General features: G+C 33.8%; 57 protein-coding genes (2 of these 57 running past the window's edge). 33 read left to right on the forward strand and 24 right to left on the reverse strand.

The features are described from left to right. The 10 genes from BW939_RS05030 to BW939_RS05075 form a co-directional block, all read left to right on the forward strand. Positions 1 to 122 carry the 3' end of a DUF1569 domain-containing protein gene (locus BW939_RS05030; protein ID WP_076450477.1) on the forward strand. 334 nt of this gene lie to the left of the window's left edge, so only the last 122 of its 456 coding nucleotides appear in the window; the start codon falls outside the window, past its left edge; its stop codon occupies positions 120 to 122. 11 nt (positions 123 to 133) lie between these two features. After that, positions 134 to 601 (forward strand): hypothetical protein, encoded by a 468-nt coding sequence (locus tag BW939_RS05035; protein WP_076450479.1) that lies wholly within the window; start codon positions 134 to 136, stop codon positions 599 to 601. A 5-nt stretch (positions 602 to 606) separates the two neighbouring features. After that, the gene (locus BW939_RS05040) at positions 607 to 1,011 is read left to right on the forward strand and encodes a hypothetical protein (RefSeq protein WP_076450480.1); all 405 of its coding nucleotides are present in this window, start codon (positions 607 to 609) and stop codon (positions 1,009 to 1,011) included. Continuing rightward, positions 1,008 to 1,379 carry a VOC family protein gene (locus BW939_RS05045; RefSeq protein ID WP_076450482.1) on the forward strand — a complete coding sequence of 124 codons (372 nt, stop codon included), beginning with the start codon at positions 1,008 to 1,010 and terminating at the stop codon, positions 1,377 to 1,379. The genes BW939_RS05040 and BW939_RS05045 overlap by 4 nt, the downstream gene beginning before the upstream one ends. A gap of 134 nt (positions 1,380 to 1,513) precedes the next feature. Beyond that, positions 1,514 to 1,966 carry a VOC family protein gene (locus tag BW939_RS05050; protein WP_076450484.1) on the forward strand — a complete coding sequence of 151 codons (453 nt, stop codon included), beginning with the start codon at positions 1,514 to 1,516 and terminating at the stop codon, positions 1,964 to 1,966. Positions 1,967 to 2,214: 248 nt separating this feature from the next. After that, the gene (locus BW939_RS05055; RefSeq protein WP_076450485.1) at positions 2,215 to 3,828 is read left to right on the forward strand and encodes a Na+/H+ antiporter; all 1,614 of its coding nucleotides are present in this window, start codon (positions 2,215 to 2,217) and stop codon (positions 3,826 to 3,828) included. Between the two features lie 250 nt (positions 3,829 to 4,078). Beyond that, positions 4,079 to 5,104: a glutaminyl-peptide cyclotransferase gene (locus BW939_RS05060; RefSeq protein ID WP_076450487.1), complete on the forward strand. Its 1,026-nt coding sequence runs from the start codon at positions 4,079 to 4,081 to the stop codon at positions 5,102 to 5,104. Between the two features lie 86 nt (positions 5,105 to 5,190). After that, a complete protein-coding gene (locus tag BW939_RS05065) occupies positions 5,191 to 6,084 on the forward strand; it encodes a hypothetical protein (RefSeq protein ID WP_076450489.1) in 894 nt (297 codons plus the stop codon). A gap of 26 nt (positions 6,085 to 6,110) precedes the next feature. Then, positions 6,111 to 6,725, forward strand: coding sequence for a deoxynucleoside kinase (locus tag BW939_RS05070; protein WP_076450490.1), 615 nt, complete (start codon positions 6,111 to 6,113; stop codon positions 6,723 to 6,725). A 63-nt stretch (positions 6,726 to 6,788) separates the two neighbouring features. Then, positions 6,789 to 7,136, forward strand: coding sequence for an ArsC/Spx/MgsR family protein (locus BW939_RS05075; protein ID WP_084566602.1), 348 nt, complete (start codon positions 6,789 to 6,791; stop codon positions 7,134 to 7,136). A 52-nt stretch (positions 7,137 to 7,188) separates the two neighbouring features. Here the strand turns inward: BW939_RS05075 and BW939_RS05080 are convergent, their stop codons facing one another. Both BW939_RS05080 and BW939_RS05085 read right to left on the reverse strand, forming a co-directional pair. After that, the gene (locus tag BW939_RS05080; RefSeq protein ID WP_076450492.1) at positions 7,189 to 7,494 is read right to left on the reverse strand and encodes a DUF493 family protein; all 306 of its coding nucleotides are present in this window, start codon (positions 7,492 to 7,494) and stop codon (positions 7,189 to 7,191) included. A gap of 29 nt (positions 7,495 to 7,523) precedes the next feature. Further along, positions 7,524 to 8,201: a DUF4197 family protein gene (locus BW939_RS05085; protein ID WP_076450493.1), complete on the reverse strand. Its 678-nt coding sequence runs from the start codon at positions 8,199 to 8,201 to the stop codon at positions 7,524 to 7,526. Between the two features lie 396 nt (positions 8,202 to 8,597). Between BW939_RS05085 and BW939_RS05090 the strand changes: the two genes are divergently transcribed. The 5 genes from BW939_RS05090 (at position 8,598) to bglX (ending at position 17,889) form a co-directional block, all read left to right on the forward strand. After that, positions 8,598 to 11,429, forward strand: coding sequence for a SusC/RagA family TonB-linked outer membrane protein (locus BW939_RS05090; protein WP_076450495.1), 2,832 nt, complete (start codon positions 8,598 to 8,600; stop codon positions 11,427 to 11,429). A 9-nt stretch (positions 11,430 to 11,438) separates the two neighbouring features. Then, positions 11,439 to 12,857: a RagB/SusD family nutrient uptake outer membrane protein gene (locus BW939_RS05095; RefSeq protein WP_076450497.1), complete on the forward strand. Its 1,419-nt coding sequence runs from the start codon at positions 11,439 to 11,441 to the stop codon at positions 12,855 to 12,857. A gap of 81 nt (positions 12,858 to 12,938) precedes the next feature. Further along, a complete protein-coding gene (locus BW939_RS05100) occupies positions 12,939 to 14,327 on the forward strand; it encodes a glucoamylase family protein (protein WP_076450498.1) in 1,389 nt (462 codons plus the stop codon). Between the two features lie 263 nt (positions 14,328 to 14,590). Beyond that, the gene (locus BW939_RS05105; protein ID WP_076450500.1) at positions 14,591 to 15,292 is read left to right on the forward strand and encodes a carboxylesterase family protein; all 702 of its coding nucleotides are present in this window, start codon (positions 14,591 to 14,593) and stop codon (positions 15,290 to 15,292) included. Positions 15,293 to 15,561: 269 nt separating this feature from the next. Further along, entirely contained in the window at positions 15,562 to 17,889 is a 2,328-nt protein-coding gene (bglX, locus tag BW939_RS05110; protein WP_076450501.1) for a beta-glucosidase BglX, read from the forward strand. A gap of 279 nt (positions 17,890 to 18,168) precedes the next feature. On the opposite strand, the gene BW939_RS05120 is transcribed toward bglX, so the two are convergent. From BW939_RS05120 to BW939_RS05175, 12 genes are all read right to left on the reverse strand, one after another. Next, positions 18,169 to 18,747, reverse strand: a complete 579-nt coding sequence (locus tag BW939_RS05120; RefSeq protein WP_076450505.1) for a hypothetical protein — start codon at positions 18,745 to 18,747, stop codon at positions 18,169 to 18,171. Positions 18,748 to 18,855: 108 nt separating this feature from the next. Then, positions 18,856 to 19,278 carry an organic hydroperoxide resistance protein gene (locus tag BW939_RS05125; RefSeq protein ID WP_076450507.1) on the reverse strand — a complete coding sequence of 141 codons (423 nt, stop codon included), beginning with the start codon at positions 19,276 to 19,278 and terminating at the stop codon, positions 18,856 to 18,858. After that, positions 19,279 to 19,713 (reverse strand): MarR family winged helix-turn-helix transcriptional regulator, encoded by a 435-nt coding sequence (locus BW939_RS05130; protein WP_076450508.1) that lies wholly within the window; start codon positions 19,711 to 19,713, stop codon positions 19,279 to 19,281. Between the two features lie 29 nt (positions 19,714 to 19,742). After that, complete coding sequence (locus tag BW939_RS05135) at positions 19,743 to 20,375, reverse strand: NAD(P)H-dependent oxidoreductase (protein ID WP_076450510.1); 633 nt, start codon at positions 20,373 to 20,375, stop codon at positions 19,743 to 19,745. A gap of 383 nt (positions 20,376 to 20,758) precedes the next feature. Next, the gene (gene lipB, locus BW939_RS05140; RefSeq protein ID WP_076450511.1) at positions 20,759 to 21,487 is read right to left on the reverse strand and encodes a lipoyl(octanoyl) transferase LipB; all 729 of its coding nucleotides are present in this window, start codon (positions 21,485 to 21,487) and stop codon (positions 20,759 to 20,761) included. Between the two features lie 77 nt (positions 21,488 to 21,564). Further along, entirely contained in the window at positions 21,565 to 22,299 is a 735-nt protein-coding gene (gene trpA / locus BW939_RS05145) for a tryptophan synthase subunit alpha (RefSeq protein WP_076450513.1), read from the reverse strand. Positions 22,300 to 22,371: 72 nt separating this feature from the next. After that, positions 22,372 to 23,559 (reverse strand): tryptophan synthase subunit beta, encoded by a 1,188-nt coding sequence (gene trpB, locus BW939_RS05150; RefSeq protein ID WP_076450515.1) that lies wholly within the window; start codon positions 23,557 to 23,559, stop codon positions 22,372 to 22,374. Beyond that, positions 23,546 to 24,211, reverse strand: coding sequence for a phosphoribosylanthranilate isomerase (locus BW939_RS05155; protein ID WP_076450516.1), 666 nt, complete (start codon positions 24,209 to 24,211; stop codon positions 23,546 to 23,548). Before BW939_RS05155 ends, trpB begins: the two co-directional genes overlap by 14 nt. A gap of 14 nt (positions 24,212 to 24,225) precedes the next feature. Beyond that, entirely contained in the window at positions 24,226 to 25,005 is a 780-nt protein-coding gene (gene trpC, locus BW939_RS05160; RefSeq protein ID WP_076450518.1) for an indole-3-glycerol phosphate synthase TrpC, read from the reverse strand. A gap of 172 nt (positions 25,006 to 25,177) precedes the next feature. Next, entirely contained in the window at positions 25,178 to 26,164 is a 987-nt protein-coding gene (gene trpD, locus BW939_RS05165) for an anthranilate phosphoribosyltransferase (RefSeq protein WP_076450519.1), read from the reverse strand. Positions 26,165 to 26,174: 10 nt separating this feature from the next. Next, positions 26,175 to 26,768 (reverse strand): anthranilate synthase component II, encoded by a 594-nt coding sequence (locus tag BW939_RS05170; RefSeq protein WP_076450521.1) that lies wholly within the window; start codon positions 26,766 to 26,768, stop codon positions 26,175 to 26,177. A 92-nt stretch (positions 26,769 to 26,860) separates the two neighbouring features. Beyond that, the gene (locus BW939_RS05175) at positions 26,861 to 28,282 is read right to left on the reverse strand and encodes an anthranilate synthase component I family protein (protein ID WP_076450836.1); all 1,422 of its coding nucleotides are present in this window, start codon (positions 28,280 to 28,282) and stop codon (positions 26,861 to 26,863) included. A 380-nt stretch (positions 28,283 to 28,662) separates the two neighbouring features. On the opposite strand from BW939_RS05175, the gene BW939_RS05180 reads away from it, so the two are divergent. From BW939_RS05180 to BW939_RS05205, 6 genes are all read left to right on the forward strand, one after another. After that, positions 28,663 to 28,875 (forward strand): hypothetical protein, encoded by a 213-nt coding sequence (locus tag BW939_RS05180; protein ID WP_076450523.1) that lies wholly within the window; start codon positions 28,663 to 28,665, stop codon positions 28,873 to 28,875. Next, complete coding sequence (locus BW939_RS05185; RefSeq protein ID WP_076450524.1) at positions 28,875 to 29,243, forward strand: c-type cytochrome; 369 nt, start codon at positions 28,875 to 28,877, stop codon at positions 29,241 to 29,243. The genes BW939_RS05180 and BW939_RS05185 overlap by 1 nt, the downstream gene beginning before the upstream one ends. Positions 29,244 to 29,246: 3 nt before the next feature. Next, positions 29,247 to 30,170, forward strand: coding sequence for a 23S rRNA (adenine(1618)-N(6))-methyltransferase RlmF (gene rlmF / locus BW939_RS05190; RefSeq protein WP_076450526.1), 924 nt, complete (start codon positions 29,247 to 29,249; stop codon positions 30,168 to 30,170). 481 nt (positions 30,171 to 30,651) lie between these two features. After that, the gene (gene lysS / locus BW939_RS05195) at positions 30,652 to 32,349 is read left to right on the forward strand and encodes a lysine--tRNA ligase (protein WP_076450527.1); all 1,698 of its coding nucleotides are present in this window, start codon (positions 30,652 to 30,654) and stop codon (positions 32,347 to 32,349) included. A gap of 108 nt (positions 32,350 to 32,457) precedes the next feature. Further along, positions 32,458 to 33,900: a T9SS type A sorting domain-containing protein gene (locus tag BW939_RS05200; RefSeq protein ID WP_076450529.1), complete on the forward strand. Its 1,443-nt coding sequence runs from the start codon at positions 32,458 to 32,460 to the stop codon at positions 33,898 to 33,900. Positions 33,901 to 33,995: 95 nt separating this feature from the next. Next, positions 33,996 to 34,820, forward strand: a complete 825-nt coding sequence (locus BW939_RS05205) for an OmpA family protein (protein ID WP_084566603.1) — start codon at positions 33,996 to 33,998, stop codon at positions 34,818 to 34,820. Between the two features lie 2 nt (positions 34,821 to 34,822). Here BW939_RS05205 and BW939_RS05210 read toward each other — a convergent pair whose 3' ends face one another. Further along, the gene (locus tag BW939_RS05210) at positions 34,823 to 35,833 is read right to left on the reverse strand and encodes a cytochrome d ubiquinol oxidase subunit II (protein ID WP_076450532.1); all 1,011 of its coding nucleotides are present in this window, start codon (positions 35,831 to 35,833) and stop codon (positions 34,823 to 34,825) included. Continuing rightward, positions 35,830 to 37,173, reverse strand: coding sequence for a cytochrome ubiquinol oxidase subunit I (locus BW939_RS05215; protein ID WP_076450533.1), 1,344 nt, complete (start codon positions 37,171 to 37,173; stop codon positions 35,830 to 35,832). The genes BW939_RS05210 and BW939_RS05215 overlap by 4 nt, the downstream gene beginning before the upstream one ends. A gap of 230 nt (positions 37,174 to 37,403) precedes the next feature. On the opposite strand from BW939_RS05215, the gene gyrB reads away from it, so the two are divergent. The 3 genes from gyrB (at position 37,404) to BW939_RS05230 (ending at position 41,892) form a co-directional block, all read left to right on the forward strand. Further along, a complete protein-coding gene (gyrB, locus tag BW939_RS05220) occupies positions 37,404 to 39,338 on the forward strand; it encodes a DNA topoisomerase (ATP-hydrolyzing) subunit B (RefSeq protein ID WP_076450535.1) in 1,935 nt (644 codons plus the stop codon). 566 nt (positions 39,339 to 39,904) lie between these two features. Next, a complete protein-coding gene (locus BW939_RS05225; protein ID WP_076450536.1) occupies positions 39,905 to 40,723 on the forward strand; it encodes an RsiV family protein in 819 nt (272 codons plus the stop codon). A gap of 317 nt (positions 40,724 to 41,040) precedes the next feature. Next, entirely contained in the window at positions 41,041 to 41,892 is an 852-nt protein-coding gene (locus BW939_RS05230) for a diacylglycerol/lipid kinase family protein (protein WP_076450538.1), read from the forward strand. A 115-nt stretch (positions 41,893 to 42,007) separates the two neighbouring features. On the opposite strand, the gene BW939_RS05235 is transcribed toward BW939_RS05230, so the two are convergent. Further along, complete coding sequence (locus BW939_RS05235) at positions 42,008 to 43,288, reverse strand: dicarboxylate/amino acid:cation symporter (protein ID WP_076450539.1); 1,281 nt, start codon at positions 43,286 to 43,288, stop codon at positions 42,008 to 42,010. A 106-nt stretch (positions 43,289 to 43,394) separates the two neighbouring features. Then, a complete protein-coding gene (ggt, locus tag BW939_RS05240) occupies positions 43,395 to 45,080 on the reverse strand; it encodes a gamma-glutamyltransferase (protein WP_076450541.1) in 1,686 nt (561 codons plus the stop codon). 92 nt (positions 45,081 to 45,172) lie between these two features. Between ggt and BW939_RS05245 the strand changes: the two genes are divergently transcribed. After that, positions 45,173 to 46,135 carry an NAD-dependent epimerase/dehydratase family protein gene (locus BW939_RS05245; RefSeq protein ID WP_076450543.1) on the forward strand — a complete coding sequence of 321 codons (963 nt, stop codon included), beginning with the start codon at positions 45,173 to 45,175 and terminating at the stop codon, positions 46,133 to 46,135. A gap of 83 nt (positions 46,136 to 46,218) precedes the next feature. Continuing rightward, the gene (locus BW939_RS05250) at positions 46,219 to 46,971 is read left to right on the forward strand and encodes a polysaccharide deacetylase family protein (protein WP_076450544.1); all 753 of its coding nucleotides are present in this window, start codon (positions 46,219 to 46,221) and stop codon (positions 46,969 to 46,971) included. 102 nt (positions 46,972 to 47,073) lie between these two features. Here BW939_RS05250 and BW939_RS05255 read toward each other — a convergent pair whose 3' ends face one another. Both BW939_RS05255 and BW939_RS05260 read right to left on the reverse strand, forming a co-directional pair. Beyond that, positions 47,074 to 48,279, reverse strand: coding sequence for a metallophosphoesterase (locus BW939_RS05255; RefSeq protein WP_076450546.1), 1,206 nt, complete (start codon positions 48,277 to 48,279; stop codon positions 47,074 to 47,076). Between the two features lie 62 nt (positions 48,280 to 48,341). Continuing rightward, entirely contained in the window at positions 48,342 to 49,409 is a 1,068-nt protein-coding gene (locus BW939_RS05260; protein WP_076450548.1) for a 3-oxoacyl-ACP synthase III family protein, read from the reverse strand. Between the two features lie 101 nt (positions 49,410 to 49,510). Here BW939_RS05260 and BW939_RS05265 point away from each other — a divergent pair, with 101 nt between their 5' ends. From BW939_RS05265 to rny, 6 genes are all read left to right on the forward strand, one after another. Continuing rightward, on the forward strand, positions 49,511 to 50,080 hold the full coding sequence (locus BW939_RS05265) for a hypothetical protein (RefSeq protein ID WP_076450550.1): 570 nt from the start codon (positions 49,511 to 49,513) through the stop codon (positions 50,078 to 50,080). After that, positions 50,077 to 50,808, forward strand: coding sequence for a bifunctional demethylmenaquinone methyltransferase/2-methoxy-6-polyprenyl-1,4-benzoquinol methylase UbiE (gene ubiE, locus BW939_RS05270; protein WP_076450551.1), 732 nt, complete (start codon positions 50,077 to 50,079; stop codon positions 50,806 to 50,808). Before BW939_RS05265 ends, ubiE begins: the two co-directional genes overlap by 4 nt. Positions 50,809 to 50,811: 3 nt before the next feature. Continuing rightward, entirely contained in the window at positions 50,812 to 51,594 is a 783-nt protein-coding gene (gene porT, locus BW939_RS05275; protein WP_076450553.1) for a type IX secretion/gliding motility protein PorT/SprT, read from the forward strand. 135 nt (positions 51,595 to 51,729) lie between these two features. Further along, complete coding sequence (locus BW939_RS05280; RefSeq protein ID WP_076450554.1) at positions 51,730 to 52,032, forward strand: hypothetical protein; 303 nt, start codon at positions 51,730 to 51,732, stop codon at positions 52,030 to 52,032. Further along, the gene (locus tag BW939_RS05285; RefSeq protein ID WP_076450556.1) at positions 52,032 to 52,319 is read left to right on the forward strand and encodes a cell division protein ZapA; all 288 of its coding nucleotides are present in this window, start codon (positions 52,032 to 52,034) and stop codon (positions 52,317 to 52,319) included. Before BW939_RS05280 ends, BW939_RS05285 begins: the two co-directional genes overlap by 1 nt. Positions 52,320 to 52,549: 230 nt before the next feature. Next, positions 52,550 to 54,118 (forward strand): ribonuclease Y, encoded by a 1,569-nt coding sequence (gene rny, locus BW939_RS05290; RefSeq protein WP_076450557.1) that lies wholly within the window; start codon positions 52,550 to 52,552, stop codon positions 54,116 to 54,118. Between the two features lie 101 nt (positions 54,119 to 54,219). On the opposite strand, the gene BW939_RS05295 is transcribed toward rny, so the two are convergent. Further along, entirely contained in the window at positions 54,220 to 54,687 is a 468-nt protein-coding gene (locus BW939_RS05295) for an acyl-CoA thioesterase (protein ID WP_076450559.1), read from the reverse strand. Positions 54,688 to 54,807: 120 nt separating this feature from the next. Here BW939_RS05295 and BW939_RS05300 point away from each other — a divergent pair, with 120 nt between their 5' ends. Further along, positions 54,808 to 55,161 carry an arsenate reductase family protein gene (locus BW939_RS05300; RefSeq protein ID WP_076450560.1) on the forward strand — a complete coding sequence of 118 codons (354 nt, stop codon included), beginning with the start codon at positions 54,808 to 54,810 and terminating at the stop codon, positions 55,159 to 55,161. 526 nt (positions 55,162 to 55,687) lie between these two features. On the opposite strand, the gene gcvT is transcribed toward BW939_RS05300, so the two are convergent. The 3 genes in view from gcvT to idi are tightly spaced (at most 34 nt apart) and all read right to left on the reverse strand, a layout consistent with a single transcriptional unit that may run on beyond the window. After that, positions 55,688 to 56,764, reverse strand: a complete 1,077-nt coding sequence (gene gcvT / locus BW939_RS05305) for a glycine cleavage system aminomethyltransferase GcvT (protein ID WP_076450562.1) — start codon at positions 56,762 to 56,764, stop codon at positions 55,688 to 55,690. A gap of 17 nt (positions 56,765 to 56,781) precedes the next feature. Further along, positions 56,782 to 57,258, reverse strand: coding sequence for a hypothetical protein (locus tag BW939_RS05310; protein WP_076450564.1), 477 nt, complete (start codon positions 57,256 to 57,258; stop codon positions 56,782 to 56,784). A gap of 34 nt (positions 57,259 to 57,292) precedes the next feature. Beyond that, positions 57,293 to 57,671: the 3' portion of an isopentenyl-diphosphate Delta-isomerase gene (idi, locus tag BW939_RS05315; protein WP_076450565.1), read on the reverse strand. The gene runs 131 nt beyond the window's last position; only the last 379 of its 510 coding nucleotides appear in the window; its start codon lies beyond the right edge, outside the window — the gene reads right to left on this strand; its stop codon occupies positions 57,293 to 57,295.

Below are 57,671 nucleotides of genomic sequence, written 5' to 3' on the forward strand. Positions count from 1 at the left end.
AGTTGGGTTCTGAGGCTTTTGAAGGAAAAGAATCTTTCTCGTTTGGGAAATTAAAATCTCATGAATGGAATAATATGTTTGCAAAGCACCTCAATCATCATTTGAGCCAGTTTGGAGTTTAAAAATATTGGAGATGAAAAAAATATTATTTCTGTTCTTATTTTGCTCGGCTCTTGGTTTTGCTCAAATGCCAGATATTTCAAAAGTTTGGCTCAACGAAAGCAAACCTTATGAGGGAACGATTGGAAAAAACGGGGAAGTTTTAAAACTAAAAATCAATATCTCTGAGCAAGACAAAGAAAAAGATCAAGAATATTTCGTTTCAGGATATTCGTTAGTAGATAAAGTTTATGCAAAATTTGAAGGTAAAATAAAAATCACCAAATACAAAAACTCTGGCAAGAGAGGAAATGTATATGGCGAATATGAATTTGCTGAAGAAGACAAAGGCAAACATTCTGGTATGTTGAAAGGTAAATTTATTTATACTTTCGGCTGGAATAAAGACGAAAACAAAATAGAAAATCAATATATCCAGATGATAGGAGATTGGTTCAGCTATGACAAAAGCATGAATTTTAAAACGAAACTTAAAAACTGATTTTGATGATAAGAAAAATATTTGCCGTAGTTGGCGGGATGATTGTTGGGAATTTGATTATATTTTTGATCGAAAGCATCAGTCATCTGCTTTACCCTTTACCAGAAAACGTAACGTACGAAAATTTGGAAGCGTTTAGCAAATATGTACAAAGTCTGCCTATTGCTGCAAAATTAATCATTATTGCTGCTTATGCAATTGCCGCATTTGCTGCCGGATTTGTATCTACAAAAATTCCCAAAGACGGAAAACAATACTATGCTATTATTTGCGGAGCAATACTTCTCACTGCAATTATTTGGAACTTTAGCATGCTTCCTACGCCAATTTGGATGTGGACTTTGGGAATGGTGGCGCCGTTTCTTGTTTTAGGAGGATATAAAGCAGCTTTAAATAAAAATAAAATATGAAATTAGGAGTATTCTCACTAAGTTTGAGTGTGAAAGATTTGGATCAATCTAAAAGGTTTTACGAAAAATTAGGCTTTTCGCCTATAGCTGGAAGTGCAGAGCAAAATTATTTCATCATGAAAAACGAAAGTACATTAATCGGGCTTTTTCAGGCAATGTTTGATGGAAATATGCTCACTTTTAACCCCGGTTTGGATGAGAATGCTCAGAATCTTGAAGAGTTTGATGATGTAAGAGTAATTCAAAAAAAACTCAAAGAGAACGGAATCGAATTAGAAAAAACAGCAGACGAATCTACAAACGGCCCCGAACATATTTTTCTAAAAGATCCCGACGGAAATATGATTCTTATCGATCAACACAGATAGATTTCGGTTTTTCCAGTTTACTAGTGAATAGAATCACTTAAATCCTATATCCTTAATTTTAAACATTAAACATTAAACATTAAACATTAAACATTAAACATTAAACATTAAACATTAAATATTGAATTAAAAATATGGCAACAGTAAACCTTTATCTTACATTCAACGGTAATTGCAGAGAGGCTTTTGAATTTTACAAAACCGTTTTCGATGCTGAAATTCCGTATATGGGAACTTTTGGAGAAATGCCTCCACAAGACGGAACAGAAATATCTGAAGCAGAAAAAAACAAAATTATGCACGTAAGTATGCCTATTTCCAAAGAAACTATTTTGATGGGAAGTGATACTACTCAAGAATGGGGAAGCGATTTTGTTGCAGGAAACAATTTTTCAATCTCTGTAAATGCAGAATCTCGTGAAGAAGCAGACCGTATTTATGAAAGACTTTGCAGCAAAGGCGGTCACATGAAAATGGCAATGACAGATACATTTTGGGGTGCATACTTCGGAATGATGACCGATCAGTTTGGCATCAACTGGATGGTAAACTATGATGATCCTGAAAAAACGCAGCAACATCCTTAAGATTTTACTCAATTATTAACCGTCAGTTTTCTGACGGTTTTTTTTAGTAATATAAAAACAGGATTGAAAATATCACTTTTAAAATAATCAAGCAGAAAATATTTAACCCTTCTTTTTTGAACAAAACTTATAATACGAGTCTTTTTTGTTATTGATTTTTAGTATTAATTTTGATTATTTGATAGAAGAAATTAATTAACTTTGTTTTTTTTCTATTCCGAATTTTTAAACTAAAAAACCATTTCACTATGATTCATACTTATGTTATAATATCCATAGCAGTTTTGCTCTCTGTAATGATTTTGGTGATGATAGGGCAAAAACTAAAAGTTGCATATCCCATTTTTCTTGTAATTGCGGGTTTGCTGGTAAGTTTTATTCCCGGAATGCCGCAAATTGAAATAGAACCAGATTTGGTATTTCTCATTTTTCTTCCTCCTATTTTATTTGAAGCCGCTTGGTTTACTTCATGGCAAGACTTTCACAAGTGGCGAAAACAGATTTTTTCAATGGCTTTCGGTTTGGTTTTTCTTACTTCGATTGTTGTAGCTTATCTTTCTTCCTCTATTATCCCCGGTCTTACCGTGGCGATGGGATTTCTTTTGGGAGGAGTAAATTCTCCGCCAGATGCTGTAGCTGCAACTTCTGTTTTAAAGAATATGAAAATTCCAAAAAAGATTACCACTATTTTGGAAGGGGAAAGTTTAATCAATGATGCATCAAGTTTAATTGTTTTTAAATTTGCTCTCGCAGCAGTTATTTCTGGGCAATTTATTTTCAGAGAAGCAGTTCAAGACTTCTTTACAATGGCAATAGGTGGAATTGCGATGGGCATTGCTTCTGGGCTTGTTTTTGGTAAGTTTTTAAGGCATATTCCGTCTAATTCAAATATTGATACTGTTATTACCTTAATTGTTCCTTACGTAATGTACGTTGCAGCAGAACATTTTCATTTTTCTGGAGTTTTAGCCGTTGTAGCTGGAGGCTTGGTTATGTCTTACAACTCACACTGTTATTTAAGTCATACTTCAAGAATTCAAGCAGGAAATGTTTGGAGTGTCGTTATTTTTTTGATGAATACTATTATTTTTATCTTAATAGGTTTAGAGCTTCCTGTTATAGTTTCGTCAATGAAAGATTATACCATTTCGGAAGGTATTTTGTATAGCATCGTCATAGGCGGTGCCATTATTTTTACCCGATTGGCTTATAGCTACGCAGTAGTGTATCTCCCAAGGATATTTTCTAAAAAATTAAGAAAAGAAAACCCAAAACCCGACTGGAAAGAGCCTTTTATTATCAGTTTTGCTGCAATGCGTGGCGTAGTTTCTTTGGCTGCAGCATTGTCTATACCTATTTATATTAGTCCGGGAGAACCTTTTCCACATAGAAATATTATTTTATTCGTCACTTTTGTAATCATTTTAATTACCTTGGTTGGACAGGGTTTAATGATTACACCAATTTTGAAGTGGCTCAAGATTGATGATGGAGGCAGCGATTTGCCAGAAGAAAAACAAGAAGCAATCTTGATGAGAAAATTAAAAGAAACGGCTCTTTTGAAGCTCAATAATGATTTTACTGAGCTATCTGAAAAAAATAGCCTCGTAAAACATCAGATTCATAAGTTGGAAAATGAAATGATGATGATGGCAGATAAAGCTCAGTGCATGGCTTCAACGAGAGATTACATTGCAGCAATGAATGAAAATAAAGATGTTTTGAGGCAAGTGATTCAGGCTCAAAGAAATGAACTTCACAGAATGAAGCGCGAGAAAATTTTCGACGATCATGTGATGAGAACAATAGAAATGCAGTTGGATTTTGATGAAGCAAAAATCACTGGTTTTGCACATACTTAATCTTTAAACTTTAAAAATATAAATCATCTTATCAAATCTCGATCTCTTATGAAAGCTTTCCCAGAAAAAAATGGCAAAACGTAGAACATATAAGGTAGGTTTACTAAAAAATTGAAATTTTGAATTGTGAAGAAGAGCGTTTGCAATCTATTATAATAACAGGTGTTTACTAGAATTTGGAGAGAATGGTTCGGAAATTAGCAAAGAGCAATAAAATTTGTTATTTTTGAGAAAATTTTTTAAACTGAATATGAAAAATAAAATCATAGTAGGATTTGCAGCACTTCTTTTATTTGTTTCTTGTAAAAACGATGAAAAAGTTTTGAACAGCCTTGCAGACTACAACAATTCTATGGAAACCAATGGATATCATTTTGGAGATAAACTTCAGCTTCCGAAGGAAGTTTTAGATTATGCAGAAAGTATAACCATCAGTTTTGGAGATAAAGAAACAAAAAATCTTACAATAGATTCGCAATATTTCACTTTAGGAGATAATCAGGTCACTTTTAATATCAAAACAAAAAGTGGGGAGATTATTTCTCAGGATGCTACAATTAATGTTTACAGCAAAGTAGCAGAACAAAATATTCCCTTCGAAATTGTTGCCGAATATCCACACGATCCGGCAAACTTTGTGCAAGGATTTCAAATGGAAGGCGATATGATCTACGAGAGTGACGGGCAAAATGGCTCTTCAAGATTAATTGCCTATAAATTGGGAGAAACAGCTCCTGTAAAAGAAACTAAACAGGCAGATACCATTTTCTCTGAAGGAAGCACGATTGTAGGCGATAAAGTATATCAATTGACATGGCAAAACAAAATTGGTTTTGTCTACAATAAAAGTGATTTTAAAGAATTATCTCAGTTTGCTTACCCTGAAGTACTTGGCGAAGGATGGGGATTAACGTATGATGGCAAAAACCTAGTAGCTTCAGACGGAAGTAAAAATCTATATTTTTTGGATGCAAAAGATCCTTCGAAAATGGTAAAATATATTTCGGTAGCCGGAAATAAAAATATTTACGACCAACTAAACGAGCTTGAATTCTACAAAGGTTTCATCTATGCAAACGTTTGGCACAAACCAATTATCTTAAAAATAAATCCTAAAACAGGAGAAGTGGTAGGGAAATTTGATTTTACTACTATTACAAAACCATTTACGGATGCAGATAGCGAAAATGTTTTAAACGGAATTGCATTCAGAGGAGATAACATGATAGTAACTGGTAAAAAATGGTCAAAAATATATGAAGTTGCTATTAAATAATTAATTTGAAAGTAATTTCTGACTTAATAAAAAAAGCATGTAAATTGTCAGCGTTCCTTTTGGAACGCTTTCTTAATAAAATAATATTGAGGTTATTCAGTTTCATTTCTCTGCTTTTATTCTGTACAGTTTGTGCACAGAAAAGCCTTCCTTTAGATACATTGAGACTGAAGGAGGCAAAAGATATGTTTGCAGATGATTATGGGAATTTGTATATCTATAAAAATAAAGATTTTACCCTTACCAAGTACGATTCTCTTGGCAAGCAAATTGGGCAGATGATGCTCACAGTTCCGTACAAAATTCAGAGTGTTCAAAACCCTCTTACCATTCCCATGTTTTCTGAAAACGGACAAGAAATGAAATTTGTAGATCAGAATCTTAACGATATCCAGAAAATAGATTTTAAGCAAAAATTTAGCTTTATAAAACATGCTTATGCTGAAGATTTGCAACAAATCTGGCTCTTGGATGAAAGCACACGCAGATTACTTCAGTATAATTTCAGAAACGATACAACAATCAATTCTTACCCTTTCGATGGAGATTTTGATGATATAATCGATCTTTTGGTATATGAAAACAAAGTTTATGTTTTAAGCAAAAAACTTTTCAGCGTTTACAATTTAAAATTTGAAAAACTTTTTGAAACTGAAATTACCCATGCTAAACGTTTCAGACGAGAAAATGAGATCATTTTAATCATTACCAAAAACAGTATCCTAAGTTTCGGTTCTGATGAGAGGATGATCACAGTTTTTGAAGATCCCGAGGCTCAAATTGTGGATAAAAACAACCTCGCTTTTTTTGAAATAAAAGCCAACAAACTTTATCTTTACACACCAGAAAATCTCAAAAAATTGCAAAATACTGCAAAAACCGAAGAATTAGAACAATCTATCGAAGATCTTGAAAGACAAAAGTCTGATAAAGGCGATGTAATAAAGCTGATAGAGGAGATTGAGAATTTAGGTTATTAAAATTAAAACAAGACACAAAAGACATTATGCACATTGCGGTTACAGGAAATATAGGAGCAGGAAAAACCACGTTAACGACTATGCTCGCCAAACATTACAATTGGAACGCACAATTTGAGGATGTAGATCACAACCCTTATCTAGAAGATTTTTATGCAGACATGAGCAAATGGAGCTTTGCACTGCAAATTTATTTTCTCGGAAGCCGTTTCAGACAAGTGAAAGAGATCCGCGAGAGTGGCAAAAATATTATTCAAGATAGAACAATCTATGAAGATGCTCATATTTTTGCTGAAAACTTAAATGATATGAAACTTCTTTCAGATCGTGATTATGCCAATTATATTTCTGTCTTTTCATTAATGAAATCTTTTGTTTCGGCACCTGATCTTTTGATTTATCTTAAATCTGATGTTCCGAATCTTGTAAAAAAAATCTATAAGAGAGGAAGAGAATATGAAGCATCAATCAGCATAGAATATCTTTCTAAACTCAACCAGAAATACGAAAAATGGATTTCAGAATACACCGAAGGAAAATTACTTGTAATAGAAGTTGATGATCTAGATTTTGTAGAAAAACCTGAAGATTTTGGGTTTATTTTAGAAAAAATAGATGCGCAGCTCAACGGGCTGTTTTAGATACCATGAATAGTATGCTATGATGAAAAAGAAGTATCTTTGCAATACACCAAATAAAATAAAATGATATTGAAAGTACTTCACAACGGTAACTGCTCAAAGTCTAAAGCAGTTTTGGAATATCTTGATGAAAACGGAGTTGCCTTCGAAATTATTGATCTTATTGAAGATCCACTCACGGATTTAGAAATAAAAACTTTACTCAAGAAACTCAACCAGAGTGTACAAGATTTGATAAGAAAAGATGACCGTTTCTTTGTAGAAAACTTTGCAGGAAAAAATCTTTCTGATGAAGAATGGATTACTGTTTTGGTGAATAATCCTTCACTCATACAACGTCCGATTCTTATAAAAGGATCTGTAGCATTGCTAGGAAGACCCATAGAAAACGTGAAATTGTTTATAGAATAAAAAAAGTCAGCAGAGATGCTGACTTTTTTATTGTGAACTTAATTTTCTAAGATTACAGTAATATCACTTCTTCAATTTTAGCAACCTCTTTATAAATTTTTATAACCTGGTTGGCATCTAAAACAAAAGCATTAATGTTGCAAGCGGTATATTTTCCGTTTTTACTTTCTCTGTTACCAAGCGTAAACTGTATTCCGTCAAAAACTTTATATATTTCAGTCAATTTTGCCTCATCTGTAGGAATGATGAATTTAAACAAATAATCTTCAGGAAAATCATGATGATCTTCTAGTTTTTGTTTCAAAGATTCGTAAAAATCTTCAGGGTTAGCGTGCTGGTTTCCCTCTATTATATCCATTTTTTAATTTTCTGTAAATTTAAATCATTTTATTTTCCCAAAGCCCCAAGAATAGATTTAGAATTTTCTATTTCATAGTCTTCTACAATATTAAACATTCCGTTTACAAGTTGCTCAGATGCCAATGTACTTAGACCTCCGGAATTTACAGAAGTCTTATTCCCTCCCAATAAACTTCCTAAAAGATTGCTGCCAGATAGAGCTGTATTGATTGTTTTTACAATTCCATACTTATTGAGTTCTTGCTCCACTCGAGGTGCAATGGCTTGTATAAGCTGAGCATGAGTTTTTTCTTTTAAAACTAAAGTAGCAGTACCCTTTTCTCCTTTAATAATTCTGGCAACATCTTGTGCACTTAGATTATTAACAGCGTTTTCAAGAATAGGTTTTGAAATATTTACAGTAAAAACGGCTGCTTCAGCAATATATTGCTTTTCTTTTTGCACAAGTGAAGGTGCTATTTTTTCTAAAGTTGTATTAATATCTCTCAATTCCTTGGGAAGGGCTTTGTCTACAAGATTACTTTGCAAAAAAGCCTCTTTATTTCCGTAGATGTTTGCACCTTTATTTATTCCGCCAAGAAGAATTCTTTTTATAACCACTAAGCCGATATCTGATGTTGCTAAAGACGTGCAAGACTGTACAGAAGTGGTAATGACAATGCCAGTCCCAAAAACCAGTGCAGCTGCAATTATATATTTTTTCATAATCAAATTTAATTCAGATTAGTTTTCAAATATAGCACCAAATATTAAAATTTAAAAATCTATCTCATATTATGTCACTTATTTTACGATAAAAGTTAAAATTATTAATACTATTTTAACAAATAGATGTTTTCAGGAAGAGAGCTCATCATTTTGGGGAATTTATTGCTTCTTTTTGAGAAAATGAGACTAATAACAAATCAATAAATGATAATTTTTCTATTCTATATTAATGGAATATTAATAAATATTGCTTTTTTGTTGCGTAATTATGAATGGATGTGTTAAAAAAGTATTTTCTTTAAGTAAAATTAACATAATTCATTTTTTTTTCTATTTTTGAGTTTAATGTCTTTTTTTGAGATAAAAGAACATAAACAAGAAAATTAAAACTATATGAAACAAAAAAATTTAAAGTATTCTACCCTCATTGCGGTTCTCTACTTCGGTATGAACGTAAACGGGCAGACTGCTCCTAAAGACACTCTTGTAAAAGAGCAGAAAATAGAGGAGGTAGTGATGATTGGTTACGGTGCTCAGAAAAAAGAAAATATTACCGGAAGTATAGGTTTGGTAACAGCAAAAGACCTTGCAGATAAACCTAACGCAAACCCTCTAAGCTCAATACAAGGTAAGCTTGCAGGGGTACAGATTATCAACTCCGGAGCACCAGGAGCTTCACCTAGAGTAGACATCAGAGGTGTGGGTTCTTTGACGGGTAAAACTGTATTTATTGTTGATGGAATGATTACCGATGATATTTCATTTTTGAATCCCCAGGATATTGAATCAATGAGTGTCTTAAAAGATCCTTCGAGTTTGGCAATTTACGGAGCAAGAGCATCAAATGGTGCTGTTATTATCAAAACGAAAACCGGTAAAGGTAAAAAACCTCTTTTTAGTTTCAATTCTTATTTAGGATTTAAAAAAGTTACGAATATTCCGCAGATGGTAAATTCTGATCAGTTTGTGGAATTGTATAATGAAAAAGTGAAAAATGATGCTACAACTCCGCCACAACCATCAGATTTCATATCTAGAGCCAACTATAGCGCAGATACAGATTGGTTTAAAGAAATTTTCAGAACAAGTGTAATAAATTCTAATGACTTTTCGGCTTCTGGAAACGTAGGAAAATTGAATTACTATGCTAGTATAGGAAATTTGCAGGATGAAGGAAATTTAGCTTCAGAAAGAGGGATTAATTCTGGAAGTGGTTTCAACAGATTGAATACTAAATTGAATCTTACCTACAAGATTTCTGATAATATTACGATAGGAAATAATTTTACGTTTTCTAAAATGAGAACGGATGTAGCTCAGAATCCTTTATTAGATGCCTATACTGCACCCCCATTATTTTCTGCAATCAATCCCGCAACAGGAAATTATCAGTTTTTCAATGGTTATACAAATCCCAATCCAAGAGCTAAATTAGATCTTTATCGTTCGCAAATAAGACAAGAAAGGCTCTTGAACAATGTTTGGGCAGAATATAAGTTTCTTAAAGACTTCACTTTGCGTTTAAGTTATACGAATGATAATATCAATACAAATCAGTATGAATACAGCCCAACTTTATTCTATACTCCTGTAGCGGATCAAAAACCAACAAAACTCATTACAAGAGATTCTAGAAATAGAAATTACGTTTGGGATAATACTTTAAGTTATAAAAAAAGTTTAGGTAGTCATAACTTTGAGGTTTTAGCAGGTTTTTCCAGAACAAGAAATAGTTATTCTCAATCTTATTTAGAAGCTCAAAATGTAGCATACAACGGTGAAAACAGTTCTCTGAATATTTTTAGCGGAAATAATATCCTAGCTACCACTTTTGATGAATCACGAGGTGTGGTTCCAGATCACTTCAGAATACAATCATTGTTTGGAAGACTGAATTATGATTATAAAGGAAAATATCTTCTTAATGGTTCTGTTCGTAGAGATGGAACATCAAAGTATTCAGCAGACGAAAGATCTAAAGTTTTTCCGGCAGTGAGTGCAGGGTGGGTAATTTCAAAAGAAGATTTCATGAGCGAGCAAAACGTTTTTAATCTTTTGAAATTAAGAGCGAGTTGGGGAAGATTAGGTAATCCTGATGTACAAAGAGCATTTACTTTAAATACATCCATTATCTCAAGCGGTGCATATTATGGTAACACAGGCAGCCCGGCCCAAACTATTAATAGAATTGTAGATACCTCAATAGGATGGGAAATTACTACAGGAAAAGATTTGGGATTGGAAATGGCAATGTTTAATAATAAATTAAAAATAGATGCCACTTATTTTGATAAAGATTCTAAAGATGTTGTTTATGGTGTATTTCAAGGAACGGTTTCTGGAGCAGATAACTGGCGCGATTATGTAACCAATGCTTACTCTTTTAATAATAGGGGGTTTGAAGTTTCTGTGAATTACAATACTAAAATTAATGATAATATTGGCTTGGGAGTTTACGGTAACTTTACTGCACTGAAAAATAAAATTACTTCTGTATATGGAGGATCTTATCTAGAAACAGGCGCAAGTTTATTCGGCAACTCAATTATTAGATTACAAGAAGGGCAGGCTGTAGGTTCATACTACGGTTATCAGGTAGCCGGAGTTTTCCAGACGGATGCTGAAGCAACGGCATCTGGTCAAAACGGAGGAATTGCAAAAGCAGGTTGGTTTAAATTTGCAGATATGGACGGAAATGGTGTTATCGACACCAGAGATAAAACGTTTTTAGGAAGCCCAATTCCTAAAGGTACTTATGGTTTCGGAATCAATATGAATATCTACAGCTTTGATGTGGGTATTGATTTCCAAGGTGTATTTGGTAACAAAATCTACAACTATAATCGTGAGCAAAGATATGGTAATGAGAAATGGGATTTAGACTTCTATAATAATAGATGGAGAGGCGCAGGAACTTCCAACAGTTATTCAATGACTACCAATAACCAATTTATTATTTTACCAAATAGTTTTTATGTAGAAGACGGAAGCTATATCAGAATTAGAAATATTCAAGTGGGATACAATTTGCCAAAAGCGTTTACAAACTCTATGTCTATTACCAAGTTGAGATTGTATGTAAGTGCACAAAACCCTTGGACAAGTTTTAAATATAATGGCTTCTCTCCGGAAGTCTTGAATTCTGATAGAGTACAAATGGGTATCGATAACAATATCTATCCTATTGCCGCTATCTATACTTTTGGTATGAACTTAACATTTTAAAAGAAAATCATGAAAAAAATATTTTTATCAATCGCTGTAATTTCAGTTTTAGCAAGTTGCAAGGATGAATATTTAGATATAAAACAAGAAGGCGTTAAAGAAGCAACTGCATTTTTTCAGACACAAGATGATGCAATGCAAGCTACTAATGCAGTCTATAGTTTCTTAAGAAGCTGGGAAAATTCAGCTTTCCCTTATCAGTTTGTTTTTGGGGTTCCTGCGGATGATGTCATCAAAGGATCAAACTCTGGGGACGCATCATTTATCACTGCTTACGATAACTTCAGTTTCACAGTGGGTGATGACGGCGTACGAGGTTATTGGATAGGGCAGTGGCAGGCTGTAGGAAGAGCTAATCAAGTAATTACCAATGTTCCAAAAATAAGTATGGATGAAACATTGAAAGCAAGATTAATAGCAGAATCAAAAATGCTTAGAGCATATTTTTACTTTAATCTGGTAAGAATTTATGGTGGTGTTCCTATCTTTGATGGTTTGCAAGAAAATTACAACCTTCCAAGAAAGTCTGTAAATGAAGTTTATGATTTTATTATTTCAGATCTTACAAGTGCAGCAGCGGTTCTTCCACAATCTTATGGTGCAGCAGATTTAGGTAGAGTTACTAAAGGTGGTGCTTTAGGATTACTCTCCAAAGTATATTTGTACAAAAAAGATTACCAAAAAGCGTATGATACTTCCAATCAGGTGATTGCGATGGGGTATAGTTTAGATCCTAATTTCAACCATTTATTCAGACCTGCGGGAGAATTTGGTACAGAATCAGTTTTTGAAGTAAACTGCCAATGTTCTGCTCAATTTGGCGGAAGTCAATATGCCGAAGTTCAAGGTGTGAGAAACCAATTCGGATGGGGATTCTTTACGCCTTCTCAAGCCTTAGAAAACGCATTTGAAGCAGGAGATATCAGAAAAGAACTTACCATTTTAAGAAATGGAGAAACAACTCCTGAAGGAGATCTTATCGCAATGGGAGATCCACAATCTGTACCTACTTTTAATCAAAAAGTATATGTACCCACTTCTTTAAATAATAATGCTTGTGGATACGGATCTATTCAAAATATCAGAATTCTAAGATTTGCAGAAATTTTACTTATCAATGCAGAAGCTGCTAATGAACTAGGAAATACAGCTGTTGCAATTACAAATTTAAATAAAGTAAGAACAAGAGCAACTCTTGCAGGCACTACAGCAACTACACAAGTGGCTTTGCGTACAGCAATCTGGCACGAAAGAAGGGTTGAGCTTGCATTAGAAGGTGATCGTTTTGTTGATCTTGTGAGAACAGGACAAGCGGCAACTGTTTTAGCATCTTACGGGTTCAAAGCAGGGAAAAATGAAGTTTTCCCAATTCCTTTAGATGCCATGAATCAAAGTAACGGTGTCTTTACTCAAAATCCTGGTTACTAATTATTTTAATAGATAAAAATAGCCAAAGTTTAACTTTGGCTATTTTTTTAACCTAATTTTCATTTCTAAATTGAAACTTACATGAAATTAAATATAATATCAATTTTTTGTGTTTCAGCAGTACTTTTCAGCTGTACTACAACCTCATCAACCACTCATCACACTTCTCAAAACAACTCCGTTTCGAGCAATATTTCAGACGAGCAGTTGATGGATAAAATTCAGAAAGATGCTTTGAAATATTTTTGGGATTACGCAGAACCCAATTCTATGTTGGGAAGAGAGCGCTACCACGAAGACAATATCTATCCGGATAACGATAAGCATGTCATCACAACTGGAGGCTCAGGATTTGGGTTGGCAACCATTTTAGTGGGTGTAGAAAGAGGGTATGTTTCAAGAAAAGAAGCCGTGAAAAGACTCACTGTAATGATGGATTTTCTTGCAAAAGCAGACCGTCATAAAGGCGCATGGCCACATTGGATCAACGGAGAAACAGGAAAAACTGTGCCTTTTGGGAAAAAAGACAACGGAGGAGACTTAGTAGAAACCGCTTTTTTGACCACAGGTATCATTCAGGTTCGTGAGTATTTCAAAAACGGAAATGCCGAAGAAAAAGCTCTAGCCAAAAAATGCGATGAACTTTGGAAAGGCATCCAATGGAATTGGTACACCAAAGCAGGCGAAAAAGTTCTATACTGGCATTGGTCACCAGAATATCAATGGGAAATGAATTTTCCTTTACAAGGTTACAACGAATGTTTAATTACTTACATCTTAGCCGCTTCATCACCAACCTTTTCCATAGATGCGGAAACTTATGAAAAAGGCTGGACTAGGAACGGAGCTTATCTTTCAGACAAAGAAAAATACGGACTTCCTATGTACGTAAAGCACAACGGAGCCGAAGAATATGGAGGACCACTTTTTTGGGCACACTATTCCTACATCGGCTTAGATCCTACCAATTTATCTGATAAATTAATCAAAAACTATTTCGATTTAAATAAAAATCAAGTCTTAATAGATTACAAATATTGCCTTGAAAATCCAAAAGGTTGGAAAGGATATGGCGAAAATTATTGGGGATTAACGGCGAGTTATTCTAGAAGTAAAGATGGAAATGTTGGTTATGATGCACACTTTCCACAAAACGATCACGGTGTCATTACGCCGACTGCAGCATTAAGCAGTTTTCCGTACACACCCAAACAATCGATGGATTTGCTGAGGTTTATCTATACTCAAAAACCTCAATTCATAGGCTCTGCAGGGCCTTACGATGCCACTTCAATTCATTACAATGATTGGACTACGCCACGATATTTGGCCATAGACCAAGGAACAATTGCTCCAATGATTGAAAACTACCGTACCGGATTTTTATGGAAATTATTCATGAACGCCCCAGAAATCAAACAGGGATTAAAAAAATTAAATTTCAAATCAGAAAAATATAACATAAAATAAAATTTACAAGTGTATAACCACACAACAAAAAAGCCAGAAGGAAACAGCCATTTGCCAAACGCTTTTTAGGAGCTTAATCCCGCTATCCGCTGTATCTTTTTCGTCACAGTCTCCACTTCGTTACGTCTGCAACAAAAAAGGATGCCGCTTCTATCGGGGCTAGTTAAAATTCTTCAACATAGAATTATTATCAATAGGAACGGATTTCATTCCGTTTAATAAAAAAATAAAATCAAACGGCTTTAGCCAAAACCTAAAGAAATATGAGTTTTAAAATAAAATACTTACCTCTTTTACTTCTTCCGCTTTCTCTAAGCCTAAACGCTCAGGAAATTAAAACCACACTCAACAAAGAAGTACAACGTACAGAAAAAATATCCTACATACTAGATTATCCTGCTAATGCAAAAGGAAAAGTTCCGTTGGTTGTTTTTCTGCATGGTTCAGGTGAAAGAGGAAACGATCTCGAAAAAGTAAAAGCACACAGTCCTTTTACCTATAAAAATTTAATCAAAGAACCTGTCGCAATTTTAGCACCACAATGCCCGGCAGATTCTTGGTGGGATACCGTTACAGTATATCATTTAATCAAAGAAATTCAGGCAAAATACAAAATAGATGACTCTAGAATTTATCTTACCGGTCTTTCAATGGGCGGTTGGGGAACGCTGAAATTAGCAATGGAGCATCCCGAAATGTTTGCGGCAGTAGTTTCTGTTTGTGCGCCTACAGATAGAGTGATGTACGCCAATATTCATCAATACAAAAATCTAAACATAAAGATCTTCCATGGCGGAATGGACGATGTCGTTTTACCTGAAAATGCATTTAATTTTTACCAAAAACTTCATCCCATCAATCCATCAGCAGAATTAACGATTTTCCCGAATGACAATCATAATTCTTGGGATTCCACTTATTCAAACCCAGCATTATACAAATGGATGTTGAGTAAAAGAAAATAGAAGTAATTGATTTTAATTGAATCATTTTATGATTGTCCGTTTTTATTCATAATGCTAAATTTTATCGCAAAACCACGCAAAGATTTTTTTACGAATCAACGTTTTTAAGCTAAACAAAAGACGTAAACTTAATAATGAAAACCAAAGATTTTTTAATTGTGATAAATTGTGGATATTCAAAAATCATTTAACAAAATTATTTAAGATTTTAAAAAGAATAATCAGTTAAATAAAAACAAAACAAAAATATAATTTAAGAAGATAGATATATGAAAAAGTTAATTGTAATCGCCACTTTGGCACTTGCGCCCATGTTTTCGGCACAAGAAATGGTCACGAAGCCCGTACAGTCTTATCAGACGGCGCAGTATCAGGCTAAGAAAAAAGCTTTTGTTGATGCTCTTTTGGCTAAAATGACTTTAGATGAAAAAATCGGACAGCTCAATTTACCAAGCTCAGGCGATTTTACAACAGGTTTGGCAAAAAGCTCAGATATTGGTAAAAAAGTAGAACAGGGATTAGTCGGTGGACTTTTCAATATAAAAGGTGCTGATAAAATTAAAGCCGTACAAAAAGTAGCGGTAGAAAACAGCCGACTAAAAATTCCTTTGATCTTCGGGATGGATGTCATTCACGGTTATGAAACGACATTCCCGATTCCATTAGGTTTAGCAGCTTCTTGGGATATGAGCTTAGTTCAGCAGTCTGCAAGAGTTGCCGCAAGAGAAGCCGCAGCAGACGGAATCAACTGGACGTTTTCTCCAATGGTAGATATTTCACGTGAACCACGTTGGGGAAGGGTTTCTGAAGGTTCTGGTGAAGATCCGTATTTAGGAAGTGAAGTCGCAAAAAATATGGTATATGGTTACCAAGGAAAGGATTTGGCAAACGGAACCAATATTTTGGCGTGTGTAAAACATTTTGCACTGTACGGAGCTGGTGAAGCGGGTAGAGATTACAATACAGTTGATATGAGCCATGTGAGAATGTTCAACGAATATTTCCCTCCTTACAAAGCGGCAGTTGATGCCGGTGTAGCTTCTGTAATGGCTTCTTTCAATGAAGTGGACGGAGTTCCAGCCACAGGAAGCAGGTGGTTACAGACGGAAGTATTGAGAAATGAGTGGAAATTCAAAGGTTTTGTAGTTACAGATTATACTGGGATCAATGAGATGGTAGACCACGGAATGGGGGACCTTCAGCAGGTTTCTGTATTGGCTTTAAAAGCGGGTGTTGATATGGATATGGTAGGTGAAGGATTTTTAACAACACTTAAAAAATCTTTATCTGAAGGAAAAGTAACACAAGCTGAAATTGATTTAGCAGCCAAAAGAATTCTTGAAGCGAAATATGATTTAGGTTTATTCGATAATCCATACAAACATGGCGATGCAAAGTTGGCTGCAAAGGAAGTTTACAGCATAGAAAACCGAAATATTGCAAGAAATGCAGCTGCTCAATCAATGGTTTTAATGAAAAATGAAAATCAGGTTTTACCATTGAAAAAGGCTGGAACTGTTGCTGTAATTGGCCCACTGGTAAACAACTCAATGAATATGGCAGGAACTTGGAGTGTGGCTACAAAGCACGCTGTTTCTGTTAATTTGATGCAAGGCCTTCAGGCAAATTATGGTAAAGATGTGAAATTCCTTTCTGCGAAAGGCGCAAACATTGATTACGATGCTAAATTAGAAGATATTTATGCTGCTCATGGTAAGAAAACCGACAGAGACAATCGTTCAAAAGAAGAGTTGCTAAAAGAAGCGGTTGACATTGCCAACAAAGCAGATGTTATTGTTTTAGCTATCGGAGAATCTGCCGAAATGAGCGGAGAATCTTCTTCAAGAACTGAAATTACCATTCCTCAATCTCAAGTAGATCTGTTGAATGAACTCAAAAAGACCGGAAAACCCATTGCAATGGTACTTTTCACAGGCCGTCCTTTGGCTTTAACCAATGTAAAAGATACTCCTGATGCTATTTTGAATGCTTGGTTTGCCGGTTCAGAAGCTGGAAATGCCATTGCAGATGTTTTGTTTGGAAAAGTAAATCCTTCAGGAAAATTGCCGATGACTTTCCCGAGAAGTCTTGGGCAGGTTCCTATTTATTATAATGCTAAAAATACAGGTCGTCCATTAGACCAAAAATTGGTAGATAAATGTGAGTACCAAAGATTCCGTTCAAATTATATGGATGAATGTAATACACCATTATATCCCTTTGGATATGGTTTGAGCTATACTAAATTCAACTATTCTGATGTAACTGTTTCTAATGCCAATCCAAAAGGAAATCAAACAGTTCAGGCTTCGGTTACAGTTACCAATTCTGGAAATTATGATGGGGCAGAAGTTGTACAGTTGTACATAAGAGATTGGGTAGGAACAATCACAAGACCGGTGAAAGAACTGAAAGGTTTCCAAAAAGTGATGCTTAAAAAAGGGGAATCTAAAAAAGTAACTTTTGATATCACTCCTGAAAATCTGAAATTCTATAATGGAGATTTGAAATTTGACTGGGAACCTGGGGAATTTGAAATCATGATTGGTACCAATTCTGAAGAAGTAAAACATTCAAAAATAAATTGGACGAAATAATAATTCCATAAAGCCATTCGAAAGAGTGGCTTTTTTCATGGGTAAAGAGTGGTTTTTACCTCAAACTGCCTCACGATCTCTACATAATGAAAAGCGCAAAGTTGTGATAATCTTTGCGAAGCATAATGTACTGACGTTATTTTCTAGTTCAACATCCACCATATTTTCAGAATTTTTATTTCAGATAAAAAAACTGAATGATAAATATGTAAAAGTGAATGCTTATAAGAGAAATGATTCTGTCGGAAAGTCAATGTTTTTGGTCTTTATACTAGATAGTTAGGTAATAAATGTGTTTGTAATCTCTTTTATGATCCAGCTTCCATCTTTTTGTTTTTCAAGTAAATATCCAAAACCAATTCCAAAAACTGAGTCACGATAAATGGTTTCTATATAAACAAAATTATCATTAAAATATATAGGATTTGAAAATTGATACAACTTTTTTTGCCTATCAATATCTTGTTTATGAGCTATTTGGATGTTTGAATTTATCTTAGTATCAATATTTAAGGAATCAAAGATGTATACGTTCTGTTTTAATAAATTTAATGAGTCAGATTTTCTGTTTCTAAATTTACTTCCTTTCAAATCTAATAAACGAATAATGTTTTTATTGAAAAATGAAGGTGGTCCTGGCTCTTCACCTAAGATCTCTTTTTGACTTGGAACATAGATTTTTAATTTCTTAAGTTCAGGATTTATTAAAAATTGATGATTCTTATTAAAGTTGTTTCTTTTGGATTCATTTTTCAAAACACTATACAATATCTTGTTTAATTCTACTTTCTCATCTTTTTCTTTCTTAGAACAGCCGATGATAATAAGGGAAATGATGACGAAGAAAATTTTATTCATTTCAAAATGTTAGCTAATAAAATTACATATAAAACTTGAAAAAATAAATTTTAAAAAAAAATCTGCCTCCAAAAGAAGCAGATTTATATAATTTAAAAGAAAAAAATCTTAGTTATTCGTCACCGAAAGTTTCACTTCAATATTATTTCTTGTCGCATTAGAATACGGACAAATCTGATGAGCTTTTTCTGTCAACGACTGAGCTTCTTCAATGGAAACTCCTGGAATATTCACATCTAATTCTGCAGCCAGACCAAAACCACCATCCTCATTTTGTCCGATGCTTACTTTTGCAGCAACCGAAGTTTCTCCGGTTTCAATTTTAGATTTACTGATGATTAAATTTAATGCACTGTCAAAACAAGCTGCATATCCTGCTGCGAAAAGCATTTCAGGATTGGTGAAATCGTCATTCGCTCCACCTAATCCTTTTGGCATTCTTACTTCAAGATCCAAAACTCCGTTATCACTTTTTACCTGTCCGTTTCTTCCGCCTTTTGCGGTAACGTTGGTTGTATATAATGTTTTCATTTATTTTTGAATTTTATTTAAAATTTTCTGAACTGTTTCTTTCAATTCCATAAGGTCTTCTGTTGAAAGATTGAGTTTTTCCTGCATTTTAGAAGGAATTTTGCAGGCCTCCTGCTGTAGTTTTTTACCTCCTTCATCCAGAAAAACTTCAACCACTCTTTCATCTTCTTTTTTTCTTTTTCGGTTGATAAAGCCTTTTGCTTCAAGCCTTTTCAGAAGGGGTGTTAAAGTTCCGCTGTCGAGGTAAAGTTTTTCGCCGATTTGATTTACAGTCAATCCATCCTTTTCCCAAAGTACCATCATCACAAGATATTGCGGATAGGTGATACCAATCTCATCCAGAAACGGGCGGTACAAACCGGTAATTTCTTTAGAAATAACGTAAAGCGGAAAACAAAGTTGATTTCCTAATTGGGGAGTTTGTTGATTTTCCATAATTCAGGTATGAATTTGAGATGAAAATATTATTTTCTGATGATAAATTCTTCCATCGGAATTCTTACTTTCTTCATGTGAGAAAGATAGTCGTTTTCGATGTCTCTGTAACCAAGATATAAAAGTGTTACACTTTTAAGTCCTAATTGTCTCAGTCCTAAAATTTCATCTACCACATCATTGCTGAAACCTTCTGCCGGAGTAGAATCTACCTTTAATTCTGCTGCTTGAGCCATTGCCAAACCAAGAGCAATATACGTTTGTCTTGCGGTATGTGCAAAATGCTCTTCAGGAGTTTGAGCTCCGTAGATTTCCTTAATTTTATCTGTATAACTGCTGAATCTTCCTCGTGGTAAATCTCTTACATCGGTGTGATGATCGTACACTTTATCAATTTTTTCGTTGGAATAACTGTCCCACGCTGCAAATACCAAAACCTGAGAACAATCTCTCATCACTTCCGGGTTCAAAGCACCTTTTACCATTTTTTCCTTTAATTCCTGATTTTCCACCACAATTACACGGAAAGGTTGTAATCCTGATGAAGTAGGAGCTAACCTTGCAGCTTCTAAAATTTTGTTTACATCTTCTTCAGATACTTTTTTTGTTGAATCGTATGCTTTTACAGCATGTCTCCAGTTTAAATCTTCTATTAACGACATTGTTTATTTTTTTTATTAATTAAATATTTGATTCTAAAAATGGTTTGAATCGAAATAACTAGGCAAAGATACAAAACAATTAAATTGCGCGCAATTTAATTTCGCGAAATATATTTTAGATGAAATCTATAATTTTTATTTTGTAATGTTAATCAAAAAATAATCCATTGTAAACGTACAATGGATTATTAATCTTTGTGATGGTATGCAATAAGTAAACAATTGCAAAACCTTTATATTTCGGGGTTAAGTCTACGCTTTTGTTATCTTAAAAACGATATATTACCAAAATTCTTTGTTTGAAATTGCGTTAAATTGAACAGTATGAAGAATAGCGTATATTAATTTATAATACAATATTACATCTGCCAAAAAATTAAGTTTTAGGTATTAACCAATTCTGCCCCAAAAACATCTACAAAATGCTTTTGGATTTTCATTTTAATATCTTCCATTTCTTCAGCAGTCAAATCTCTTTCCAGTTCTCTTTTCAAAGAAGTTACCTGTTTATCTTTGATTCCACAAGGGATAATGTATTCAAAATAACGCATATCTGTGTTGACGTTGAACGCAAAACCGTGCAAAGTTACCCAGCGTGAAGCTTTTACGCCCATAGCGCAGATTTTTCTGGCGTAAGGTTTTCCTACATCAAGCCAAACTCCTGTTTCTCCTGGCGAACGTTCGCCTTTTAAACCAAATTCAGCCATCGTTCGAATAATCACTTCTTCTAGATTTCGCATGTATAAATGTATATCCGTGAAGAAGTTTTCGAGATCTAAGATAGGGTAGCCCACAATTTGCCCGAAACCGTGATAGGTAATGTCTCCACCACGGTTTACTTTTACAAAGGTGGCTTCTATTTCTTTTAATTTATCAATTCCCGCCAACATATTTTCTTCATGTCCGCTTTTCCCTAAAGTATACACATGAGGATGTTCTACCAAAAGAAAGTGATTGGAAGTAGTAATGTGTTGTTCAGCAGGTAGATCGCGGTTTTTTATTTTAGTATCAATAATGTCTTTCATCAGTTTTTCCTGATAATCCCAAGATGTTTGATAATCTTTTACGCCAAGATCTTCAAATTTTACTACTTTATTCTGATTTGTATTCATGTGTGGATGTCGATTTTCTTGTAATGATATAGAATCCCGATTTCATACCATTTTATAGACTTACAAATTTAGTAAATTTAATTTTTTACGGAATGAATAAAATCTTTGGCTTTAATCTTCCAATCTTTATTTTGTAAAAGAATATTTACGAATGCCGTCCCAATAATTCCGCCGTCTGCTTTTTCAGTAACGTTTTCAAAATCTTCTTTCGATTTGATGCCAAAACCGATCATAATTGGGTTGATCAATGGAAGAGAGGCTAATTTTGATAGGTAATCTTCATTTTTTAATACTGCATTTTCTTTTCCTGTGGTAGAAGAAGAACTTACAGCGTATAAAAATCCGGAACTTAAAGAATCGAGATGAAAAATTCTTTCTTCTGAAGTTTCAGGTGTAATCAGAAAAGTGAAGTTTAGATTATACTGTTTTAATATTTTCTGGTAATTTTTCTCGAATTCAATTGGTGGTAAATCGGGAATAATTAATCCTGAAACGCCGCTCTCAGAACATTCTTTGCAAAATTTTTCAAATCCGAAACTCAAAACAGGGTTGATGTATCCCATCAAGATAATTGGAATTTTGACTTCGTTTTTTACTGATTTCAATTGAAGAAAAAGTTTTTCAATGGTCATCCCGTTTTGAAGAGCAAGCTCATGCGCTTTTTGAATAACCGGTCCGTCTGCAACAGGATCAGAATAAGGCATCCCGATTTCTATCATATCGGCTCCGGAATCCTGAATGAGTTTTATAATTTCTGTTGTTTCTTCCAGTTGAGGAATTCCTGCAGTGAAGTATATATTTAGTTTTTTCATTTTTTTTTTTAAGGTAGATTTTTAAGGTTAGATTTTAGAGTTTTGATTCATTTAAATAGCAATTTCTAACATCTAATATCTAATTTCTCTTAAATAAGTTTCCATATCCTTATCGCCACGACCGCTGAGGCAAATCACCACTACATCATTTTCATTAAATTTCTTTTTATCTAAAACAGATAATGCATGAGCACTTTCTAGAGCGGGAATAATTCCTTCTAATTTCGTCAGTTCAAAAGCCGATTGTAATGCTTCATCATCATTAATACTAAAAAATTCAGCACGGTTTTCTCTAAACAAATTTGCATGAAAAGGTCCTATACCGGGATAATCTAGCCCTGCAGATATAGAATGTGGCTCAATAACCTGTCCGTCATTTGTTTGCATTACGAGACTTTTGCTTCCGTGCAAAACGCCTAAAGTTCCCAAAAATGTAGTAGCAGCAGATTTTCCAGATTCCACACCGAAACCGCCTGCTTCTGCGGCAATTATTTTTACGTCTTCTTCATCTACAAAATGATAAAAAGTACCGGCAGCATTGCTTCCACCGCCAACGCAGGCAATGACGTAATCGGGATTTTCTCTCCCGATTTGCTCATGAAGCTGTTCTTTAATCTCCTTTGAAATAACACTTTGAAATCTCGCTACCAAATCCGGAAAAGGATGAGGTCCTACAACGCTTCCGATGACGTAATGAGTGGTGGTTGAGTTGTTAATCCAGTCTCTTAAAGCTTCATTTACAGCGTCTTTTAATGTTTTTGAACCTGAAGTTGCCGGAATTACTGTTGCACCCAACATTTTCATTCGTCCCACATTAGGAGCTTGTCTTGCAATATCTACTTCGCCCATGTAAACAATGCATTCCAAACCTAGCAATGCACACGCTGTTGCGGTTGCCACACCGTGTTGTCCGGCTCCTGTTTCGGCGATTATTCTATGTTTACCCAAACGTTTTGCCAGTAAAACCTGTCCTAAAGCATTGTTTATTTTGTGCGCTCCTGTGTGATTTAAATCTTCCCTTTTTAGATAAATTTGAGTATTGTATTTTTTACTTAAATTTTTGGAAAAATAGAGAGGGGTGGCGCGGCCAACATAGTTTTTAAGTAAATTTTGATATTCATCTTGAAATTCATCAGAATCAATGATTTTAAGATAATTGTTTTGTAGTTCTTCTACGTTCGGATACAGCATTTCAGGAACGAAAGCTCCGCCAAATTCGCCGTAATATCCGTTTTGATCTGGGTTTTTATAATTTTTCATATAATTTTTTTATTTTTTCTACATCTTTAGTTCCTGGTTCTGTTTCAAATTTTGAATTAACGTCTAATGCAAATGGTTGTGGAATTAACTTATTAGTTTCGCCAACATTTTCTAAAGAAATCCCGCCGCTTAGAAAATAAGCCTTATTAATTTTTAACTGAGTTAAAATTTTCCAGTCGAAAGTATTTCCTGTTCCACCAAAAGCTTTGGAATCGGTGTCGAATAGGAGATAGTTGTTGGTTATTGGTTGTTGATTGATGGTATTTTGTAGTTCTTCAATGGTTTGATTTCCAATTCTAAATACTTTAATAATCTTTATATTTTCACTTAAACTTTGCCTTAACCTTACAATGTATTCTTCATTTTCGTCTCCGTGAAGTTGAATTAAATTTAAATCTGCTTTTTCTGAAATATCAACAATGTTTTTTATTGTTTCGTTTACAAAAACTCCCACTTTTCCACTATGATTTATTTTTGAAATATCATCCAAAGTCAAATGATTTAAAACAAATCTTGGCGATTTTTCATAAAATATGAAACCTAGAAAATCAATTTTTAATGCCACTAATTCACGAATCTGGCTCAGTTGGGTTAAACCGCAGACTTTAAGTTGCGATTGGCTTTTGGCTTCTTGCTTTTGGTACTCTGTCATTGTTTAACAAACTGTTATATCGTTACATTGGAAATGAATTCTCTAAATTTATTTCCCGGGTTTTCATTTTTCATAAAATATTCTCCCATCAAAAATCCGTTGAAACCTTTTTCTTTTAAAAATTTGAAATCTTCTTCACTGTAAATTCCACTTTCTGCGATGGATAAAATATCATACGGAAGCAGATTTTTCAGATTCACAGAATGTTGAAGATCGACTTTGAAATCTTTTAAATTTCGGTTGTTGATTCCCACAAAATCAATGTTTTTGTTGATGTGTGCAAGCTCTTCCTCGGTATGGATTTCTAATAAAACTTCCAAGTCTAATTGGTGAGCAAGATCTGTAAATTCAGAAACCTGATTGGGCGAAAGACAAGCTGCAATCAATAAAATAACATCTGCACCCATGCTTTTTGCTTCAAAAAACTGATATTCATCCATCATAAAATCTTTTCGCAAAATGGGAATGTTCACAGATTTTCTTACACTCAGAATATCATTAAAACTTCCTCCGAAAAAATCATGATCCGTCAAAATAGAAACAGCACTTGCCCCGAATTTTTCGTATTCTGAAACAACTTCCAAAGGAGAAACCTGATCGTTAATAATTCCTTTTGAAGGCGACTGTCTTTTGAATTCGGCGATAATTCCGGATTTTGACGCTATGGTTTCTTTCAAAGAATATGTTTTTTTACCGAAAAATTCAGAATCTTTCAGTTGTTGAAGAGAAATTTTAGATTTTGAATCTTTTACTTCCTGCTTTTTTCTTTCGATAATGGTATCTAAAATGTTCATTTTGTTAAAATGTGATTTTGACTTTTTAAATAAAATCTATGTATTGGGATTTTTTTGCAAATTTTAAAACTGAATTTCTATTGATAACGACATTGCGACCCGGCTTGAGCGGAACTCCTTTTGCGAAGCAAAAGAGTGGGAGCGGAAGACGGAAATTGTCGCCATAAAAAATCTAATTAATTAAATTATTCAGACTCAGCAATGCTTTTCCGCTTTCCAGACTTTCCTGAGCAAGATGTAGACAATCTTCATATTTTCCGAATTTTTTTGTGTGGTAAAGAGCAACAGCAGCATTGGCAATAACAACCGCGTTTTGCTCAAATGTTCCGTTTCCTTCTAAAATAGCTTTGAAAATTTTAGCAGATTCGTAAGCTGTTTCTCCAGCGGCAATACTTTGGGGATCTAAAGTATTGTATCCTAAGTCTTGTGAGGTGTAAATTTCCTCACTGTTTTTTGTGATGATTTTGCTGTCGCCCGTTAAACTTATTTCGTCATAACCATCCAATCCGTGTACAATAGTAAATTCACGGTTGTCTTTTTGAAGCAAGTACTGATAAATTCTCGCAATTTCTAAATTGTAGACACCGATTACAGAAAACTTGGGTTTAGCAGGATTTACCAAAGGTCCCAGAAGATTGAAAAAAGTACGTAAGCCTAAAGACCTTCTTAAAGCACCCACAGAAAGTAAAGCAGGATGAAAATGAGGAGCATGCAAAAAACAAATGTTTGCTTTCTCTAAATCCTGATTTAATTGTTGCGAATCTTTTTTGAACTCATAACCTAGAGCTTCCAAAACATTGGATGAGCCTGTGATTGTAGAAGCTCCATAATTCCCATGTTTGGTCACTTTTTGTCCGGCACCTGCGATTACAAAACTTGCTAAGGTTGATATATTGATGGTGTTTTTTCCGTCACCGCCTGTTCCTACAATATCGAGTGCATCGCTTGCATCAATCTCTACATGCACGGCCATTGTGAGCAAAGCTTCGCGGAAACCTTCTAATTCTTCTAAAGTAATGTTTCGCATCAGGAAAACGCTTATAAAAGCGGTAACTTCTGCAGAGTTGAATCTGTTTTGAGCAATCTCAATCATAATCGCTTTTGCTTCCGATTTTGATAACGTGTGATGATTGAAAAGGTATTCTAAGATTTCTTTCATGATTGTTGATTTAATTCAATAAAAAATTTCGGATAATCACTTCTCCTTCTGGAGTTAAAATGCTTTCCGGATGAAACTGAACTCCGTGTACATCATAAGTTTTATGTTGTAAAGCCATGATCATTCCATCATTATCAATTGCGGTTATTTCTAATTCGTCTGGGAAGTTTTCGTTATTCACAGCCCAACTGTGGTATCTTCCAACCTCGATTTCTTCAGACAGGTTTTTAAAAAGTTTTGTATTTTCTTTGATAGTTTTGGAAATTGTAGCCACGCCATGAAAAATTTCAGAAAGATTAATCAGATTTCCGCCAAAGGCTTCAGCAATTGCTTGTTGACCGAGGCAAACTCCGAGGATACTTTTTGTAGGAGCATATTTTTTAATTAAATCCAATAAAATTCCTGCTTCCTCTGGAATTCCGGGTCCTGGTGACAGAATAATTTTGTCGTATTTCTCTATTTCTTTTAACGAAATTTCGTCATTACGATAAACATCTACTTTTTTACCTGTAATCTTCTCAATCATCTGAACGAGATTGTAAGTGAAACTATCGTAGTTGTCTAAAACTAATATTTTGGTTTTATATAATGTATTGGTATTCATTTATTTAATTGTAAGTGCTTTAAAATATTTGGTGATATTGTTTTGTTGTAAATAATGGATTGTAAGTCTTTTATCCATTTTCTTTCATCTGATTATTTAACCAATTTTTCTGCTTTCTCTACTGCTTTTTTCAAAGCATTCAGCTTATTGTTTACTTCTTCCAATTCGTTTTGGGGAGTAGATTTTGCTACTAATCCTGCTCCTGCCTGATAAAATAAAGTGTTGTTTTTACTCAGAAAAGTTCTGATCATGATTGCCTGATTGCAGTCGCCATTCAGGCCAACCATCCCGATGCAGCCACCATAATAGCCGCGCGAATCTTTTTCGTATTCGTTAATCAATTCAAGAGCTTTGTATTTTGGTGCTCCGCTTAAAGTTCCTTGCGGAAAAGTGGCAGAAACAACATCAAAAGGATTGGTATTTTCTTCCATATCAGCAACTACTTCACTAACCATGTGAATAACGTGAGAAAAAAGCTGAATTTCTTTCAATTTCGTCACAGCAACATTTTTTCCTAATTTTCCTAAATCATTTCTTGCCAAATCAACCAACATTGTGTGCTCGGCATTTTCTTTAGGATCTTTTTTTAATGCTTCTGCAGACTGTAAATCTGTTTCAAAATCACCGCTTCTTTTAAAAGTGCCTGCAATGGGATGAATAATCGCTTTTTTATTCTTAATAATCAGCTGGCTTTCAGGGCTAGAACCAAACAATTTGTAATTTCCATAGTCAAAAAAGAATAAATAAGGAGACGGGTTGATATTTCTTAAAGCACGGTAAACATTAAATTCATCTCCTTTAAATTTCTGTTCAAATCTTCTGCTTAGAACCAATTGAAAAACATCACCTCTTCTGCAATGTTTTTGAGCTTTTTCTACCAATTCCAGATATTCTTCGTTGGTGAGATTTGAGGTTTCATAACCATCTTTTTCGAATGGATAAACGAGTGTGTTTTTATTTTTAATCAAATCTTGTAATAGGCGCATTTCAGATTTTACACCATCTATTTGATTTTCTATAAAATGCATTTCATCATTAAAATGATTGATGGCAATTACATATTGATAAAGTCTATAACGCAAAATAGGGATTTCAACTTCTTTGCTTTGAGATTTAAAACGAATGTTTTCAAAAAGGGGTACAGCCTCAAAACTGGTGTACCCAAAAAGGCTTTGCGCTGTTTCTTCTATAGGATCATTTGTTTTTTCACAAACGAAAGCTTTAGAAAAATGATGGAGCAGATCAGTAACTTTTATGTTTTCTAAAGTCTTTTTTTCAGGATTTTCATTAGGGAATTTTACTTCAAACTCGTTTAGGTTTTTGATTTCAATTCCTGCAATAGCATTAATGGCAATAAAAGAAAAATTATTATCGATATTCTTGCTGTCTGAGCTTTCAAGAAGAATAGTGTCTCGGAATTTATCCCTTATCTGAAGATAAATATTCATCGGTGTCTGAAGATCTCCCAATGATTTTCTGGATGTGGTTTTTATATGAATTTTGTTACTAAACATTTTATATTTTTTTTGATTTTTGACATAAAAAAAGACTTCAACGAAATCGTCAAAGTCTATATATTTTCTATAATATTCCAGCTGTAAAATTAACAACAAGACAATAGCTTCAGACCCGACGAAGAGTTTGAGTGCCACCACCAATTTTTGTTAATAGAATTATTCATGCCACAAATGTAAAACTTTTTTTAATATCATAAATAAAAAAAACAAGAAAAATGAAAATTTATTTTTCTTTATAGTAAGTTTAAATATAACGTAAAAAACGTTTAAAACTCTTATTTGAACAATTATTTTTATATTTTTGTGACCGAAATTCTTAAATGATGGAATCATAAAAAGATGTCATTTTGAAATTATTAAAAAATAAATAGTTAGATATGAAAAAAGTATTGGCAATCGCATTTATCGGAGGTTTATTAATGGCAAGTTGCTCAAAAAAAGCTGATCATTCTTTGCAAGATAGCAACACTATGATGGAAGAACCAGCTGTACCAACTGTACCTGCAGATTCTACAAAAAAAGATGCTACAACGGCTCCTGCGGCAACTCCCGCACCTGCAAAGACAGATTCTATGACAACAGCTAAATAATGAAAAAATTAATTGTAATAGGAATGGTAAGTTTTCTTGCCATTTCTTGTTCTAAAAAAGAAATGTCTCAACCAAAGTCTACAGACCCTAGCGATGTAGCAACTTCAGTTGTATCTAATGCTTCTGGGCAAACGATGATTGAAACTTCTGATTGTTTGGCATGTCATAGTATTGACGAAAAAATGATTGGTCCCTCATACAAAGAAATTGCGGCAAAATATTCTGAAAAAGATATTGAAATTCTGGCTTCGAAAATTATAGAAGGAGGAAGCGGTGTTTGGGGTGATGTTCCGATGCAGGCGCATCCTCAGTTTTCAAAAGAAGACGCCAAGAAAATGGTGGAATACATTCTCAAACAGAAGAAATAATTAATGACAGAAAAATCAAACCTGCACCCCAGAAATCTTCATAGAAATCCTTATGATTTTGATCAATTGATTTCTTGTGTGCCAGAATTGAAGCATTATGTTTTTAAAAATTCTTATGGAAATCTAACCATCAATTTCAGCATTCCGAAAGCCGTAAAACTGCTCAATAAAGCTTTGTTGCATCATTTTTATCAGGTCAAAAGCTGGGATATTCCCAACGAGAATCTTTGTCCGCCAATTCCCGGACGTGCAGATTACATTCATTACATTGCCGATTTATTGGCGGGAAATTCAAAAGTAATCCCGAAAGATTCATCCGTAAAAGGTTTAGATATAGGAACTGGAGCCAATCTTGTCTATCCGCTGATTGCTCATCAATCTTATGGCTGGGAAATGTTAGGAACAGATATCGATCAGAAATCTTTAGACAATGCCCAAAAGATTTTGGATGAAAATCCTACTATTTCTGAAAATATTCAGTTGAAATTACAGACTGATTCTCAGTATATCTTTAAAAATATTCTTAATTCTCAGGATAAATTCACGTTTTCCATGTGCAATCCACCATTTCATGATTCTGAGGAATCTGCGATCAAAGGAAATTTAAGAAAAACAAAAAATCTTCATAAATCCAAAATTCAAAAACCCAATCTCAATTTCGGCGGACAGCAGGCTGAATTGTGGTGTGAAGGTGGCGAAATCGCTTTTATCTCAAAAATGATTGAGGAAAGCGTTTTGTATTCTTCTCAGATTCTCTGGTTTACGTGTCTGGTTTCCAAAAAAGAAAATCTATTTAAACTGACTTCACTTTTAAAGAAAATAGACGCTCTCGAAGTGAAAATAATCGATATGGCGCAGGGTCAGAAGGTTAGCAGAATTTTAGCATGGACTTTCATTCCTAAAAACAGGAGAAATAGTTTAGGATAAAATATTGTTGGGGTTTTAAACCATTAAAATTGAATTAGATTATTCGCTGTTTGTCATCATTTGTTTTTTACTACAAAGCGCACTAAGAATATCACAAAGAACACAACATTTTTTGTACCATGTGAAAATCTTTGTGCTCGTTATGGTAAAGAGAAATAGCACAAATTTTTTATAGATTTCAAAGCACTAACAATCAGTAGATTGAATTAAACAATTGTGAAAAATGATAATGTGAAAACGCTTCAATAGGCGAAGCTTGACATCTCTAATATTTGATACTTTTCAATATAGTCTCAGGCTGAGCTTGTTGAAGCCCTTATGATTCAAAATAAATAGACATACTTACTTAAAAACTCTTCAACAATTAGTAAAATCTTAATAGCTAATGTACTAATTGTTGACTGTATAATTTGCGATAAAATTTAACTTCCATAAACCCTTAAATTTCCTTATTTTTGCAATTCGAAAAAATTGAATTATAATGCAATTATCAGAACAGGAAATCATTAGAAGAGAAAAGCTGACTAAGCTTGTTGAAATGGGAATCAACGCATTCCCGGCAGAAGAATACACGGTTACAGATACTACAGAGTCTATAAAACAGAATTTTTCTGAAAGTAAACAGGTGAAGATTGCGGGCAGATTGATGTCTCGCCGTATTCAGGGTAAGGCTTCTTTTGCTGAATTGCAGGATTCTACAGGTAAAATTCAGGTGTATTTTAACCGTGACGAAATCTGTACTGGAGAAGACAAAACTTTATACAACGACGTTTACAAGCACTTATTAGACATCGGTGATATTATCGGTATAGAAGGAGATTTGTTTACAACTCAGGTGGGAGAAAAGACGGTTTTGGTTAAAAATTTTACGTTGCTTACCAAAGCATTGCGTCCGCTACCACAAGCAAAAACAGATGAAAATGGAGTAGTACACGATGCGTTCAACGATCCGGAAATGAGATACAGACAGCGTTATGTAGACTTAACGGTGAATCCGCAAGTGAAAGAAATTTTCGTGAAAAGAACAAAACTGTTCAATGCAATGAGAACTTTTTTCAATGAAGCAGGCTATTTTGAAGTGGAAACGCCAATTTTGCAGTCAATTCCTGGTGGAGCTGCTGCAAGACCGTTTATTACGCATCACAATGCTTTAGACATTCCTTTATATTTAAGAATCGCAAACGAATTGTATTTGAAAAGATTGATCGTTGGTGGATTTGATGGCGTTTATGAATTCTCTAAAAACTTCAGAAATGAAGGGATGGACAGAACCCATAATCCAGAATTTACCGCAATGGAAATTTATGTAGCCTACAAAGATTACAACTGGATGATGGATTTCACCGAGAAATTACTTGAATTCTGTGCAACTTCCGTCAATGGAAATTCAGAATCAACTTTCGGAGAGCATACAATCAGCTGGAAAGCACCTTATCCAAGAGTTTCTATGACCGAAGCTATCTTGAAATATACAGGTTTTGACATCACTGGAAAGTCTGAACAGGAATTGTTTGATTTTGCTAAATCTATCGGAATCGAAGTGAATGAAACGATGGGTAAAGGAAAATTAATCGACGAAATTTTTGGCGAAAAGTGTGAAGGAAACTTTATTCAGCCTACTTTCATTACCGATTATCCAATAGAAATGTCGCCTTTAACCAAAAAACACCGAAGCAAAGAAGGTTTAACGGAGCGTTTTGAATTGATGGTTTGCGGAAAAGAAATCGCCAATGCTTATTCAGAATTAAATGACCCAATTGACCAAAGAGAACGTTTTGAAGAGCAACTAAAATTAGCTGAAAAAGGTGATGATGAAGCAACAGGGTTTATAGACGAAGACTTCTTAAGAGCTTTGGAATACGGAATGCCGCCAACTTCAGGTTTAGGAATAGGAATGGACAGGCTGATTATGTTTTTAACCAATAATCCATCAATTCAGGAAGTGTTATTCTTCCCGCAAATGAGACCTGAAAAAACAGTTCCTCAGATTGAGTTGGGAGAAGATGAGCATTTGATTCTTGATATTTTGAAATCAGGCGAGCAAATTGCTTTAGCCGAAGTGAAAACTTTAAGTAAACTTTCAGGAAAAAAATGGGATAAAGCTTCTAAAACTTTAACGAAAGGGAACTTAGTAAAAGTTGAAAAAATTGATGAAAATGTTTGGATGAAGTTGGTTTAGAATGATATAAAATAGAAATAATAAAGAGCAGACCAAAATAGTCTGCTCTTTTCATTGGTGTGTGAAAAAAAAATATTATTTTTGAAAATAATAAAACACACTTGAATAATGAAAAAAATAATTACGGCAATTCTTGTCTGCAATCTTGCTTATTCTTATGCACAGATTACTCTTACTAAAGATTTAAGTTTCGGGAATAATGGGATTGTACAAATCACTACGCCTAATCAATTCCTGATGGTGAAAGATCGTGATATTGATAAGAAGTCAATGTTTCAGGGAGATAAAATTTTTGTAAGCTATCCTTATGGAGACCCATTAAACGGAATTCCTACTTCTACAAGATATATTAAGCTCAATTATAACGGAACTACCGATAATACTTTTGGAAATAATGGCGAAATATCTGTTCCTGAATTAGAATCTTATTATTTTCATTCGCAAAATGATTTTTTTTATTTGCTTTCAGGAAATAAGTTCCTTTCAAATGGTCAAATAGATTCTTCTTTTGGAAACAACGGAATGTTGACAACAGGAAACTGGTATTATAAGTTTGTGCTTCCTGACGGAAAAATTATTTCAAGAAATGATGCAGAAGTTCAGAGGTTTCTTTCAAATGGTAACGCAGATTCATCTTTTGGTACCAATGGTGTTGTTAATTTAAACTCTTCTGTACATAATTCTTATTACAACTTCGGGCATTTGTTTTTCTATAAAGATAATGATGTGTACGAAAATGTAACCTCTGTAGGAGAAGTTTCTAAGATGAGAAAAATAAATCTGAATACCGGAAATTTAGATTTATCATACGGCGAAAATGGATATGCGCAGATACGATATTCTAACAGTTCAAATTTTAATTTTTACAGCGGAAGTGTAGTAGTAGACGATCAGAATAATATTTTTGTGAATAAGTTTGATGATCTTGAGGGGAACTGTCAATTAACAAAGACCAATTCCTTAGGCAATTTAGATTCCGCTTTCGGAACAAATGGAGTTATAGAATTTGATAATTCATTTACCTATAATGGAGAAGATTATCTGGGTGGAGAGCGCAGACCTCTTCTATACGAAAATATAATATTGGTGTCTTCAGAGTTTGAAACAGCCGGTGTTGGTAAAATAGGAATAAGAGGATTTTATACATCTGGAAATCCTGTAATGATTAACAATGATTACTTCTACCCATTATCTGATGTAACTTACACTCATCCGGAATATTTGCGAATGATTGTGAAAGACAATTATTTGTATGTTTTTTTTGATAATAAAATTGCAAGGTATATTTTTGCTCAGTCTACATTGGCTACGAATGCTATCTCACAAAATGGAAATTCATTAAATTTAAATAATCCCTTCAAAGATGAATTAAATTTAAACACCAATGAAAAAATAAAATCAGTTGAAATTTATGAAGAAACAGGACGTTCAGTGTTAAAAGCAAATGCTACAAAAAACATCAATACTTCAATGCTGAAAAAAGGAGTTTATTTTATTAAAATCATTACAGAACAAAATCAAATAATTTCCAAGAAAGGAATCAAAAATTAAAATCTAAATAAAAAAAATCCTTTGAAGCAGGATTTTTTTATTGTTCAGTATAAACTATAAAATGATATTTCTCCGTTGTAAGAAAAACTGAAATTATGAAACTTATTTTTTTATTTATATTCTTTTCATTTTACAGTCTGAACTGCGGGCAAATGCTTTCTTCTATCTATTTTAAAAATAACAGCCATGAGCTTGATCAGGAATCTAAAAACAAGTTGGATAGTTTAGCCCAACTAAAAAACAATCTCACGTTCAGAATTTTTGGGAATGCCAATCCTTTGGGAAATGAAAATTTAAATAAAACCCTTTCTGATCAACGGGCAAAAACAGCCAGAGAATATCTGAAAAAGCGAATGGGTAACAATATTAAACTTTCAAGCTCAATTGGTTTAGGAATTACGAAACAGATCAATGACAACAGCACCGAGATTTTACAGGCAAAAAACCGTCGTGTAGATATTTTTATTGAAAAAACTTTGGCTGAAGGCGAAAAGATCTCGCGGAAACAATATCCCAGTTTTTTTGATATGAAAATTGAAATAATGAAAGTGAAAGACACATTCTCGCTTCCTGATGTTAATTTTGTCGGCGGTCGTCATATTTGGCTTCCCAATGCAAAACCGAGATTATATCAACTGCTTAAAATTTTGAAACAAAACCCAACTATTGAAGTCGAGTTGCAAGGTCATATTTGCTGTGATTATGAAAATTTTGATGGGGAAGATCAAGATTTGGGAACATACAATCTTTCCTTTACCAGGGCAGATTCTATAAAAGAGTTTTTGGTGAAAATGGGTGTTGATATCCAACGGATTAAGGCAGAAGGTCTCGGTCATCTCAATCCGGTCGTTTACCCTGAATTTACAGAAGGCGACCGAATCAAGAACCGTAGAGTAGAATTGGTTTTAACTAAAAAATAGCTTTAATATTTTCCTTTTGCTTTTGTAAAAGAAAACATCAGATAAAACAAAAACGGAAGGATGAAAATTGAGCCTAAAACAAGCGCCCAACCTAAGGTAGAAATAGTTTTTTCGGGTGCGATGTGTTTTAATAAAGAAAGATGCTGTCCGTTTCCTAATAAAATAATATCAGGATTGTGCTGATACGTTGCTGCTACAAGAATCATGATAATTTGAAAACCAGCTAAAGCTCTTACTGGAAGAAATTTTCGGTTATGCATTGCTCTTAAAATTAAACCTAATGCAACGGTTGCAAAAGAAATAGACATCACACCCAATGGTTTAGAAAAAATCCATCTTGCTAAAGGAATATCAGAAAAGTAAGCAGCAGAAAAGACCAACAATCCTGTTACGACTACAAAAATCATGGTTTGATGTGATTTTTTAATCATTAAACCTAATTCTAATCTGTCGATGGTTTCCCGTAAAGAAAAAATGGATGCTAAATAAGCGCAAAGAGAGACGGTAAATAATCCCACAGCAACTCCAAACCAATTGAGCCAGCTAAAAACATACAAATCTAAAAAATTATTAGCATCAGGATTGATGGTTTGGGAAATAGTAGCAGCGGCTATTAAGCCTAAGAAAAATGGCGTTAAAAGACTCGCATAGTAGAAAATCTGTGTGTAAATTAGCTGCCACCGATCTTCCACTGCATCATAATGTCTGAAAGTAAATGCTGTTCCTCTCGCAATAATTCCTACCAGCATCAAAACCAGAGGAATATGAAGATAGGTTGCCATTGTGGTATAAATTTCAGGAAAACCTACAAATAGAATGACAATCGCAATGATCAACCACATGTGATTGGCTTCCCAAACAGGAGCAATAGATTCGTACATAATTTTTTCGGTGTACTTTTTGTTTTTCTTTTTGGTTATTAATTCTACGATTCCCGCTCCGAAATCTGCACCACCCAAAATCACATAAAGACATACGGAAAGCCATAGAAAACCAATTACAACGTAGATCATGATTTTTTGTTTTTAGAGTTAAACTGTGCATCTGTAGGATCGTAAAGTTTGGGAACCATTTGTATTTGTCTTCTTAAAAGGAAGATGATGATTAATGATAACGAAATAAAAATAGCCGTAAAAAAATAAAACGAATACTGTATTCCCGGCATAGGAGTAACGGCGTCTGCAGTTCTCATAATTCCGTAAATAATCCAAGGTTGTCTGCCAACTTCAGTTACCGTCCAGCCTGCTTCTAAAGCAATATATCCTAAAGGTGTTGCAAAAAGAAATGTTTTCAGCAGCCAGTTTTTGTTCAGCCATTCTTTTTTGAAAAAGAAGGCGTAGAGATAAAGACTTCCAATGCAGATCATCACCACGCCAAAGAAAATCATAATCTGAAAAGCGTAATGTACAACTGCTACAGGTGGCCACTCATCTTTTGGGAAATCATTGAGGCCTTTTATTTCTGCGTTAAAATCATTAGTGGCTAAAAAGCTTAAAACTTTTGGTATTTTTAAAGCATAATTAATTTCTCCCTTTTCTTCATCAGGAATTCCTCCAATCACAAAAGCTGCGCCTTTTTCAGTTTCAAAATGCGCTTCCATTGCTGCCAATTTTATAGGTTGTCTTTCTGCAACAGATTTTGCTGCAACATCACCGCTTAAAGGAGCACCAAACGCACCAATCATGGCAAAAGCAGCAGCAATTCTAAACGCTTTGGTATGGAATTCTACATTCTTTTTTTTCATAATTAAAAAAGCGTGCACTCCTGCAACCGCAAATCCAGTGGCACAAAAAGCAGCTACTGTCATGTGTAAAGCCTGTGGAAACCACGCTTCATTAAACATTGCTTTTATGGGATCAATATTGACGTATTCTCCATTAATATAATCAAATCCGGTAGGTGAATTCATCCACACATTTGCCGCAACGACTAAAATTCCTGATGCTAAACCGCTTAAACCAACCAAAAATCCACAAAACCAATGAAACCATTTATTAAATTTATCCCAACCGTAAAGAAAAAATCCGATAGCGATGGCTTCAATAAAAAATGCCGTTCCCTCGAGAGAAAAAGGCATTCCGAAAATGGGACCTGCGTGTTTCATAAATCCTGGCCAAAGAAGTCCTAATTCAAAGGAGAGCATCGTTCCAGAAACTGCTCCGGTGGCAAATAAAATCGCAACTCCTTTGCTCCATGCTTGGGTAAGACCTTTATAAATTTCGTTGCCTGTTTTCAGATATTTCCAGTGGGCAAATGCCATGAGGAACGGCATTACCATTCCTACACAGGCAAATATGATGTGAAAGCCTAATGAGAGTGCCATTTGGGCTCTTGCAGCTATGAAATCATCCATAATATTAATTTTTCAGTTGAAAGTTACGGATAAAACTAGGGTAGTTTAATATGATTTAAAACATTACAATGATTTGATTTAAGCTTTGTAACTTTATTGTTTTTTACTTTCTAAAACCACTCAAAGATGAATATAAAATCTCATATTTTTAAGGTGTAAATTACTTTCATAACTCGAAAAAAATCACGATATTTGTGGGTCTTTGCATTAAGCAAATATTTCAATTTTATATGAGTCAAAAACAATATACAGCTAGTAGTATCCAGGCACTAGAAGGCATGGAACACGTTCGACTAAGACCATCTATGTACATTGGAGATGTAGGAGTAAGAGGTCTTCATCATTTGGTTTATGAAGTAGTAGATAACTCTATTGATGAGGCTCTTGCAGGTCATTGCGATACAATTTTAGTTACAATACATAAAGGCGAGGGAATTTCTGTAAAAGATAATGGTAGAGGTATTCCTGTAGATTTACACGAAAAAGAACAAAAATCTGCTCTTGAGGTTGTAATGACCAAAATTGGAGCAGGTGGAAAGTTTGATAAAGATTCTTACAAAGTTTCTGGTGGTCTACATGGTGTAGGGGTTTCTTGTGTGAATGCACTTTCTACACTATTAATTGCAACCGTGAGCCGTGATGGTAAACTGTACCAACAAAAATATTCTGAAGGAAAAGCTTTGGCTGATGTAGCTGAAATTGGTACAACAGAAGAAAGAGGAACTGAAGTGTTCTTTCAACCGGATGGTACTATTTTCCAAGAATTGGTTTATAATTATGATACACTTGCGGCAAGAATGCGTGAGCTTTCTTTTCTGAACAAAGGAATTACCATTACATTGGTAGACGAAAGAGAAGAAAATGAAGACGGAACATTTGCTTTTGAAGTTTTCCACTCTGAAGGCGGTTTGAGAGAATTTGTAGAATTCATAGACGGAAGCCGTGAAGCAATCATGGAAAACGTAATTTTCATGGAAGGTGAAAGAGATGATATTCCTGTGGAAGTGGCAATGCGTTACAACACTTCATTTACTGAAAATCTTCATTCTTACGTTAATAATATCAATACCCATGAAGGGGGAACTCACTTAGCAGGTTTCAGACGTGCTTTGACGAGAACTCTGAAAAAATATGCTGATGATTTGGGAATTCCTGCTAAAGAAAAAGTAGAAATTACCGGAGATGATTTCCGTGAAGGTTTAACAGCAGTAATTTCTGTAAAAGTAATGGAGCCTCAGTTTGAAGGACAAACTAAGACTAAATTAGGAAACTCTGAAGTTTCTGGCGCAGTTGATAAGATTGTAGGTGAGATGTTGAGCAACTTCTTGGAAGAAAATCCAAATGAAGCTAAAATCATCGTTCAGAAAGTTGTTTTGGCTGCGAAAGCAAGACAGGCAGCGAAAAAGGCCCGCGAAATGGTTCAAAGAAAATCTCCAATGGGAGGTTCTGGTTTACCAGGAAAATTGTCTGACTGTTCATCAAAAGATCCTGCAGAATCTGAATTGTTCTTAGTAGAGGGAGACTCGGCAGGTGGAACGGCTAAACAAGGGCGTGATAGATTTTTTCAGGCAATTCTTCCTTTGAGAGGTAAAATTTTGAATGTTGAAAAATCAATGCTTCATAAAGTTTATGACAACGAAGAAATTAAAAATATTTATACAGCACTTGGTGTCTCTGTAGGTACTGAAGAAGACAGCAAAGCCTTGAATATGGCTAAGTTAAGATATCATAAAGTTGTAATCATGACCGATGCTGATATTGATGGTTCTCACATTTCTACTTTGATTCTTACATTCTTCTTCCGTTTCATGAAAGAAATGATTGAAAACGGATACATCTATATTGCACAACCTCCTTTGTATTTGCTTAAAAAAGGAAATAAAAAGGTATATGCGTACAACGAAAAAGAACGTGAGGAAATAACTTTAGAAATGGCTCCGGACGGAAAAGGTGTTGAAGTTCAGCGTTATAAGGGTCTTGGGGAAATGAATCCTGAACAACTTTGGGAAACAACCCTGAATCCGGAAAATAGAATTTTGAAACAAGTGACGATTGACAATGCAGTAGAGGCAGATTCGGTTTTCTCAATGTTGATGGGAGATGAAGTTCCGCCAAGAAGAGAATTTATTGAGAAAAATGCAAAGTATGCGAAAATAGACGCTTAATCTACGTTTCGTATTAATAAAAAGGCTGTACAAAAATTTTTGCACAGCCTTTTTTATTTTAGTATAAAAATTTTAAACAAAAAAACATACAATAATAGCTTTACTATTTGCCATTTCATCTTGTAAAAACATACAGTCTTTATGAATGGAGATTACAAGATTATGCCCTAGAAGAGTGTAAAAAGAGTAAAGAATTCAGACGGAAATTAGATTGTAATATGAATAATTTTTTGATTGTCTGTTATTAATCATAATACCAATTTTTAGCGCAAATTTCACAAAGTTTTTATTCTACTAGCCGTTTTAAAGCTCGTAAAAGCGTAGATTATGCAAAGGTTACAAATCGTTTAGGTGATGGCAGATTGCGAAAAATCAGGATAATATTCAAAATATATCAACCCTGTAACAATAAATGAAAGAAGCGTATATATTTTTTTTAACTTAAAAAATAAAATTACAATCAAAATCTGGAAATAATTTCCCATAGCAAAAGCTAAGCAATGACATTAATAAAAAAAAACTTCATATTTGAACGGTTTTTGCATTTCAATTGCAAATATAGTTTTATGAAAAAAACAATTTTAGTTTTCAACGTTGCCGTTTTTGCTTTGTTGGTATCTTGTAAGAAAGACAATAAAATAGTAAACCAAACAAAGATTCAGGATTCGGAAAAATTTGTGATAGACTCAATTTCTGTTGAAGATTCTTTAAAAATAAGTGATAAACTGAAATTAGATTACAGTTCAAAAATATTGCTTTACCCTTCAATTAAAGATAAAAATTTACTCGATAGTATTTATTTTAGTTACAAAGGAATAAGTGATTATTCTAAAAAAAACCTTAGCAATTTTTTGAATCAAGATAAGACGAAATATTTTAACGAAACTAAAACAAAATCAAAAGATTGGATTGATGATATTAGATACAACCAAACTTGGAATACGTATTTTAAAATGAGCCAAATTTCACACAAAAATGATTTTCTACAGATAGAATATTTATCGTCGGCTTACGAAGGTGGTGCTCATGATAATTACTGGTTTTCAGATAGAGTTTTTGATTTAAAAAATAAAAAGAAATTGACACTTTCGGATATTACGACAATTCCTAATGAAAAATTATCTCAGATTTTAAGAAAAAATATGGACAGAATGCACAGCGGAACTACGGATTCTAAAGGTGATGTGAAGAATTCTGAAATGCTTTTGGTAGATGTGATTGAGCCTAATGATAATTTTTATTTTGACGAAAAAAATCTATATTTTCATTACAGTCCTTACGAAATTACTGCTTTTGCAGCAGGAGACATCGTAATTCCGGTAGGCTGGCAAGAATTAAATGGAACACTGAATCCTGATTTTCAAAAAAGATTAAAAATTAAATAATTCCTACGTTACAATTTTTAAATATTTAAAATAAATCTCAAAACTTTTCAAGAAGGTATTTTTGAATTTTTTTCCTTCAATGTGAAAAAAATACCTATGAAAAATTTACTTCTTGAAGTGGTAACCATTATTTTTTCTGTTTCCTAAAAAATAATAAGCTAAAACTTCAGTAATAGAAATTCAGGACATTTTGAAAATTCAGAGAAAATACCCAAAATTGCTATAGAATCTAAGCTATAAAACCAAATTTAAAAAGAAAGTCAACATTAATTAATATTAATGCTTCCGAATCAGGAAGCATTTTTTATTTTTGTGAGATGGAAAAAGTAGCCTTTATTATTAATCCTTTTTCAGCCAAAAAAAATTATCATCCCTTTCTTAATGAGCTGAAATCTAAAGTACAAAATCCGCTGTACTATATTTCAGAATCTATTTCCGGAACGGATGAGTTTATCAAAAATAATTTTGAAAATGTTGAAATTTTTGTTGCTATTGGAGGTGACGGAACGATATCAACAGTTGCCAGCAACATCATTAATTCAGATAAAATTCTTGCTATTTTTCCTGCCGGATCAGGAAACGGTTTTTCAAACGAAACTCAATTTAGAAAAAACCTGGATGAGCTTTTAGAAAAAATTAAACTTAAAAAGTCTAGAAAAATAGATACTTTCACCGTTAACGATAAGCTTTCTATCAATGTTTCCGGAACTGGTTTTGACGGAAAAGTAGTAAAAGAATTTGAAAAAACGAGTAGAGGATTCAAGAATTATATAAAAGTTTCTTTACAAACTTTTTTTACTTACAAACCCATTAAACTTCAGTTTTTTGATGAGAAATATATTCAGTACAACGGAAGTTATTTAATGGTGAACATTGCGAATACGAGGCAATTTGGTAATAATGCTTATATAGCCCCTATGGCGAGCAAAAGTGACGGATTGGTAGAAATGGTTTTGGTGAAAAAATTTCCACTCACTTATTCGCTACTTTTTGCTTTCAGAATGTTTACTAAAAAACTGAAAGATGATGACTACATCACTTATTTGCCAATTTCAGAGATTGAATTTAGTGTAAATACAAAAAATTGGCATCTTGATGGCGAATTCAATAAGATAGACTCTCCAATTCGTATCAAGGTACAACCTTCAAGTTTAAATATTTTAATTTAAAAAAAAATAATTATTCATAGTTTGAATAATTATTTCCCTATTTTTTTGATATGTTTACTTTTTAAATTGTTAAAATTAATAAGTGAAATATTTTATTCTTTTAATCATTTCTCATTTAAACTTCGAGTTTTGCCTCAATCTCATTCGGGTGTTCAAGACAATATTTTAATTGTTCTTTATCCAGTTGTTTTTCCCAGTTTGCAACAACTACGGTTGCTACAGAATTTCCGATAACATTGGTTAGCGCTCGGCACTCGCTCATAAATTTATCAATTCCCAAGATCAAAGTCATTCCCGCAATAGGAATTTCAGGAATTACAGCTAGAGTGGCAGCTAATGTGATAAAACCAGCTCCAGTAACGCCCGCCGCGCCTTTCGAACTCAACATTGCAACCAAGAGTAGCATCAATTGTTTTTCGATTGAAAGATCAATGTTTAATGCTTGTGCAATGAATAATGATGCTAAAGTCATGTAAATATTTGTACCGTCAAGATTAAAAGAATAACCTGTAGGAACCACTAAACCCACAATTGCTCGTGAGCAACCTGCTTTTTCCATTTTTTCCATAATTCCCGGAAGTGCAGATTCTGAAGAACTAGTTCCTAAAACCAACAGTAGTTCTTCTTTCAAATAATACATTAATTTAAAGATATTAAAACCGTTGTACCAAGAGACTATTCCCAAAATTACAACTACAAAAAGTGCTGAAGTAATATAAAACGTTCCTACCAAAAAAATTAAATTTAGAACCGATGCCAAACCGTATTTGCCTATTGTAAAAGCCATTGCACCAAAGGCTCCAATAGGTGCCAATTTCATTAGCATGTGAACAATTTTGAAAATAGGAGCAGATAAAACTTGTAAAAATTCAGTTACTTTTCCGCTTTTTTCTTTTGTTAAAACCAATGCAGTACCCATCAAAATTGCCACTAAAAGCACCTGTAGAATGTTGTCTCCAATTAACGGGCTGAATAGAGTTTCGGGAATGATATTCATGATAAATCCGGTTAATGTAGTATCATGCGCTTTATTCTGATACTGAGATATATCGCCAGAAAGACTTGCCGAATCGATGTTCAGACCAGATCCTGGCTGTAATAAATTTCCAACGATAAGACCGATAATTAAGGCAAGCGTTGAAAATGTAAAAAAGTATATCATTGCCTTTACTGCAATTCTTCTTACTTTTTTTAGATCTGTCATGTGAGCAATTCCTAAGGTAAGGGTGATGAAAATAACGGGTGCAATAATCATTTTTACCAATTTGATGAAGCCGTCGCCCAAAGGTTTCATCTTTTCGCCTAGCTCAGGGAAAAATTTTCCTAGAAGAATACCCAATACAATAGCTATGATTACTTGAAAGTATAATTGCTGATAGATGTTTTTTGCTCTCAAAATTTATATTTGAAGTGAAAAATAAGAAAATTTGGATGAATAAAAATGCTTCATTTTTATTTTGTTTTTCCTTTTTAAAAGAATCCTTAAGTGGTTGATATTTTGATTATTCTACAGCAACCGAGTCATCACCTCTGCCGTCAGCAACAGCGTGTATAGTTCCATTTTCATCTACCAAAATCATTTCTGTTCTTCCTAGTTGCTCCCATCGTTCAGATTTGTAGCCTAAATTTTCGAGGTTTTTAATGGTGTACTCTGGGAAATTCTTTTCAAAAGCCACAGATTCAGGTAGCCATTGATGGTGAAACTTTGGGGTGTTCACAGCAAGATTTGCGTTCATTTTAAAATCAATAACATTCACTACAGATTGAAAAACAGATGTGGGAATTGTAGTGCCACCAGGAGTTCCTACAACCATGAATGGTTTGCCTTTTCTCATCACAATAGTGGGTGTCATCGAAGAAAGCATTCTTTTTCTTGGTTGAATTTCATTGGCTTTTCCGCCAACCGCTCCAAACATATTGGGAACACCAGGTTTTATAGAAAAATCATCCATTTCATTATTCAAGAAAAATCCTGCACCAGATACAACAACTTTACTGCCATATAAGCCATTTAAAGTAGTTGTAACGGCGGCTGCATTACCATCTTTATCAATTACAGAAATATGTGTAGTCTCGGTAGATTCTTTTGGTTGCAGAATAATTTCCCCCACTTTTGAACTAGGTGTAGCATTGCTAAAACTAAAAGATTTCCATCTGTTTTTTAAATACTCATCAGAAATCAAGTAAGAAGTTTTATCATTTATGAAACCAGGATCACCCATATATTCGGCTCTATCTGCAAAAGCTCTGCGTTCTGCTTCCACCATTATTTGTACAGCTTGAGTAGAATTTTGCTGGTATTTTTGCAAATTTTCAAAAGATGACATTTTAAGCATTTGTGCCAAAAGAATTCCTCCGCTAGAGGGAAGAGGCATAGAAATAATTTCGTTTTCTTGATATTTAAAATTCAAAGCTTTTCTTTCTACCACTTTATAGTTTTTGAGGTCTTCTAAAGTAATTATTCCATTACCTTTTTTCATTTCTTTGGTAATTAATTCAGCCGTTTTTCCTTCATAAAAACCTTTCATTCCATTTTTCTGAATCAGTTTTAACGTTTCGGCTAATTCTCTTTGTACCAAAATATCGCCTTGCTGCCAGTGTGATTTTTTTACAAAGGCAATGGTGTTTTTATTTTGCTTTTCAAAAAATGACTTGTTATCATTTAATAATCCAGCTTCTTGATAGGTAATCGCAAAACCTTGCTCGGCTATGTCTATAGCAGGCTGAATAAGTTTCTCCATCGGAAGGTTACAATATTTCAAAGTAGCAAAAAACCCGGCCACACTTCCAGGAACACCTACTGCCAATCTCCCGTTTTGGGATAAATCTGTATCCGCATTCCCTTTTTTGTCGAGATACATGTCTTTTGAAGCTTTGTTGGGAGCTGTTTCACGATAATCTAAGCTGAAATTTTCTCCAGAACTTTTTACACCAACCAGAAAACCTCCGCCTCCAATGTTTCCGGCTTGTGGATAGACAACAGCAAGAGCTAATTGTGTAGCGACAATTGCATCATAGGCATTTCCGCCCATTCTTAATATTTTAGCACCAGCTTCACTGGATAATGGATGAGCGCTTACAACAACGCCTTTCTTGTAAACTTTTACTTCTTTTATGATATTTATATCGGTGTATTGTGCTGAAAATGAGCTTCCAGCGAGCAAAATGAAATAGATTGTTTTTCTCATTTTAAAATTTTACAGTCTAAATTACAATTTTTGTTTCATGGTAGTACCTAAAATTTTTATTTTTGCTTACAGTCAACCAATAAAAAATAAAAATGGAGTCTTTTACAGAAAAAATATTGATAACAGGAGCTTTAGGGCAAATAGGAACAGAACTTACCAACCGTCTCGTAGAGATGTATGGTGCTGATAATGTGGTTGCTTCTGGTCTAGATAGATATCAAAAAGGTCTTACATCTGCTGGCCATTATGAGAGGATGGACGTTACCAATACACAGTTGGTAAGGCAAGTAATAAAAGATTATGAGATTACAACTGTTTATCATTTGGCTTCATTATTGTCTGGAACATCAGAAAAGCAGCCTGTTTTCGCTTGGAAACTAAATCTTGAACCTCTGTTGCATTTTTGTGAAATGGCAAAAGAAGGATTGCTTAAAAAGATTTTCTGGCCTAGTTCAATTGCTGTTTTCGGCAAAGGAATTCCTAAGGAAAATGTAGAGCAAGATGTTGTTTTGAATCCTACAACAGTATATGGGATTTCTAAAATGGCCGGAGAAAAATGGTGTGAATATTATTTTGATAAATATGGTGTAGATGTAAGAAGCATTCGTTATCCTGGTTTGATTTCTTGGAAAACTCCTGCAGGTGGTGGAACAACAGATTATGCTGTAGAGATTTTTTATGAAGCTTTGGAAGAAGGAAAATATACAAGTTTTATTTCTGAAAATACAGGAATGCCGATGTTGTATATGGACGATGCTATCAATGCAACTTTGAAATTGATGGATGCTCCAAAAGAAAACCTGACTGTTCGTTCTTCCTATAATTTGGGTGGAATGTCATTTACACCGAGTGAGCTAGCAGCAGGAATAAAGAAAGAAATTCCTGAATTTGAAATAGATTACAAACCAGATTTCAGACAGCAAATTGCAGATTCTTGGCCAGCTTCAATTGATGATTCTGTTGCTAAAAAAGACTGGGGATTATCTTACAATTTCGGAATTTCTGAAATGACTAAAGATATGATTAAAAACCTTAAAATAAAGCTTAATAAATAATCTTACTTAAATCAAATTTTAATAAGTAAGATGTAAACAATTGATATAATTAAATTTATATCATTTATCTAAAATTTTGTTTAATGATTTTATTAACTTTTAATATTATAAACTCTGATGCTGAATCTAATAATTCCGTAGAAATTTCTACTTCAGATAGAACAAAAATTACACAGGATAAAACAAATCTGATTTTAAAAATTTTAAATTATCACGATATTAAAGCTAGTTTTTTTATTGAAATTTCTATTATAGAAAAACTAAAAACACTCATAAAAGCAATTTCTGCTCAAGGGCATGAAATTGCTTTTTATAATGAAAATTCTACACTCACAAAGATTGAAGATATAAAAAAGCAAACCGAAGAATTGCTCCAAAAACAAATTCGCGGAATTAGGCAGAAGGAGATAAAATATCCTTTGGAAGATTTGAAATCACTGGAATTTAATTATGTTTCAAATATCGACAATTCAAATATTCTTTTTCCTTTTAAAAGATTAAAAAGAGATACAGAAATATTGGAAGATAATGGTGTGAGTATTGTGCCAGAAAGTATCTCACCATACAGCCAGCTTCCGTATAACGATTTTGTATTTCAGGCTTTACCGATGACCTATTATCAAAATATGGTTTTTGAGACGCTCAAAAGCGAAGAATTCGTTTTGATTTATATTAACTCTTGGCAATTTACAGATTTTAAAAAAAATGGCTTAAAAGTACCCTTTTATCGCCGTTACAATTCAGGAAAAAAAATGGAGGACAAATTAGATGCCCTCCTTACTTTTATCAACGAGAAGGAATTAGCAACTTCCCGGATGAAAGATTATATTTTTTAGTATAAGTAGACTTGTATACTTTATCTTGTACAACAACTTGTAAGATGTTTGTAGATACAGCATATTATCTCAAATGTCAAACTTCAAATATGAAATTTAAAATTAGGCCAATTCAAATAGCGTAATCTCGGGCAAAACACCAACTCTTCCTGGGTACGCCAAAACGCCAAATCCGCGGTTTACATAGAGTAATTTGCCTTCACTTTCATACAAATCTGCCCACTTTGGATATTTGTATTGCACAGGAGACCATTTTACATTTTTCAAATCTAAACCAAATTGCATTCCGTGTGTGTGACCAGAAAGTGTTAAGTGTACATTTCCTGGATGTTTTTTCACAATAGCATCAAAGTGAGAAGGGTCATGGCTCATTAGAATTTTTGGAGCAGATTGAGGAACATCTTTTAGGGCTTTATCTAAATCTCCATATTGTGGAAATGGCTTTAAGCCCCAATTTTCAATACCTAAAATATAAAGTTTGTCTCCGTTTTTTTCAATAATGCGGTTTTCATTTCTTAAATTTTCAAAACCAGCTTGCTTTTCGTATTCAATAAGTGTTTCAAGATTATTAATCTTCGCTTGTGGGGATTTCCAGGTTACATAGTCGCCATAATCATGATTTCCTAATGTTGCTAATTTTCCATCTTTCGCTTTAATTTTTGAAAAAAGTGGTATAAATGGTTTGAATTCTTCAGCAACATTGTTCACCATGTCGCCTGTAAACAAAACAAGATCAGGCTTTTGCTGATTAATTAAATCAATGGCATGTTGGAGTTTTTCAGGATTTGGAAAACTTCCGCTATGAACATCTGAAATCTGGATAATTTTGTATCCTTTAAAACTTTTTCCAAGTCCTGGTATTTTAATTTTTACCTTTCTCACTTTGTGTCTGAATTTCCCAAAAGTAATTCCGTCAATAAACAAAGCAGAAAGTGCGCCGCCAAGACCTAACCCTACAAGACTCAAGAACTTCCTTCTCTCAGGGAAAAAATGCTCTCCCGGTTTTGTAAAACTGAAAAAATAAGTTCCAGTGCGGAAAATATCATCTACAAGCAAAAATAAAATGACAAAAATTTTAGGTAAAATAAATATCAGAAAAAGTGAAACAGTAAGATGAAGTCGGGTAGGGTCTTTATCTGAGCGGGAAATATTGGTGAGCTCATACGCAAACAGTCCATAAACCGACAAAGTGATTGCCCAATAAGCAATTCTGATCCATAAATTATCAGTAAGCGTTCTTATAGCTTGATAAATATAGAGTTCAAGAACAAGAAAAATAGCGGTAAATATTAAAAAATTCTTCTGCATAACGTTAAAAAAAAGCACAAAAGAGAGCTCCTTTGTGCTTTATATTTTAAATTTAATAAATTTTAGGGAAATCTGTAAACAATAGCATTAATGTTCATTCCGGCACCCACCGATGTCATCACGATATTGTCTTTTTCTTTAAACGAATGACCTTCCATTTTTCCTTTAACTATTAAATCAAACATGGTAGGAATTGTGGCAACCGAAGAGTTTCCAAACTCCTGAATGGTCATTGGAGAAATAGCGTGATCGTATTCTTTGATTTCATAAAGTTTGTGAAGCCTATCTATCATGGCATAATCCATCTTTGCATTCGCCTGATGAATTAAAATTTTGTTGATATTTTCTATAGAAAGGTTTGCGTCTTCTATAGTTTCTTTAATGGCTGTAGGAACGTTTTTCAAAGCATATTCATATATCTTTCTTCCCTGCATTCTTACATAAATTCTGCTTTGGTCTGCCTCTTTGTTCAAAGAAGATCCGTTAGCTAGATAATTAAGTTCAGGGCCATTATCGCAAATGGTATTGTGAGCAATAATGCCTACATTTTCTTGTTGGGTTGCAGTAACAACTACAGCACCAGCGCCGTCTGCGAAAATCATTTTGTTTCTGTCGTAAGGATCAGTAACTCTGCTTAAAGTTTCGCTACCAATGACCAAAATGTTTTTTGCTGTACCTGCTTTGATGAAATGATTTGCTAAAATCATGGCTTCTACCCATCCTGGGCATCCAAACATCATATCGTAAGTGATGCATTTTCTGTTTTTTATACCTAATTGATTTTTAACTCTGGCTGCCATGTTGGGCATGAAATCTACATATCCATTTACAGTAACTTCGCCAAAATTACTTGCATAAATAATATAATCTAAAGTTTCCGGATCAATATTAGCATCATCAATTGCAATTTTTGCGGCTTCGTAGCCAATTTTAGAATTACTAAGGTCATCTTCAATAAATCTACGGTTCTCTATTTCTGTAATTTCTACAAATTTTGAAATCGTTTCTTCTGCGGGTTTGTCTATTTTCTGTCCGTCTTCCGCGTAGAATTCAGAATCTAAAAAAAAATCTCTTCCAACAATTCGATTGGGAAGATAAGATCCTGAGCCGATAATGATCGTATTAGGCATTATTTTGTATAATTTTTTTAAGGTTGCAAAGTTAATAATTAATATTAATAAGAAAGAATTAAAATTATTATTAAATTTGCAAAAATTGTACTTTATAACCTATGAAAAACAATCCTTCAGTAAGAGGTCTTTTAATAGCATTGGTGGCATTTGTGGGAGCCTTTGGGGTTTATTTCTTTTTTCTTGCAAAGAAAAATTATTATGTGGTAGATAATCCTACACCCAAAACATTTTATTTTAAAATAAATAATGGCTCAGAAAGTGTAATTTCTTCTGGTCAAACTGTTTCTATTGACCTTGATAAAGGGAAAAACAGTATTAAAGTTTTTGATCAGAACAAAAAATTATTGTACGATTCTGCGTTTGAAGTAAAGAAGATAAGGGGGCTTATTAACCTTGCTCATCAAGATTATTATATTAATGAGCAATATTATGGGTACAACCTAAAGAAAGATTCATTACTTTTGGCACTTGATAAGAATATCATTGACGGAAAAACCTATTATGGTGGAGCAAAGCATTTTAATAAATTATATACAGACGATTTTTATTTTAATGTAGATGAAGATTATGATAAACTAATCAAAAATATCCAAAAAGTAGAATCGCGCTCAAAGATTTTTAGAAAGCAAGATTATCTCAATTATTATAACGAATATTATAAGTTTTGACAAAAAATAACAATCAAGTAACGCCTTATAACTCTGAGGCGACAAAAAAAAGCCAAGTGGAGGATATGTTTGATAATATTGCTCCTAAATACGATTTGCTAAACCATGTTTTATCAATGAAAATTGATGTTTTATGGAGAAATACTTTGGTTAATTGGATGAAGAAAGATGCTCCATACGAAGTACTTGATGTAGCTACAGGAACAGGTGATCTCGCCATTGCTGTTGAAAAAGGAACTCAGGCGAAAGTAGTTGGTTTAGATTTATCGCAACAAATGTTAAATGTTGGCGTTATTAAAATAAAAAAACTTAAATTAGACGGAAAAATTTCTATGCAAAAAGGTGATGCAGAGAATCTTCCTTTTGAGGACAATAGATTTGATGCAGTATCCGTAGCCTTTGGCGTAAGAAATTTTGAAAACCTTAACAAAGGTTTGTCTGAACTAAGAAGAGTGGTAAAAGAAAATAAAAGTATCTATATACTAGAATTTTCTAAAGTGGAGGGGTTTTTAGCACCTTTCTACATGTTTTATTTTAAAAATATTTTACCAGCAATTGGTAGATTAGTTTCTAAAGACAACAGGGCTTACACTTATCTTCCAGATTCTGTAAATGCTTTTCCGTTCGGCGAAAAGATGAAGCAGATTCTTTTGAATACAGGATTTAAAAAAGTTGAATATAAAAAACTAAGTTTAGGTATAGCCACAATTTATAAAGCAACAAAGTAACCTATGAATAAATTTTTATTAAAAGCACTGGTTTTTGCCTCAGTAAATATTGCAGTTTTTGCAGATGCACAATTCAGAACCCGTAACAGGATGGACAAATTGGAAAGTTTTGATCAGCAAAAGGTCAGCTGGGGTTTTTACCTTAATGGTAACATGCTAGATTATCATATCACCCTGAATCCTAGATACGGGATGGATGGGAACTCCAATCTAGTTACATCAAAACCAAGTTACAGCTTTGGAGCAGGGCTTATTGGGAAACTTAGAATTAATGATTATGTTGATTTAAGATTAGAGCCAGGGCTACAATTTGGCCAAAGAGAAGTTGTTTTCAATACCCAATCTAATGATCAGTATCAAAACGGTACGTTAACCAACCCTCCTTTTACTCCACGTGGGCTTGCGGTAAAAGATACGCACAGACAGATAAAATCTACATTGGTAGATATTCCTGTTTTGGTTGAATTTCATGGTGATAGATGGTATAATTCAAGACCTTATGTAGCTGGTGGGGTAAATTATATTGTAAACTTACAATCTAATTCAGATTCTACAGAAGATAACCTTCAGCAGGTTTTCAGATCTACAACCCACAACTTTGCATGGTCTGCAGAATTGGGAGTTCAGCTTTATTTTAACAAATTCAAACTTACTCCCGCAGTAAGAGGTACATTTTTTATGAATAACGAAATTGTAGCAGATAATGCTACAACTCCTCCTTACTGGACGGCTGCAATGTCTACACTTCAGACAAGAGCAGTGATGTTTGTTCTTAAATTTGAATAATTTATTTTAATAATAATACAAGAGGTTCAGAAATGAACCTCTTTTTTTTTGTTTAAATTCTAAATATTATTGTTTTTGTTTTTGTTGCTACTTTTATTTTCCTATTTTTGTGAGAAGTTAGAATATCAACCTGAAATGCTTCAAGAACTAGAAACTCAATTTTCGGAATTGGAAAGAAAGATTCAAAATCTTCACAAAAGTTATCACAATCTTTCATTAAATTTTGCAGAATTGAATAAAGAACATTCTGAACTGAAGAAGAAATATGATGAGGAAAGAAAAAGAAGCCAGGTATTAGCAGAAGAACAGAAAAATATAAAATTGTATTCAGCAATATCAGGAAATCCTGAACACAACAGACTTATGAAAAACCATATCAATAGATTGGTGAAAGAAGTAGACTTTTGTATTGCACAGCTTCAAAACAGTGGATTGTAATGGATGTAAGAAGAATAACAATCAACATTGCAGGGAGAATTTATCCGCTGAATGTACCCGCAGCAGAAGAAGAAACACTGCGAAAAGTAGGGAAGCAAATTGAAAATATGATTAAGGATTTTGAACAAAATTTTGATGTAAGAGATAAACAAGACGCTTTAGCCATGTGTGCCCTAAAATTGGGTACAAACGCCGAAATGGTCTCTCTTGCCAACGAAAAAAATATAAAATCTGCCAGCGAAAGATTAGCCAACATCAATCAAATGCTGGGAGATTCAGGAAAGTAGAAAATTTATAGCTTTCCAAAAAAAAACTGCCTACAGTAATTCTAACACATTAAGGTAAACTCAACACTAAACAATTAATGTTCGAAAGTCTTTTCAATGGCGTGCTGCATTTCGCAGATTACAGAGAAAAGAAATCAGATCAAATCGTGGAGATTCGGAGTTTACTCTATATCACTGGATTATTGTAGGCTTTTTTATGCAAAATAGACAATTAAAACTAAAATATATATATGACAACAGCCATTATAGTAGGCATAATTTGTATAATCGTAGGAGCAGTAGTGGGAATTGTTTTTTCCACGAGTTCGCTTAATACAAAAGCTAAATTTATCTTAGATGATGCGCAGAAAAATGCAGATAATCTTATTGAAAAAGCAAACGTACAAGCCGAATCCATAAAAAAAGAAAAACACCTTCAAGCAAAAGAAAAATTCCTTGAGCTTAAATCTCAGCATGATGCAGACATCCAGTCTAGAGAAAGAAAGATGCAAGATTCTGAAAAAAGAATTAAAGATAAAGAAAATAAACTCAATGATGAACTCAGCAAAACTGGAAAACTTGAAAAGGATCTCGATAGACAAATTGCTGATTATGCAAAAAAGAATGAGATTATTGAGAAAAAACAGTTAGAATTGGATTCTGCAACCGCAAGAAAAATTGAAACATTAGAGAAAATTTCAAACTATACCGCAGATGAAGCAAAGGCTGAATTGGTAGAAACTTTAAAAGCAGAAGCTAAAACCAGAGCTCAGGCACACGTTCAGAGCATCATGGAAGAAGCGCAATTGAATGCGAAAAGTGAGGCAAGAAAAATCGTAATACAAACCATTCAAAGAATTGGAACTGAGCAAGCAATTGAGAATTCAGTATCTGTTTTTAACATAGAATCAGACGAAGTAAAAGGTAGAATTATTGGTAGAGAAGGAAGAAATATTCGTGCCTTGGAAGCAATGACGGGTGTTGAAATCATCGTAGATGATACTCCGGAAGCTATTCTTTTATCATGTTTCGATCCTGTAAGAAGAGAAATTGCAAGACTTTCGCTCCATAGATTGGTAACAGATGGGAGAATTCACCCTGCAAGAATCGAAGAGGTGGTAGAGAAAACTAAGAAAATGATTGAAGAAGAGATCATTGAAGTAGGTAAAAGAACCATCATCGATCTTGGAATCCATGGTTTACACCCAGAATTGGTAAAAATCGTTGGTAGAATGAAATACCGTTCGTCTTACGGGCAAAACCTTCTTCAGCACTCAAGAGAAGTAGCAAACATTGCTGCGACGATGGCTGCAGAATTAGGATTAAATGTGAAAATGGCCAAAAGAGCGGGTCTTTTACACGATATAGGTAAAGTTCCTGAGCAGGAATCTGAACTTCCACATGCACTTCTAGGAATGCAATGGGCTGAAAAATATGGAGAAAATCCTGAAGTAGTGAATGCTATTGGTGCTCACCACGACGAAGTTGAAATGACCTCTTTATTGTCTCCTATTATTCAGGTTGCAGATGCTATTTCTGGAGCAAGACCAGGCGCTAGAAGACAAGTTTTAGAATCTTATATTCAAAGATTAAAAGATCTTGAAGCTGCGGCATTGAGTTTCGAAGGAGTTTCTTCTGCATACGCAATTCAGGCAGGTAGAGAATTGAGAGTAATGGTAGAAAGTGGAAGAGTAAACGACGAGCAGTCTGCGCAGCTTTCCTACGATATTTCAGAGAAAATTCAAAATGAATTGACATATCCTGGACAAGTGAGAGTAACAGTAATACGAGAAACAAGAGCTGTAAATATCGCAAGATAATTTTTAGTTTTAAAATATTTTTAAAAACCCTTTCAAGCAATTGAAAGGGTTTTGTTTATATAAGCTTTTATAAAAACTTCGGAAACTGTGATTGAACGAGTTTACAAAAATGGTTTCATCTCTTTCTCGATCTGCGTTCTCAGTTCCATCAGGCGTTTAGCATATATTTCTTGCTGTTTTTCTTCTTCCGTTTCAGGAATCCATCTTGGTACAGGGAGCTTTTTGCCATTTTCATCTACAGCCACAAAAACGATGATGCAGTGTGTTTTCTTATCAAAAGTAGGTTGCTTTAAATTTCTTGAAAAAACATTAATTGAAATATGCATACTAGAAGAACCTGTGAAAATTACTTGTGCTTCAACTTTCACAATTTCGCCAATCTTAATTGGTTCATAAAAACGAATTCCGCCTACGTAAACAGTTACAGAATAATTTCCGCTCCAAGTAGTTGCACAAGCATATCCGGCTTGGTCTATCCATTTCATTACACTCCCTCCATGTACATTTCCACCATAATTAACGTCTGAAGGTTCAGAAATAAACTGAAAAGTTACTGGTTTATTGTCCATTTGTCATAAAATTTTATTAAAGGTATCTATTTATTCTTAAAATCGTATATTAAATCATACTTTTGAAGATTGAAAACTGAAGGGGTTTTCATTTAACCATTAGAAAATGTAAAACTCTCAATGAAAAAAGTATTTTATCTTAATACATGTGACACTTGCAGAAAAATTATAGGACAATTTAATCTTAAAGAATGGGAACTTAGAGAAATCAAAAAAGAACCTATTACTAAAGAAGAAGTAGAAGCGATGTATGAACATACAAAGTCTTACGAAGATTTGTTCAGTAAAAAATCTACTCAGATTAAATTGAGAGAGATAGATTTAAAAACTTTAACTGAAGATGATTATAAAGAATTACTTTTAGATCATTATACATTTTTGAAACGTCCGGTTTTCCTTACAGATAAAGAAATTTTTATCGGAAGTGACAAGGCAAATGTTACCAGTTTAAAAGATTATTTCAGAGCAGATTAATTTTATCTAAAAAAAGTCTTTTTGTATAATTAAACCTTATAGATTATAAAATCTTTGAGGTTTTTTTGTTTTATAATGGTAATGGATGCTCCGTATTTTTTAAACGTATTTCAATTTTTTGTAAATCAATAGGATTTTCCAGTGAGATCAAAAACAGCTGCTTTTTAATTACTTTTTTGTGATATAGATATTTTTTTTCAATTATAATCAATTAGTGATTAAAGCAATGTGTTTTTTACTTTAATTATAAACCAATGCCGTAAAACAAAAAATAATTGCCGGAAGTCACAAAGCAAGTGTTTTGCAACCCAACAAGCTTCTGTAACTTAATAAAAAAAGGTTTGAAACGAAATCGTGTTTTAGCCCGGATAGAAGCGGCATCCTTTTTTGTGGCAGACGGATCCCGAAACTTCGGGAGGAGACTGCTGCAAAAAAGATACAGCGTATAGCCGGATGAGCTCCTAAAAAAACAACCGCCTCATCATTTCTGATAAGGCGGCTGTTTCTGTACAATATATTTTACCGACTAAACAAAAGGCATTTTTACCACTTTAGCGGGAATGTTTTTATTTCTTACCTGAATAAAAATTTCAGTACCCAATTTGAAATGAGGTTTGTCTACATAAGCGATACCCAAGCCAATTTTTTTCATCGGCGATTGGGTTCCAGAAGTAACTTTTCCAATAACATTTCCTTCTGCATCTACTACAGGATAATCGTGTCTAGGAACGCCTTTATCTGTTAATTCAAAACCAACTAATTTTCTTGAAACACCTTCTTCCTTCTGTTTTGCGAAAATCTCTTTAGAAACAAAATCTTTATCGAATTTTGTAATCCAACCTAATCCAGCTTCGATTGGTGATGTGGTATCGTCTATATCCATTCCGTAAAGACAGAACCCTTTTTCAAGTCTTAAAGTGTCTCTAGCAGCTAATCCGCAAGGGATAATTCCTTCTTCTGCACCAGCTTCTATGATGGCGTCCCAAAGTTTCTCGGCATACTGATTGTTAAAATAAATTTCGAAACCGCCGCTTCCAGTATAACCTGTATTTGAAATGATCACATCGCTCACGCCTGCTACAGCACCCACAGTAAAGTTATAATAAGGAATCTCAGAAAGTTGTGTTTCTGTGATTTTCTGAAGAATTTCAGTTGCCTTGGGACCTTGTACTGCTAATAGAGACATTTCGTTTGACGCATTGGTCATTTTTGCTCCGAAAGTATTGTATTTTGAGATATGATCCCAGTCTTTGTCTATGTTTGAAGCATTTACCACCACAAAATATTTCTCATCATCCATTTTATAAACAATTAAATCGTCTACAATTCCTCCGTTTTCGTTCGGAAGGCAAGAATATTGTGCTTTTCCATTTTCAAGAGCATTTACGTTGTTGGTGGTAACGTACTGCAACAAATCTTTTGCGCCAGCTCCCTCAATGAAAAACTGTCCCATGTGAGAAACGTCAAACAAACCTGCTTTTTCTCTTACTGCAAAATGTTCGTCTGTTACTCCGGAATATTGTACAGGCATCTCAAAGCCTGCAAAAGGTACTATTTTCGCTCCTAGAGAAACGTGTTTGTCGTACAATGCTGTTTTTTTCATGTTTAATTTTTTTATTTCTATTTTTTTATTTTAAAACTTGCAAAAGATTCTTCGAAAAGCAGTTTATAATTTCCGTTCCAATGTTTCTTTTGGCAATTGATGCTTAAAAGAAACAAATTTTTGTTTTTCTGATACACTTTTGTAATCCAAAAAAGATTTTCTTTTTCATCAAAATAATCATACTGATATTCTGAATATCCTTTTTGGGAGCCTTTCTTTTTTACTTTTTTCTCATCATCCGTAGAATTGTATAATGCTAAAATAAATTTTTTCACTTCATCTTTCGGCAAATCTAGATCATGGTATTCTGAAATAGTAATTGCGCCAATCTGGTTGTTTGGAAATATATTAACAATATCTTCATCTTTGGTGGCTTTCCATAAATCTGGTTTAGAAATTGAATAATTTTCGCTTTCGTAAAGCTCAGTCCGTAATTTTTGAGAAAACGAAAAGACGCTCAATAAAATTGTCGTTATCAAAAATGATTTTTTCATACCTATGTGTTTATTATAGAGCTTATAATTGTGTTTAAAATTGATGTTTATATTCTTCCAAAATGATTTTAAACCATTCGGTAAATTGTTCAGGTTGTTCAGAAATTTCTTGATCTAAATTTTTGAGTGAAACGTAGCGGATTTCTTCCACTTCGTCTTTATTTAAATTAAACTCTGAATTGTATTGTCCAATAAAAACATGGTCGAGTTCGTGCTCCCAAAGCCCGCTTCCGACGTCTGCTTTGTATATAAAATGAAATTTTTCTGAGATTTGAGTTTCAATTCCTAATTCCTCCATCAATCTTCTATTTGCTCCTTCAAGATATGTTTCATCTATCCTTGGGTGCGAACAAACAGCATTTGTCCATTGGTTGGGAGAGTGGTATTTCTTTGAAGCACGCTTCTGCAAAAGC

It is taken from the genome of Chryseobacterium piscicola, assembly GCF_900156685.1.
Classification (GTDB): Bacteria; Bacteroidota; Bacteroidia; order Flavobacteriales; family Weeksellaceae; genus Chryseobacterium; species Chryseobacterium piscicola.

Coding starts and splice junctions, on each gene's coding strand:
- BW939_RS05245 (WP_076450543.1), top strand. CDS start 45,173: ATGGAGTCTTTTACAGAAAAAATATTGATAACAGGAGCTTTAGGGCAA.
- trpC (WP_076450518.1), bottom strand. CDS start 25,005: ATGAACATTTTAGATACCATTATCGAAAGAAAAAAGCAGGAAGTAAAA.
- BW939_RS05285 (WP_076450556.1), top strand. CDS start 52,032: ATGGATGTAAGAAGAATAACAATCAACATTGCAGGGAGAATTTATCCG.
- rlmF (WP_076450526.1), top strand. CDS start 29,247: ATGACAGAAAAATCAAACCTGCACCCCAGAAATCTTCATAGAAATCCT.
- BW939_RS05035 (WP_076450479.1), top strand. CDS start 134: ATGAAAAAAATATTATTTCTGTTCTTATTTTGCTCGGCTCTTGGTTTT.
- BW939_RS05095 (WP_076450497.1), top strand. CDS start 11,439: ATGAAAAAAATATTTTTATCAATCGCTGTAATTTCAGTTTTAGCAAGT.
- BW939_RS05040 (WP_076450480.1), top strand. CDS start 607: ATGATAAGAAAAATATTTGCCGTAGTTGGCGGGATGATTGTTGGGAAT.
- BW939_RS05045 (WP_076450482.1), top strand. CDS start 1,008: ATGAAATTAGGAGTATTCTCACTAAGTTTGAGTGTGAAAGATTTGGAT.
- BW939_RS05105 (WP_076450500.1), top strand. CDS start 14,591: ATGAGTTTTAAAATAAAATACTTACCTCTTTTACTTCTTCCGCTTTCT.
- BW939_RS05075 (WP_084566602.1), top strand. CDS start 6,789: ATGATATTGAAAGTACTTCACAACGGTAACTGCTCAAAGTCTAAAGCA.
- lysS (WP_076450527.1), top strand. CDS start 30,652: ATGCAATTATCAGAACAGGAAATCATTAGAAGAGAAAAGCTGACTAAG.
- BW939_RS05155 (WP_076450516.1), bottom strand. CDS start 24,211: ATGACAGAGTACCAAAAGCAAGAAGCCAAAAGCCAATCGCAACTTAAA.
- BW939_RS05260 (WP_076450548.1), bottom strand. CDS start 49,409: ATGCCTAATACGATCATTATCGGCTCAGGATCTTATCTTCCCAATCGA.
- BW939_RS05050 (WP_076450484.1), top strand. CDS start 1,514: ATGGCAACAGTAAACCTTTATCTTACATTCAACGGTAATTGCAGAGAG.
- porT (WP_076450553.1), top strand. CDS start 50,812: ATGAATAAATTTTTATTAAAAGCACTGGTTTTTGCCTCAGTAAATATT.
- BW939_RS05180 (WP_076450523.1), top strand. CDS start 28,663: ATGAAAAAAGTATTGGCAATCGCATTTATCGGAGGTTTATTAATGGCA.
- BW939_RS05310 (WP_076450564.1), bottom strand. CDS start 57,258: ATGAAAAAATCATTTTTGATAACGACAATTTTATTGAGCGTCTTTTCG.
- BW939_RS05225 (WP_076450536.1), top strand. CDS start 39,905: ATGAAAAAAACAATTTTAGTTTTCAACGTTGCCGTTTTTGCTTTGTTG.
- rny (WP_076450557.1), top strand. CDS start 52,550: ATGACAACAGCCATTATAGTAGGCATAATTTGTATAATCGTAGGAGCA.
- BW939_RS05120 (WP_076450505.1), bottom strand. CDS start 18,747: ATGAATAAAATTTTCTTCGTCATCATTTCCCTTATTATCATCGGCTGT.
- ggt (WP_076450541.1), bottom strand. CDS start 45,080: ATGAGAAAAACAATCTATTTCATTTTGCTCGCTGGAAGCTCATTTTCA.
- BW939_RS05055 (WP_076450485.1), top strand. CDS start 2,215: ATGATTCATACTTATGTTATAATATCCATAGCAGTTTTGCTCTCTGTA.
- BW939_RS05255 (WP_076450546.1), bottom strand. CDS start 48,279: ATGCAGAAGAATTTTTTAATATTTACCGCTATTTTTCTTGTTCTTGAA.
- BW939_RS05185 (WP_076450524.1), top strand. CDS start 28,875: ATGAAAAAATTAATTGTAATAGGAATGGTAAGTTTTCTTGCCATTTCT.
- BW939_RS05280 (WP_076450554.1), top strand. CDS start 51,730: ATGCTTCAAGAACTAGAAACTCAATTTTCGGAATTGGAAAGAAAGATT.
- BW939_RS05210 (WP_076450532.1), bottom strand. CDS start 35,833: ATGATCTACGTTGTAATTGGTTTTCTATGGCTTTCCGTATGTCTTTAT.
- BW939_RS05175 (WP_076450836.1), bottom strand. CDS start 28,282: ATGTTTAGTAACAAAATTCATATAAAAACCACATCCAGAAAATCATTG.
- BW939_RS05070 (WP_076450490.1), top strand. CDS start 6,111: ATGCACATTGCGGTTACAGGAAATATAGGAGCAGGAAAAACCACGTTA.
- lipB (WP_076450511.1), bottom strand. CDS start 21,487: ATGAATACAAATCAGAATAAAGTAGTAAAATTTGAAGATCTTGGCGTA.
- BW939_RS05125 (WP_076450507.1), bottom strand. CDS start 19,278: ATGAAAACATTATATACAACCAACGTTACCGCAAAAGGCGGAAGAAAC.
- gyrB (WP_076450535.1), top strand. CDS start 37,404: ATGAGTCAAAAACAATATACAGCTAGTAGTATCCAGGCACTAGAAGGC.
- BW939_RS05090 (WP_076450495.1), top strand. CDS start 8,598: ATGAAACAAAAAAATTTAAAGTATTCTACCCTCATTGCGGTTCTCTAC.
- BW939_RS05300 (WP_076450560.1), top strand. CDS start 54,808: ATGAAAAAAGTATTTTATCTTAATACATGTGACACTTGCAGAAAAATT.
- BW939_RS05215 (WP_076450533.1), bottom strand. CDS start 37,173: ATGGATGATTTCATAGCTGCAAGAGCCCAAATGGCACTCTCATTAGGC.
- gcvT (WP_076450562.1), bottom strand. CDS start 56,764: ATGAAAAAAACAGCATTGTACGACAAACACGTTTCTCTAGGAGCGAAA.
- BW939_RS05100 (WP_076450498.1), top strand. CDS start 12,939: ATGAAATTAAATATAATATCAATTTTTTGTGTTTCAGCAGTACTTTTC.
- trpD (WP_076450519.1), bottom strand. CDS start 26,164: ATGAAAGAAATCTTAGAATACCTTTTCAATCATCACACGTTATCAAAA.
- BW939_RS05080 (WP_076450492.1), bottom strand. CDS start 7,494: ATGGATATAATAGAGGGAAACCAGCACGCTAACCCTGAAGATTTTTAC.
- BW939_RS05170 (WP_076450521.1), bottom strand. CDS start 26,768: ATGAATACCAATACATTATATAAAACCAAAATATTAGTTTTAGACAAC.
- trpA (WP_076450513.1), bottom strand. CDS start 22,299: ATGAAAAAACTAAATATATACTTCACTGCAGGAATTCCTCAACTGGAA.
- BW939_RS05230 (WP_076450538.1), top strand. CDS start 41,041: ATGGAAAAAGTAGCCTTTATTATTAATCCTTTTTCAGCCAAAAAAAAT.
- trpB (WP_076450515.1), bottom strand. CDS start 23,559: ATGAAAAATTATAAAAACCCAGATCAAAACGGATATTACGGCGAATTT.
- BW939_RS05205 (WP_084566603.1), top strand. CDS start 33,996: ATGAAACTTATTTTTTTATTTATATTCTTTTCATTTTACAGTCTGAAC.
- BW939_RS05135 (WP_076450510.1), bottom strand. CDS start 20,375: ATGTCGTTAATAGAAGATTTAAACTGGAGACATGCTGTAAAAGCATAC.
- bglX (WP_076450501.1), top strand. CDS start 15,562: ATGAAAAAGTTAATTGTAATCGCCACTTTGGCACTTGCGCCCATGTTT.
- BW939_RS05085 (WP_076450493.1), bottom strand. CDS start 8,201: ATGAAAAAATATATAATTGCAGCTGCACTGGTTTTTGGGACTGGCATT.
- BW939_RS05250 (WP_076450544.1), top strand. CDS start 46,219: ATGATTTTATTAACTTTTAATATTATAAACTCTGATGCTGAATCTAAT.
- BW939_RS05130 (WP_076450508.1), bottom strand. CDS start 19,713: ATGGAAAATCAACAAACTCCCCAATTAGGAAATCAACTTTGTTTTCCG.
- BW939_RS05265 (WP_076450550.1), top strand. CDS start 49,511: ATGAAAAACAATCCTTCAGTAAGAGGTCTTTTAATAGCATTGGTGGCA.
- BW939_RS05060 (WP_076450487.1), top strand. CDS start 4,079: ATGAAAAATAAAATCATAGTAGGATTTGCAGCACTTCTTTTATTTGTT.
- BW939_RS05200 (WP_076450529.1), top strand. CDS start 32,458: ATGAAAAAAATAATTACGGCAATTCTTGTCTGCAATCTTGCTTATTCT.
- BW939_RS05295 (WP_076450559.1), bottom strand. CDS start 54,687: ATGGACAATAAACCAGTAACTTTTCAGTTTATTTCTGAACCTTCAGAC.